The sequence below is a fragment of the Lacticaseibacillus nasuensis JCM 17158 genome (genome assembly GCF_001434705.1).
Lineage (GTDB): Bacteria > Bacillota > Bacilli > Lactobacillales > Lactobacillaceae > Lacticaseibacillus > Lacticaseibacillus nasuensis.
Genome location: NZ_AZDJ01000003.1, coordinates 114728 through 171153, shown reverse-complemented (window position 1 = coordinate 171153; position 56426 = coordinate 114728). Strand labels below are relative to the sequence as shown.

Genomic DNA, 56426 nt, shown 5'->3' with positions numbered 1-56426 from the left:
TCATATTGCTGGCCGTTATACAGCACCGCCTTCACGTTCGTCGAGGCCGACTTCTGACCGACCCCACTTTGATCGTTGATGTTGCTGTTGGCCCGAATTGTTCCCTTTGCGTCGACCACTTGAATCTCGGCAGAATTGGTGATGTCAGCCTGACTGATGGTGCCTTTAATATCAGAATTTGCCGTCGTCGTATCAGTGCGCACCAAATCAGAGGCCAGTTTTTCTTGGATGTACGGATCAACGGTCACACTAGTTTTAAAGGTATCGATGTTTTGCTGCTCCAACGACTTCACAAAATACGCGCCAATGATTTCGACCGTTACTAGCAGTAACAGGATGAACACTAGCGCGATTTTAAAGTGAATCGATTGGAAAAACCGGATCTTCTTGTTCATCTTCAGGGCTCCAAGGCGGACACGTGGCTAGCCGCGGATAGATTATTCGGCTGCCGGATTCTTGAGGTAATACCCAACACCACGCCGAGTCACTAACCACTCTGGGTGGGAAGGGTTGTCTTCGATTTTTTCGCGCAGACGGCGGACAGTCACGTCAACTGTCCGGACGTCACCGAAGTAGTCATAGCCCCAAACCGTTTGCAATAAATGCTCACGAGTCATCACTTGGCCTAGGTGCCGTGCTAAGTAATGCAGTAGCTCGAACTCGCGATGCGTGAGCTCGATCTTAGTGCCCCGTTTCGTGACGGTATAAGCGTCGGGGTGAATCGTCAAATCCCCGACCGTTAATTCCTTGTTCTCGTTATCGACTGGCTCTGCAGCCACGCCACTGCGCCGCAGGTTGGCTTTGACCCGGGCCACCAGCTCTCGGTTACTGAAGGGCTTGGTGACATAGTCATCCGCGCCTAACTCCAAACCAAGTACCTTATCGATTTCGGAGTCTTTGGCGGTCAGCATGATAATTGGCGTGTCGTGATCCTTGCGCACTTGCCGCGCGACCTCGAGGCCATCGATTTTAGGGAGCATGAGGTCTAACAAAATCAGGTCGGGATTTTCTTCGTTCACTTTGGCCAACGCTTCTTCGCCGTCAAAGGCGGTCACCACGTCGTAGCCTTCCTTATTCAGGTTAAATTTAACGATGTCAGAGATGGGTTTTTCATCGTCGACTACCAAGATTTTTTTCGCCATACTGGCCCTCCTTGGTCATAGTTACATATATTATAACGTCAACGCGCGCCCGGGGCAAAGCGGGCCTCCGCGTCGCGTGCAAACCCGGCCGCATTCGCTTACAATGAGGCACAAGGAGGATAGGCATGGAAATTCAAGTCAACGACATTACGCTCCATTACGTTCGGGTAGGAAACGGACAACCTTTGCTATTACTTCACGGCAACGGCGAAGATCACACGATTTTCACCGACCTCATCGCTTTGCTTGCTCGCCACTATACGGTGTACGCCCTTGACAGCCGCGACCACGGCCAGAGCAGCCGCAATGTCCCGATTACTTATCAGCTCATGGCCGATGATGTTTTGGCCTTCACGGCAGCGCTCAACCTGCAGGCCATCAGTCTTGTGGGCTTTTCGGATGGGGCAATTGTGGGCATGCTCGTCGCGAGTCAGCAACCCGCGCTCGTGCATAAGCTGGTCCTCGCCGGTGGCAATCTCACCCCTGCCGGTGTGAAGTGGCACTCACGCCTCGGTGTCCGACTCGCTAACTGGCACAAGCCTAACCCCCTTTTGCATTTAATGATGACTGAACCTAACATCTCGACTTCAGCACTTGCGAACATTACGGCGCAGACCTTCGTCATTGCCGGGGCAAAGGACGTCATCAAGGAAAGCGAGACCCTGAAAATTGCAGGGGCGATTCCCATCAGCATTTTACGGATCGTCCCCGAGGCCACACACAGTTCATACGTCAAAGACAATCAGCAGTTCTACCACTATATCGGCGCCTTCCTCGCCCCCACCGGCACCTTAGATGAATAAAAACTGAATATTTAAATAAAACACTTGCATATTCCTCTGAATGGGTTTATATTCATATAAAATTCATTTCGGGGGTAGTTCATATGCACAAGCTGAAGATTTGGCTCTTGGCCCTGGTGGCCGGACTGGCATTACTCATTGGCGGCACCGCTCAGCAACACGCGGTCCAAGCGGCAGAGACTCAAAGCCGCCTGTCCACCATTCAAAAGCGCGGTTACCTGATTGTCGGCCTGTCTGCCGACTATGCCCCGCTGGAATTTCACGCCACGGTCAACGGCAACGATAAAATCGTCGGTTCCGACGTTAGCCTGGCGGAAAAGATTGCCGCCGATATGGGCGTGAAACTCCAGATCAAAGAAATGGGTTTTAACGCGTTAATTGGCGCGATGAAAACCGGTAAGATCGATCTGATTATTTCTGGCATGTCTGATACCGCCGAACGTGAAAAGGAAGTCTCCTTCTCCAAGTGGTACACCAGCGAGAAGCAGGTCATGGTCATTCAGACGAAGAACAAGGGTAAGTACAAGAACATTGCCGACTTCGATGGCGCCAGCGTCGGCGTTCAAAAGCAAAGCATCCAACAGCAGCTGGCGGAAACGCAGCTACCTGGAGCGGATGTTCACGTGCTCGACAAGGCCAACGACGTCATTGCCCAAGTCTCCACCGGTAAGCTCGAAGCCGGCGTTATGTCGCAAATCATTGCCGACTCCTATGCTGCTCGGACGAAGGGCCTAAGCGTCATCGACCCAGGATTTGCCACTGAGGTCGCCAAGACTTCTGTCGCACTGCCAAAGGGCGACACGGTACTCCAAGCCCAGATCAACAAGTCCATCGATGCCGTGCGCAGCAAGCATTTGTACAAAGGCTACCTTAAAGCTGCGTATAAGCTACAGGACCAAGACCAAAGCTTCTGGGATAAATATCACAGCTATTTCGTCAAAGGCGCGTTGTACACCTTAATTTTCGCCTTGATTACCGTCATCTCTGGGACCATCCTTGGCACGGCATTAGCGCTGATGCGGCGCAGCAAGCTCTGGATTCTTAAAGCCATTGCCGTGGTTTACGTCGAGTTCATTCGTGGCACGCCGCTGATGGTTCAAGCCTTCATCGTCTACTTCGGCACGCAAGTCTTGGGGTTGAACCTGAACGCCTTTGCAGCCGGCGCTGTCGCGATGGGCATCAACTCCGGGGCGTATGTCGCCGAGATCATTCGGTCTGGATTAAACTCCGTACCAATCGGCCAAACCGAAGCTGCACGTTCACTCGGCCTGTCCGGTGGCCAAACCACGCGTTACGTCATTCTCCCGCAAGCCGTGAAAAACATCTGGCCAGCTTTGGGTAATGAATTCGTCACGGTCATCAAGGAAAGTTCCGTGCTGTCCGTCATCGGCGCTACCGAGTTGATGTTTGAAGGGACCAACGTTCAAGGCGCATCGTTCAAGCCATTCCTGCCGATGATCATTGTCGCGTTGATTTACTTCGCGATGACCTTCGTCTTCTCCCGGATTCTTGGCTTTATTGAAAAGAAATTTAACTAAACCAGCGGCGGCGGCAAGCCGCCTTTGGTCTGTCACTACACAAATTGGAGGAATTAACTGATGACTGGCAAAATCGTTTTGGCATACTCTGGCGGCTTGGATACATCTGTGGCCATTCCGTGGCTACAAGACAAGGGTTACGACGTGATCGCCGTGTGTCTCAACGTGGGCCAACCCGGCGCGGACATGACCTTCATCCAACAAAAGGCCCTCAAGGTAGGCGCAATTCAAAGCTATGCCATCGACGCCCAAGATGAATTTGCCAACGAATACGTCGCCCCAGTCATCAAGGCCAACGCGCTTTATGAAGGCGACTACCCACTCGTATCGGCCTTGTCGCGCCCATTGATCATCGCCCACCTCGTTAAGATTGCGCACGAACAAGGTGCCGTCGCCATCGCGCATGGCTCCACTGGTAAGGGCAACGACCAGGTTCGGTTTGAGGCCGCCATCCACGCCTTGGATCCTGAATTAAAAATCGAAGACCCAATTCGTGACTTTCACTGGTCTCGTGAAGAAGAAATTGATTACGCCAAGGATCATAACGTCCCGGTGCCCATCGGCAAGAAGTCACCGTATTCCATCGACGCCAATCTTTGGGGGCGCGCCAATGAAGCGGGTATTTTGGAAAATCCTTGGAATCAAGCTCCTGATGACGCGTGGGGCATGACCGTTTCCCCCGAAGCAGCTCCGGATGCGCCAACTTACATCGACCTAACATTTGAGCAAGGCCTCCCCGTCGCAATTAATGGCCAGACACAACCCCTGGCCGACCTGATTAAGGCCTTGAACAAGCTTGCTGGCGACAACGGTATCGGTCGCATCGATAAGATCGAAAACCGGATGGTCGGCATCAAGTCCCGCGAAGTCTACGAGGCCCCGGCCGCTGCCGTCATCATGACCGCTCACCACGAGCTGGAAAACCTCACACTCGAACGTGACGTTGCCCACTACAAGCCACTCATTGAACAACAACTCACCAACATGATCTACGAGGCCAAGTGGATTACCCCGCTCTTCGACAGTCTGATGGCCTTTATTGACGACACGCAGAAGGTCGTCAACGGCGTGGTTAAAATGAAGCTGTACAAAGGCTCAGCCGTACCGGTTGCACGCCAGTCTGAGACGAATTCCCTGTATGACGAAAACCTGGCGACTTATACCAGTGCCGACACCTTCGATCAAGAGGCTGCAGCCGGCTTCATCAAGTTGTGGACGCTGCCGGCCACCGTTTATGAAGAAGTCAACCACGTCCACTCCCAGAAACCGGAGGACAAATAATGACCGACAAGCTCTGGGGCGGCCGGTTTACTGCCAAAGCGGCGGAATGGGTCGATCAATTCGGTGCGTCAATCAGCTTTGACCAGCAAATGGCTGCCGAAGACCTCGAAGGGTCCTTAGCCCACGTCGCCATGCTTGGCAAACAAGGAATCATCCCTCAAGCCGACGCCGCTGCCATCACTGCTGGCCTCCATACCCTTCAAGCTAAGCTGGCAGCCGGTGAGCTCAAGTTCACCGTGGCCAACGAGGACATTCACTTGAACATGGAGAGCCTACTCACCAAGGAAATCGGTCCAGTTGCAGGCAAATTACATACCGCCCGCTCGCGAAATGACCAAGTAGCCACCGATTTTCACCTGTGGCTCAAGCACCGCTTGCCGGAGCTGCTTAAAGCATTAACGAATCTGCAAACCGTATTGGTGGAAAAAGCGGAACAGCACGCCGGCACCATCATGCCTGGGTATACCCACCTACAACACGCCCAGCCCATCACCTATGGCCATTACCTACTCGCATACTTCGAAATGTTCCAGCGCGACTATGAACGTTTCTCGTTCAATCAACAACATACCGATATGCTGCCGTTAGGGGCAGCCGCATTGGCGGGGACGACTTTTCCCATCGACCGTGAAGCAGTGGCCAAGACGTTAGGCTTCTCAAGCGTGTACCACAATTCATTGGACGCGGTGTCCGATCGTGATTTTGCCTTAGAGTTTCTCAGCAATGCCGCGATTCTGATGCAACACTTGTCACGGCTGGCTGAGGAGTTAATTCTGTGGTGCACTTACGAGTTCAACTACGTCGAGATGGCTGACAGTTTTGCGACGGGTAGCTCAATTATGCCGCAGAAGAAAAATGCGGACTTTGCCGAATTGACTCGCGGCAAAACCGGTCGGGTCTACGGCGCGTTGATGGGCCTGTTAACCACCATGAAGGCCTTACCGCTGGCTTACAACAAGGATATGCAGGAAGACAAGGAGCCAGTATTCGACGCTTATACGACGATTCTCGGCTCTGTGCATATCTTTGCCGGCATGTTAGAAAGTCTCACCGTTCATGAAACCCGGATGCATGATGCAACGACGAACGACTTTTCTAACGCCACCGAACTCGCGGATTATCTCGCCACCAAAGGCGTCCCGTTCCGCCAGGCACATGCCATCGTCGGCGAGCTGGTGCTCAAGGGGATCAAAACCCACACCACCTTGCAAGAAATGCCACTACCTGAACTCCAAGCCGCAGCCCCACAAATCGAGGCCGACGTGTATGCCGAGTTAAGCAGTGAGGCTGCCGTCAACCGCCGGACTAGTCTTGGTGGCACGGCGGTGACCAATGTGATCAAAGAAGTTGCCCGCGCCAAGGAGTGCCTTGCTGACCGGTAACTTTCCCAAAAGCAAACCAACGCCTTCGCGGAATTGCGAAGGCGTTGGTTTTTGCGTACTACGGGAGATACATTTGTGTCAGTTGCACTGTCGCGCTAAGCAATGGTTTACCCATCGCACTATTGTTCATCACGATCACGGCATCCTGACCATTGTGGCTAATTCGCATGTGAGACTGAAACCCATATCCGTACCCGTTAGCGGCATCCACGGTCCGGTGATACAGCCCCCCGCCATAGGTGCTTACACTTCCGGGTGTGAATAAAGTCTGCTTCTCGGCAGGGGTCAGTAGCTTGGTTTGGATAGCAGCTTCTACGCGATACAAATCGGCAACATCCATATATACTTGGCCGGTACCCAGCTCCGCATGCGCCAACGCCGCACCCGTAACAAACGGTCGACCGGGTCGCTGCGTGGCAGGGACAAAGTGATACCCCGTCGCCATATCGGCAGTCGGCGTTTCGTAGGCAAAGCGTGTGTGCGTCAGATGAAGGGGTGTACTGAAGGTGGTAGCAAAGAGCTGGGCGTATGTTTGCCCGGTGAGTTTAATCAATATCCCGCTCAGCAAGACGAAGTTGAGCCCACTGTAATGCCAGGTCCCGTTGCCGGTGGCAGTCTGTTTTGCTTCGGCGACGGCGTGATTAACCACCCCAAGGTCATCGTGGTACGGTGCCGGCCGAAAGTCTTTGGGATAGGTCAATCCCGATGTCATATCCAACAGTTGCCGGATCGTAATTCCCCGGCTATTTGGCGCCTTCGGGAAAAACCGGTGGAGCGTGGTGGTCATCCGTAGTTTGCCAGCGCGAATCTGACGCATCACCATGACCGCCGTCATCACCTTTTGAATCGAGTCGATTTCATACATCGTCGTCGCCGTAACAGGTTGCCGCGTCGCGATGTTCGCCATCCCGTGTGTGTATAAGCCAGCCACTCGTCCTTTGTGCATCACAAGTGCAGTCCCAGTGAACCCGATTGGCGATAGGGTCGCCTGGAGCTGGTGGTCGATGGTTGGATTTGTCTGTGGCCTAACCGAAGTCCGACTTGTCGACTGCACCCGACTGACGACCCGTGGCGAGCTCGATTCCACCTGGTGTTGACTGGTCTGAGCCCGACCTGCATGGATCCAGAAACCTGCCCCAACTAAAACGATCAACAGTGCGGCAACCCCGCAGATGCGCCCCCAACGTAGGTGACGTTTAGGCGTATGCCGATATTGACGCATGCCTACCACCCCCTAGTTTGGCGTTGCCATGCCTGCGAGTAGTACCGACTACGCAGGTGGTAGTCGTGCACATTTGGTGCATGGACAAACTGGCGCATGGTGGTATCAACACGAACCCAGCCCGCCCAACCAAGGTGAATAGTGTCTTGCATGAAGAAAGGCCGGTTGCCATCGTTGCTCAAGTTAAGGACGCGATTGAAGCCTTGAGTGCGTAGCTGGGCCTGGACCTTATTGGCTGCGCGGCGAACCATCGGCAGCGACAGCCCTGTATATCGCGCCCACCGCTGGTTGATCGGCGGAATCACGAACTGAACGTCAATGTGATTCTCGGCGAACTGTTGAAGCAGCAACTGGAAGTCGCCATACTCCGGCGAGCTCAGGTAGTCAAAATGCTTCTGGCTACCGCGTAAAGCGCGTAATTTGCCACCGCCAAGGCGCCGAGCAAAGAAATGGTTGTCAATGCCCAAGCGGTTATTCGTCGTATGTGCACGGCCAATTTTTTCAGCCAAGGCGGTTAATGATTCCGGAGTGGCTTGGGTTGGCAGCTGCCGAACCCCCGCCTCAATCCGCCGCCGATGATCAATCAAATGGAATCGGGAGAACAGCCCATCTTCGTTGCGCAACAACTGCTGATGAAGACGAAGCTGCCACCTCAGCCACGCGTTAGGGCGGTGGCCCTTGGCAATAGCCGCGGTGGCCGCGGCAACGGTGCCACTGTCCCGCACACTTGGCATCTTTAACAAACGCTTAGCGGCGTACCTGTCCCCGACGTTATGAGGGTTTGCCTGCCGCAACCAGGTCATCATCTGCAACGGAGAATAATAGAACCCGAACGCATCCGGTCGCTGCCCTTGTGGCGTGAACCACTGCAGGGACAAGATCACGACTGCTTTTTTCCCTCGCAGTTCAGGTAGACTGCTTTGATCGGTGACAAAATGCGTCAGCGATTGCGTTCCGGCAGCGCCCAGCAGAAAGGGCTTAGGCTGATGATACTTCTCAGCGTACACGGCTGGGTGGAACGGATCCATTCGGGCAAGCTCACTGGAGCCGAATAACGGTAAGTAACCGTCTGCAAAAGCCTGGTCTTTAATGCGTTCTCCGGCCAACACATTCGGCGCCATGGACACCGCGGCTTGATCAACGGTCCCAGCTGATAATGCGCCCCAGTGCCACGGCACCAAAAGCAAGGTGGCCACCATTGCAGCAGCCACCAGAATCGGCCCGAAGATTTGCCACAGGCGCTTGGTCATGCGTTTAATGCCTCCGCTTGGCTGATGATTTTGGCCGGGGTGTTCCACGCATTACGATCAAATTCCGAAACCGGCACCGTAATACCGAGTTGATCTTGAAGTTCGAGTAACAGCTGAACGGTATCCATTGAATCCAACAACGCGGTTTCAAATAAATCATCGTCGAGGTGCGTGCTTAAATCCTCACCTGTGAGTTCTTGTAAAATAGCCAATACTGTTTGTTTAATCTCCATGATACCCTCCTAAATTAACGAAACGGTCCAAACCACAACTGGTTCAAAAAGCCTGAGAAAATCAAGAAACTAAAGCAGACCACATTGAACGTGATGACAACCGCCAGTGCTTGTGTCCACCGATTATGAGGCAGTTGTTGGCGATGCTTTTTCTTAAAGCGCAACCAGCTGTCATTGAGAATGATGGCTCCGGCGTGAAACAGTCCATAGACGATGTAATACCACGTTACGCCGTGCCAGAAACCCATGACCAAGAAGTTGATCAAATAAGCAATCTGACTGAGGTGAATGCGATTTTTCACCAGCTTGTGCTTCATCATAAAAAACGTGACACGCATAAAGACAAAGTCGCGGAACCAAAACGACAGCGACATATGCCAACGATTCCAGAACTCCTTGATATTCGGAGAAGCAAACGGCTTGTTGAAGTTGACTGGCGTCTGAATGCCCAACAGATAGCTGGTTCCCACCGCAAACAGGCTGTAGCCGGCAAAATCAAAGAATAGATACATGCTATAAACATACATGTACACGACCAACGCCCAAGACAGCCCCAGAAAGGCGCCATGGTGATGCAAGGCAATCCGCCCCACTTGCGGTAGCATCACGGTGCCAAAGAAATACCCGAGGATAAATTTATACAGGAAACCAAGGAAGATATTGTGCACCCCTTTGGCAACCATGTCTCCATACGCTGCTCGACTAGGGACGCTTTCTGCATCCTTGGTGAACCGGCGAAAGCGATCAATGGGGCCGCTAGAAATGATTGGAAAGAAAATCAGAAACCGGAGAAACTGCCAGGTCGTAAAGGACTTAATCGTGCCGTCCCGCAACTCCATGACCATTTGTACGGCCTTAAAGGTCAAGTAACTAATACCTAAAAAGCCAAGTAGCGAAGGTGATTTAGAAAACAACGGCGTCAGCTTCACAATCACCAACGGCGCAATCGCCGCCAAAACCGCCACGACGAATACCCAAGTGTGATTGTGCGCACGCCGGTAGCGCCGATAACCCGTGACGACTAGCCACTCGATAACCAAGTACACCAATAAGGCCACGCCTTCGTGCCACTTCGTCCCGGTGAACATCAAGATAATGAAGCCCAACCCCACCACGGTTTCGTAGCGGTGGAGACGCACCCCGTGGCTCAAGGCAATCATGATGGGTAAAAAAGCCACAAACAGGTAGGCAAAATACAGCGGATTAGTATAAGGCTGCAAATTGATCATGAGGCATTGACCTCACTGATCAACTGCTTGATGGCCACCTTCCCGTTTTGCGTCAGCGGTAAAGCATCGCGGTAAATGAATCGCTGTGGCACCATGTAACTCATCATGGTCTGCCCAAGCGCCTGCCGCAATGCCTTGGTCAGCGCAAACTCGCTGTCATAGTCGTTGGCGGCAGGAACGACATAGGCCAGAAGCTGGCTGACCTTATGTGCGGCGTTGTACTTCGGCACCGCCACGGCCTGCTTAATCAGCGGTTCAGCATTGAGGTAGTGATTCACCTCTTCTAGCTCGATTCGGTACCCATTGAGCTTGATTTGAAAATCCGTTCGACCACGATAATGCACCATGCCATCAGCGTCGATTGTGCCCAGATCTCCGGTGGCATACGCCCGACCGGCTGGCGTGTCACTAAACACCGCTACGGTTTTGTCCGGCCGGTTCAAGTAGCCCTTGGCCACACTAGGACCGGCGAGTAGTAATTCACCGGTCAACCTCATGTCCTCTTGCCGTGTCGTCCCCGGGCGCAAGCTAATCGTCGTATCTGGCTTGATCTTGCCGATTGGTAACCGCGGGTATTCCTCAAGCACAGCCGGTGTGATTTGCACGGCCGTCACCGCGACCGTCGCCTCTGTTGGTCCATACGTGTTAAATAACGCCACTTCAGGGAAGCGATCGAGAAGCGTCGCCGCGGTTTGCCGAGTCAGCTCTTCACCGCAAAAAAAGATTTGCTGTAAGGCGGGGTAATGCGCGGCATCAAACGTTGGATCAAGCAAACAGATGTCCATGAATGACGGCGTTGACACCCACACTTGCAAATCAAGCTTGGGCAGTGCCGCAAATAGGGACTTGAGGTTCGCCGTCGTGGCGGCAGGCAGGACCTTCACCACGCCCCCTGCCGTTAAGGTTGGGTATAAGGTCATGACGCTTAGATCAAAGGAGTATGGAGCCTGAGCTAACACACGCGGCCGCGCCGGCAACTGGAAGGTGGCAAACCAGTTCACGAAGCTCAAGAGGTTCGTATGACTAATCTGGACGCCTTTTGGCTGGCCAGTGGTTCCAGAGGTGAAGATGATGTAAAAATTCTCATCCCCCACCACGGGCGTTTGTGGCTGCCGAGGGGCCGTCATCGCCGCTTCTAGCGCCCTGCCGCCTAACACTCGGCCAGGCAACGAGATGGGCAAAGGTTGGACCGCGATCGTCAAAGCTGGCCGCGCGATGTCTGCGATCATCGTCAACCGGTCGTTAGGTGAGTGTGTATCCACCGGGATGTAAGCATGCCCCGCCTTAACACACCCCAGAAAGGTCGCTACGGTGGCAAAGCTTTGATCGGCATACACCATCACTGGCGCCTTTGGAGTCAGCTTTAATTGCCCTAAAGTGGTTGCAATTCCATCACTGGCGGCGAGCAGTTCACCATATGTATGCGTCTGGCCTAATTCATCATAGGCCACCCAATCCGGATGGGTCCGGCCGTAATCCGAAATCGTCTCAATGATATCTGTTAACATGAACGATTGTCCTTCCTTGACTGTGCCGCGAACCGACAAGCCAATTAAAATTCGTTATAAATAAAATGGCTATTGGTCACCCCGCGGTAACTGTAGAGGTACACCAGGCCGAGGATGATGATGAAATACAAAGCGGTATGCCAGATAAATTCTCCGGTAGGGCTGTTCACCCAGCGCCGAATGCTTTGCCACATATTGACGGCTCCTTTCACGGCATAAAAAAACTCAACACCGTGAGTTTACGGTGTTGAGAACGCAGGTGCTATCTACAAAAAATATGAATCATCTGAGAATTTCTCAGAATCATTCCGCCGCTGGCGCTGGCATCGCCGGCAGGGTGAGCGTAAACACCGCCCCGTGTGGCTGATGATCGGCAACACTAAGCTGCCCGTGATTCAAAGCCACGCTGCGTGCAGCGATGGCAAGACCTAAGCCAGTGCCGGGAATTGCCTTAGACCGAGAAGAATCGGCGCGGTAGAAACGATCAAAGATGTGCGGCTTGTCACTATCCGCCACGCCGGGCCCCAAGTCGGCCACGGCGATGGCGGCTGTCGAATCGTTCACAGTGAGGCTGAGGGTAATCGGCAGTGCAGCAGGAGAATATTTTGCAGCGTTACTCAACAGGCTCATCACCACGCGTTCAATGCTTTCCGCGTTAGCAAAAACTAACGTGTCCCCAGTAGCCGCCACGGTAATCAACCGGCCGCTTTGCCGCTCAAACCGCTGGCCGCAGCGCTGCAGTAATGGCGCAATCGGCACCCAGTCACGGGTAAGCGACATGTGATCCATTCGCGACAGCCGTAGCAGGCTCTCGACCAGTTGTTGCATCTTACTGGACTCGACATCAATCGTCGCCAGCGACTCTGGGATCACCTCAGGATGATCACTCCCGTGCCGGCGAATCAACGCGACGTGACCGCGAATCGCTGACAGTGGCGTGCGCAGTTCATGCGAGGCGTCCGAAACGAATTGGTGATCGCGCCGCACTTGCGCGTTGAGGGATTGTAGCAGGCGGTTAAATTCACTGCCCAGTTCGCGCACTTCTTGCGGTGCACTAGGCACCGGTAACGTCTCGTGGTGGGTCGCATTATCAGTATTCGCGATCGTGTGGGCAGCATCCGTCAGCGCCACCAAAGGCGCATTCAGCCGATGCGCCAACCACGAAATTAGCCAGCCTCCAATCAGGATGCCCACCAAGGTAATTCCGATAATGGCAAGCAGTAAGACCTTGAATAGTCCCACCATATTGTTCAACGATAGCCATTCACTATATGTGACCACTGCACCGCGATTCGTCGTGGTTTTCGTCAGGTGGTAATAAACACCGCGGTCTTGTTGAAAGCGCACATGAGCGGATAGCGGCACCGTGTCTAGCTCGGTACGCAAAAACTGGCGGGTGCCACGGGAATAATACGTCCGAGCACTGGCGTGGGGCGTGGCCGCAACGTGCACCCGGACAAAACTACGGTGGGGATTAACGCGTGCGGTCATGGCAAAGTAACGCCAATTCGGGCGATTATCAGCAAAGGTTTGGGTCACCACGGTCATCAAGTCCTGTGCATCAGCGCGCTTATTATTGATGAGGTACGAGCCCACGATGGTCAAAATACTGAAGCTGACCGCCACCATGACTGCCACCAATAGCGCAACGTAACTCCGCGTAAACCGCGCTGTACTCGTCATCCTCCGTGCCTTTTGCGTCATGCACTGGCACCAATCATATAGCCGACCCCACGCACCGTGTGGATTAACGGAGCCAGCCCTGGCAAGTCAAGCTTGTGTCGCAGGTAACGGATGTACACATCGACGATATTGACCTGACCAGCAAAGTCGCTTCCCCACACCGTATTCAAGAGCTCATCCCGCGTCATCGCCGTTCCTGGCCGTTGCATCAACGCCAATAAGAGATCATATTCACGCGGTGTGAGTTGGGCCTGGACCTCCCCGCGGCGCACCTGGCGCGCCTTAGGGTCCACAGTTAAGTCCCCCACTTGGAAACTTTCCGGCTGGCGCTGCTTGGCGTGACGCAGAATGACGCGTAAGCGCGCTAACAGTTCCTCGATTTCAAACGGCTTGGTGATATAATCATCCGCCCCGTTATCGAGCCCGGCCACTTTGTCACCAACGTAATCACGGGCGGTCATCATCACGATTGGCACCTGAGATTGCTTGCGAATGCGGCGCATCACCTCGAGACCGTCGAGCTTTGGCAACATCCAGTCCAGCAGCACCAACGATAGGTCGGTGGCGTGTGCCTGATAGGTTTGCCAGGCCACTTGCCCATCGGTGGCCGTCATCACAGTATACCCTTCGAATTGTAGCTCGCTGGTGAGATAACTCAGCAAGCTCGCCTCGTCATCCACCAGTAAAATCGTCTCTGCCATGATCACGCCTCCTCGCGCTTAAGCCTAACATATTGAGCTCAGCATACCATGACATTTTTGTCATCTGAACCCGGCGCCCAACCAAAAACCCGCCGATTCGAAAACGGAATCGACGGGTAGGCTGATGTTCAATTTGGCTTATTTGTGATGCAGGCGTTGCTTAATCGCCGAGACTCCTCGGCGAACGACCGCCCAAAAGCCAAGCGGTTTGACAATGTGATCCGCAGGGATGTATTCCCTGACAGCTCGCAGAACACGCTTGGGGTCTTTGGCCGAAAACATGTAGCGACCGTTGTGCTTGGTTTGAAAGGCGAACCGTGGAATCCATTTGCCACCAAACTCCACGGACACCACGACGCGATCAACTTCTTGCCAAGGAATCTGAACGTAATCAGCCACGTTATGATCATTGTAAAATTCAAAGCCGTGATTGCCGACCATAATTTTGCCGTAAGTCGGCAGACTCATGTGAAACGTCCCATCGACGGCGAGGTCGACCTTGGAGTTGATTGATTGTACCATCGGCTCATCCTTTTCTCTTGATTTAACTATATTATACCCACCAGGCTAAACCGAAAACAACGGCCAGCCGCCGGTATCGCTACCGTCTGCTGACCGTTGCCAATCGCTATCTGGTCAACCAGATTACATGATGTTCGCAACCCGGCACAGAATCCCGACAACGAAGAGGCCCAGGATAATGACGATTGGGGAAACCTTCTTCTTGAGCAACCACATGCACAGGAAGGTGATCAGTAGCCCAGTCAAGCCAGGAATCAGGCTATCCAAGTTGCTTTGCAGCGTGGTTTGCTTATAGTGAGTCAACGACAAGCCGGCCTGTTGCTGTTCCAAGGCCTTTTGAATGCCTTTAGCCCCACTTGGCAGCTTGTTCCAGTCGATATAGGTCCCAGCTTGTTGCTTGATGTTGGAAACCACAGGCGTCCACTTAACGGATACCCACCGCTCAACCAGCGCACCTAGGATGAACATCCCCAGAATCGACGCGCCCTTGGTGACATCGCCAAGCAGAGAACCCGACATATCATCGGCAATCCGCGAACCAGCACGGTAGCCAAACTCCTGCGTATACCACAGGAACAGCATCCGGATCAGGTTCCATACGACGAAGAAAATGATTGGGCCGAGAATGTTCCCGGAAATCGCCATCGTGGCCGCCAAAGCGCCCAAGATTGGCCGGACCGTGTACCAGAAGACTGGGTCGCCGACACCGGCCAGCGGGCCCATCATCCCAACCTTGACCCCTTGAATCGTGACGTCATCGATTGGTGCACCATTGGCCCGTTCCTCTTCCAAGGCCAAGGTCACACCGATAACAGGCGAAGCCAGGTATGGGTGCGTATTGAAGAATTCCAAGTGCCGCTTCAAAGCTGCGGAGCGATCCTCTTTGGTCTTATATAATTTCTTTAATGCTGGCACCAAGGTGTAGGCCCAGCCACCGTTTTGCATCCGTTCATAGTTCCAAGAACCTTGAAGGAAGGTCGAACGCCACCAAACGTGAAGCCGGTCAGACTTGGTTAAATGAATTTGTTCTGCCATTGTTCGTCACCCTCCTTTTTAGTAATTGTCGATGATGTCGCCGACGGGATCGCCGGAGCCACCATTGCCGGAACCGTTGCTGGAACTACCGCCGCCAACCTTGGACAGGGCCAGGTAGATCATCGCCAGAGACAAACCAATCGCCCCTAACCCGATCAAGGTAATCTCGGAAACCGTGCCCAGGACAAAGCCAATTGCAAAGAACGGCCAAACTTCACGCGTTGCCATCATGTTGATAACCATGGCGTACCCAACGGCCACAACCATGCCACCACCGACGGTCAAGCCACCGGTCAACCAAGCTGGCATTGCATCCAGCATGGCCTTCACCGGGCCGGCCCCAACAGCGAGAATCAAGCCAGCAGGAATCGCGATCCGCAGTCCCTGCAAGCAAATGGCAATGTATTGCCAAAGGTCAATCTTGGCAAAGCTACCTTCTTCGGCAGCCTTATCCATGATGTGCACAACCCCAGTCGTGATGGTGCGGACCAAAGTCGTCAGCAGCAAGCCGGCAACGGCCAGTGGAATCGCCAACCCAATGGCAGCAGACACCCCTTCTTGACCTTTGCCGCCAAGTACCAGAATAATCGCAGATGCGACCGATGCCAACGCAGCGTCAGGCGCAACGGCCGCGCCGATGTTCGCCCAGCCCATGGCGATTAATTGCAATTGCCCGCCTAAGACCAAGCAAGGGCCGAGCGTGCCAGTTACTAATCCAATCAAGGTACATGCAATGACTGGCTGATGGAACTCAAATTCATCGAGAATCCCTTCCATCCCAGCAAAGAATGCAACGATGAGGACCAGAATGATTTGAATGAAATTCAGACTCATTAGTCATATCCTCCGTTTCTAAACCGATTTACTTCGCAGCGTTCAGCGCGTCTTGCGCCTTTTTCAAGATGTTGTCCATATTATCCTTAGAATCAGTTGGGACCTTACGGACATCAAAATCTACGCCGTCTGCCTTAAGCTTCGCGAAGGTATCAATATCGTTTTGGTCAAACGCCAAGACCTTGTTCGGCTGAACCTTCCCGACGGAATGCGCCATGGAACCAACGTTCAAGGTCTTGATCGGAACCCCGCCTTCAATGGCGCGCAACGCGTCTTGAGGCGTTTCGAATAATAGCAGTGCCTTTTCGCCGCCAAAGTGCTTGTCGTCTTTGGCAATCTTGATCATTTGGTCCACGGGAATAACGTGGGCCTTGACGCCAGCAGGGGCAGCTTCCGTGATCAGTTGCTTACGTAGCTTGTCGCGCGCGACGTTGTCGGATACTACGATGATGCGGGTTGGCTTAACGGTTTTGGACCACGCCGTTGCCACCTGCCCATGGAGCAACCGAGAATCGATGCGAGCAAGGACATAATCAAGCTTGCCAGGTTTGCCACCACTGACTGGCGCGGTTGCCTGCGCAGCTGGCGCCGCAGCCTTCGGTTCAAGGGTTTCTGGCTTAATCTTGACGCCATCTCTACCTGCTTGAATCAAATGTGCAGCAATTGCCTGTGCCGAGTCCATAGATAAGCGTGACCCGTATGCTTCAATCAACATTGGCAAGTTCAATCCAGTGACGATTGCCCACTTGTCTTTGTGCGCTTCATACAACCCGTTAGCTTGGTTGAATGGCGAACCGCCCCAAAGATCCACAAGGAAGAGCACTTCATCAGCTGAGTCGAGCTTTGCAATGGCTTCTTCAAGGTGCGCTTTCAGGTCGTCCGGACCTTCGTTGGGCATGAATGTCACAGCTTGGACATTCTCTTGCTCGCCGAAGATCATTTGGCCCGATTGCATAATGCCAGTCGCGAATTGACCGTGACTTGCAAGGATGATTCCGACCATTGTCTGTCGCCTCCTAAATGAGTTTTGGGAGTAGACTTAAGCGCTATCAAAATTCTGCTGAAACCAGACCGAATTTGCGACAACACAAGTCCTCTCGCCGTTTAGTATGCCTTTATCAGCAGGGCAATGCAATCAATACGATGCAAAAAAAACACCGTTTTCATGAAAGGCTTTTTACACCGCGGCTGGTTTGGACCAATTTTTTTGTTTGGTTATGTTCGTTTTCAGTCAATTTCGATTTTAGAGGGCGAATATTCGTATTTCTTGGACCGAGTCACACTGTTTGCTCTGGTGAGTTTTCACGAGAAAAATTGGATGAATGCCGGTAAGTTGTGGTTAGCCGACACCGCTTCATGGGGCCCGCGCTTAAATCAGCCAGCATAATCCCTGAGTGTTTTTTGATTATTTTGAGTACGAATCACTTGTCCCAAGTCCCTTAATACACAAACTGGGTAGGGCCTAAGGCCCTACCCAGCTATGACTATCGATGTTTACTAAAGAAATAGGCTGATACCGCCAGCAGCACGAGCATCACCGAGCCCCCCATGAGAATCGTGGTTTGGGTGCGCTTGTGCTCTCGGTTCACCGCCCGAATTTGTTTGGCCAACTCCCGCGAGCGCCGGTTCATGCTTTTAGCAGCACTAGCCTGAGCGCTGGCCGCCTTGGCCGCCTGACGACTAGTGGCCGGCTTTGTCGTCGTTGCCTGAGTCTTGAGGCTCGGCAATTTTCTGGTGTCGAACTGAAAACTCACATTTTGCGTCGCCGCATACACGTGGAGCACGTTAATCTTGATTCGACTGTTGATGGTTGATGAGAGATCTTTCGTTTCAAACGCATAGGCGTAGTCATACCCGCTGGCCGATTTTGTTTTCGTCACATTCGCCGGTCCGCTTCCATTGATACTCAGCACCGTGACTGGCCACTTCCCTAACGAAGTCTTGGTATGAATGGTCATGGTCACCAGGTATTGATCGCCGTTGGCTTGAATCTGCGCCGGCTTAACATAGTATCCCGAAGCGATCGAGCGGGTATTCGTGCCGTACTTGTACACCTGATAGTTCACGGTATCCGCGCGCACGGATTGCGGCGTAGCGAACAACCACAGCATCCCCATCAGCGGGACCAGCCACCAGGCTAACTTCTTCATTTTCATGTCTCTCCTCCTAGTGGTAACGCCGAAACCAAGCCAACCCAATGATCATCAAACCGGCGGCGGCAAATCCGGCAATTTCAGCGCGTAGTGGGTACGGCTCCAACTGCGGTAGTGGTGCCGCTCCTGGCGTTGCTGCCACCACGGGGGGCTTAGCTGCCGGCTGCGTCGCTTTGGCGACCAAGGCGATTTTCTTTGCTGGCAAGCCACCGGTGACAGCTGCCTTGGCCACCATCTGATTCTGGCTTGCTACTGCACCTGCAGTCCGGGCGAAGGCGAACCAAATGGTGAACACCATATGGTTGATACCAGCCATGGGCACACTCATGGCAATGGTGCTGCGGACCGGCTGATCCAAGTCGTTGGCATTCGCCACGTGGAAGGCGTAGCGCCACACGTCCTGACCTCCGCTGGTGCTTTTGGTCAGGCCAAACACGCGACTATTGGCGACGGTTAACGGGGTAAAGGTAACCAGTCCCGCTGCCGCGCGTACAGTTAAATATACGTCGTAGCCATTGCCGTGCTTCACCACCTGGGCTTGGTGCGTGAAGTAAGCATTCGCATTCGATGCGCCTGTTTGCGCTTCGTTTAAGACGCTGAAGCCAATCGTTTGGACCTGCTTGGTTGGGTCCAAGGCATGCCCTGCCGTCGTGCGCGCCACCATGGTGACGGACTCAGCACGCGACTTTGTTGCACGCGTTACCAGTGCACCGGGATAAACCCGCGCCTGAGCAATCTTCACCCCAATCAGCACGAAGGCCGTTTGCGTCATGGTCACGCCACCCGGCACCGTTAGCTTGAAGGTGACGGGCAAGGCGTAGTCAAGGGCCGCCGTGGGCAAGGTGAACCGAATGTCCGCATCATCCCCATGCTGGTTCAACACTCGGCCAAGCCGACCCAAGATCTTCATTTGGTCGATGTATTGTGCCCCGGTGGTGTGGATGGTCACTTGGGTGAGGCCGTGATTCGGCGTTCCCAGGATTGCAGTATCAGCTAAAAACGCTTGGGCCGCGGAAGGTTGCGTCGAAAGCCGACCATTGGCATTTTGGTAAACCTGCAACGACTTCATGTGCGCCTTGCTCGTCTGGACCGATTTGGTCGGTGTAGTGTGCTTCGTCGAACTGGTCTTGCTTGGCTTTGTGTGTTTGCTTGGCTGGCTGGCTTTAACGACAGGTAGCGCCTGGTTAAACAGGATGTCGGCTTGTTGGTGCATGTTCATCACCGTCATCGACGCGGTGACCTTGGCAGCAGCAAAGTTGTCATCAACGGTGAAGGTCAGGTCTGCCGCAGACGCTGAAAGAGTCGTCACTTTGGCCGGTTGATCACCAATGGCAAAGGCCTTGACCAGCGACGCCCCTTTGGTTAGGTGCAGCGTCACTTGGGCCGGCTTGTCGGCGGCAACCACCAAGGTAGCGGTACCGCTGAAGAACGCGGCTGCGACAGAATGCTGATCAGTGCCGAACTTATTCACGACAAAGGGCACGTCATATTGCCCAGGTTGCGTCAAATCGGGCATGGCCGGCTGAGCCGCGTACAGCGGCGTCGCAAACACGACGTCAGCTTGTTGCTGCATGTTCATGACACTCATCGTCGCGGTCACCTTCGCTGTGGCAAACTGGGCGTCGACCGTAAACGTTAAGTCAGCCGTATCTTTGGTTGCATTAGTCACCTTGGCAGCTTGATCGCCGATGCTAAACGCCTTGACCAGCGCCGCATATTTTTGCAGGTGCAACGTGACCGTCGTCGGTTACCCCGACGTCACAACCACCGTTGCGACGCCGGAAAAGAAACTATTGGCCAGCGAAGGTGTGTCTTTACCCGCCTTGTTCACGGTGTACGGCACTTGATAGGTACCAGCCGGCGATTTGCCTGCCACATACGAGTCGGTGGTCGCGGCTTGCATCGGTGCTGGCGTTACCGCCCCAACAGTCAGGATGAGCCCGACCAGCAGGAGCAAAGCCATGCCCCACTTGCCTAGTGTTTGTCTCATCAAAATGGTCCCCTCCAGGCGAAATCAGTTATTTAATTAACCCGACCCCGAAAAAATGTAACCCTTTTTATTCTATCAAAAACAGGCGTTATCCACAACGCCAGAATTGGCCTCACGACAACTTTTCGTTATCGATCAGACTAACGCCGCGTGGGCTAGCGCCTGACTTAAAGGATCGATTAGTTCCACGTGAAACCTACCGGGAGAAATCATAGGTGACGTGCATCTTTTTCACGTCGGCGATGGTTTGACAGCCGGTCAACTGCATCGCGATGTAGATTTCCATCTTCAGGTGATCCGCGACGCTCTTCACGCCTTGCCAGCCACCAAGGGCTAACCCATAGCTGAATGGCCGGCCCACCGCAACCAGGTCCGCCCCGAGCGCTAAGGCCTTGAGCACGTGCGTCCCCCGTTGCACACCACCATCAAAAATAATTGGCACGCGGTGATCAACGACTTTGGCGATGCCTGGCAGCGTTTCGATGGAGCCAGGGGCACCGTTAAGCTGGCGACCGCCGTGGTTAGACACATAGATGCCCGCTGCCCCGGCATCAATCGCGGCAGCCGCGTCTGCCGGCGTTTGAATCCCTTTGATAAAAATCGGCAGGCCAGAATAATCGGCAAGCTTGTCAATCAAACCGAGGTTCAGCTTCTGCATGGATTCCTTGAACAGGCTGCCCGCGCCGGCGCCGCTTTCCCCGGTATTGTAACCGGCTAGATTCGCAATCTTGCCCTTCAGGTGGTAGTGGTTGATGACATCGAGTTCACGATACCCGCCAAGTGTCGAATCTGCGGTCAGGATAATCGCGCTAGCGTGGGCGTTGCGCGCCTCGTCCAGCAAGTACTTGCAATAACCCCAGTCCTTTGGCATGTACAACTGGAACATATACGGTGCGCCATCGGACACCTGAGCAGTTTCCGCGATTGTCTTGGAGGCGAAGGTGCTTTGCGCCATCATGATACCGGCTTCCTTGGCACCGCGCGCCAAACCCAGCTCGCCGCTAGAATGGGCCAAGGTGTTGCCAGCAATCGGCGCGGTCATCAAGGGACTAGCCAACGAGCTCCCGAGGAACTTAGTTGACTGATCGGGGTTTTCCACGTTTTGCAACACCCGCGGCAACATTTGCACGTCGTTAAAGGCCGTCGTATTTCGCGCCTTCGTGTAGCCATCATCGGAGCCTTCGGAGATGTAGCCGAACTCGCCCCGCCCGATCACCGCCTCTGCGCGTTTTTCCAAACTCTTTAAGTTCAGCACGTCAATCGGCTGAACACTCCCAAAATCTGGTGTGTATGTCATGCTGTTTTCCTTCTTTCCTACTCTTCAGAGGCCCCTGTATCGGCATCTGCTACGCCGGCATCATTCGCGGGGCCAGCCGGCGTCGTAGTTGACGCGCCGGTGTCCCCATCTATTACGCCAGAATCAGCCGCAACGCCAGTGGCTGGATGCACCGAGGCACCACTGGCCGCGTCGCTACCAGCCGGGCTGCTAGCGGCACTGTCACCATCTGCCCAACCACCGGCTTCTTTAGCCGCCAGAATTGGTTCGATGCTACCGGTAAACTGCAACGTCCCTAGGTACCCGCCCGATGGATCGCGTAAGGCAAAGTACTGAATCAAGACGCGCTGCCCGTTCACCGTTGCGGGGCGGCTCACCGCGTCTTGCGTCCCGGCCTTAAAGCTGTCGATGATGGCGCGCACTGCTGGCCATGCCTGGGCTGGATGAGCTTCCTGTGCAGTCTGCCCCAGCGTCGCGACGGTGCGGGGATGTAGTCGCTGCTTTTGATTGGAAAACCAGACGAAGCGATCCGTTTGGTCAATCAAATCCAGTTCAAATGGGATGGTTTGAAAAATCTGTTGAATTTCGACCAGGCTCAGCCGCCCGGTGGGAAACTTGATGGCCGCTTCGGCGATATAGGGATAGGCATCTACCATTTTGACTCCTCCTCAATATGACATTAATGGTCAAAACAATTATGTAAGCGCTTATGTATTGTATTGTAGGCCTCCTATGGCGGGTGATGAATAGGCGAAACTATCCATTGTTACATCGATATCTATCCTAGGCCATCGGCGGGTGAGCAAACGAAAAGGCCACGAACGGGTAATCTTCCCATTCGTGGCCTCAATGTTATTTTGTCAGCGTTAAGCCATCAGTTTCCACGTGCCCATCTTGAAAGGCAAATACCGCACCGAGCATTTGCGGATTATCCCGCCAACCTGGCACGGGCCCGCCATGGAAGAAAAGCCGCTTGGCCTCAAGCTCGCCTTGAATCGAGTCTTGGGTAAACACAGTCACCCCGGCCAACTCGGTTTCTAGTGGCGACCCGGTTCGCGGATCCAGAAGATGGTGGTAGCGATGGCCATCGAGTTCCAAGAAACGTTCGTAGATCCCGCTGGTGACCGCAGAGCAGGCCGGTAGCACGACCACGCCGAGGTCGGTATGCCGAGATTTGGCCGGATCCTGCACCCCGATCACCCATTTGCCATCGGTCCGCCGCGGCGAATCTCCGACGAACAGCAAGTTGCCACCAAGGTCGATAATTCCCGCAGCGACCCCATAGGCCCGCCATAAACTGCGGATTTGGTCCGCGATATAGCCCTTGGCGATGCCGCCGAGGTCAAGTTCCATACCGGCATGCATCAACGCAACACTGTGATTCGCCGGGTCGAGTGCCACACCGGCAGGATCGATCAACGCCATTTTCGCCGCGATTGCATCAGCAGTTGGCACATGGGCACCGGTAAAACCGATATGCCACAGCTTGACCAAGGGCCCGATTAAGGCGTTAAACCCGAAGTTCTCGCGGCTAGCCGCAACCGCCTGGGCAATGAGGCGATAGGTAGCGCTGGACACGACAATCGGGGTCTGGCCGGCGGCATGATTCACGCTCATCACTTCCGACACATCGCGATTGACGGTCAGTCGGTCTTCCTCTGATTCAATTAAGGTAAAAGCCGCGTCTAGCGCGGCTTCGTCTTGCTCGCCATACACCGTCAGCACAATGCGCGTGCCTAAGGCGTGACCAGTCTTGGTGCGTTTCGTCATCATAGGTCGTACGTAAATGGCCCAGGCTTGCTCGGGTTCGCCGGGGCGTCAGAGGCACCGGTGTCCGCATCAGCCGCAGGGGCTGCCGACGCGGCTTCTTCTTCAGAAGCACCGCTAGTCGCATCAACTGCAGGGGCAGCTGGTGTTGCCGGGGCGGCCTCTTCTTCAGAAGCGCCGCTGGTGGCGTCCGTCGCAGGCGCTGCTGCCGGGGCAGCCTCTTCTTCAGAGGCGCCGGAATCGGCATCTGTCCCCGTCGTTCCGTCAGCCTTGGAAGCGCCACTGGATGCATCGGACCAGCCGCCGTTTTCATAAGCAGTCAAAATGTGTTCGACACTGCCGGTAAATTCGATGGTGCCCAGGTATGAACCGTCGACATCGCGCAGCGCGTAGTATTGAATCAAGACACGGTGCCCCTTCATGAACAGCGGCCGACTCACTGAGTCACGAGAGCCATCCTTGAAGCTGTCGATAATGCCTTTGACAATTGGCCAAACCTTCTTCGGGTGGCATTCCTCAACCGTCTCGTTCAGTTGATCCACCGTGCGGACGTGCTCGCGGTTCGGCTTATTGGAGTACCAAGTAAAGTGGTCGGTGTGGTCGATTAAATCGACTTCAAAGGGAATGGTGCTAAAAATCTGTTGAACTTCAATCAGGGACAGTTTCCCAGTCGGAAACGTGATGTATACCCCATCGTAGCTTGGTTGTTCTGCCATAATTCATTCTTCCTTTCGTGAGCCCAACCAGTTGCCGAGTCCGCCTCGTTCAGCTATGCTGAACTTGATTAGGAGGCCACGTCATGTATCAGGCATATTCAGGTAACACCGCCGTAGAGCTGACCACGAATAGCGGTCGCGACGCCAATGTTCCATTCTCGATTCTACAAATTCGATCCGATTGCCAGTTGAAACTGGAGCGGCAAACCGCTTCGCTACGTGCCGGCGACATTGCGCTGATACGAGCAGAAGGGCCGGTGACGCTGGAGCCATTGACGCCAGCTGGGCTTGACGCCCGCTTGTTCATCCAGCCGCTGCCAAGTGATGCGGTATACGGGCCAAACACAATTATCAACAGTTTATTGAAAACACGGGATACGGCACACGTCATTTTTCGACGCATTGCCCACAATATCATCGATGCTTACTGTGACCAACTCGTGCGCCTCGCGGCAGTGACGCCGCAAGATGCACTGGTGGAGTATGAGCAATCCATGATCGCCCATTTACTGATCACGGAGCTGTCGCGCGCGGATTTAAACGCCATGATGATCATCGAATCAGACTTCCCGGAAACCGACTTACGGCTCACACCGAAGGATCGCCAAGCGGGCATCATCTTGAATTACGTCATGGCCAATCTCGCCACCGTCACGTTAAGCGACGCGGCCGCGCACTTTGGCTACGAGGTCAATTACTTCTCGCGGCTGTGTCACCAGCTGTTCCAAAAACCGTTCTCCGAAGAGGTGCGCTTCGTGCGCATGAACCAAGGAAAAAAGCTGCTGGAACTGTCGAATCAAAGCATTAATGACATCGCCGCCAACCTGGGTTACAAAAGCCCGGCCAGCTTTGATCGCCACTTCAAGGCGTTCACCGGGTTGACGCCGTCGGCTTACCGCCAACGGTTCAACCGAGTGCAGACGCACGACTGACACCAGCGAGCCGCGCCCAGCCGCCTAAGGTCAACGGCCCAGTGTACGCTTGACCTGTCACCAACTCATTAGCGTCGGTGACCGTCAGCGTGAACGCCCGGTGGCGCCCTGCCGTGACCCGATAACGACCTGGCGGCGGTAGTTGTTGCTTCGCCAACTCGGGCACTAGTTCCCTGCCATGGCCAGTCACCGCGATGGTTAAGGGGTGCCCCAACAGCGTTTCCGCTGTGGTAATCTCCCCGGCCCCAATCAAGTCGCGAATGCGAGTTGAGCTGATTTTCCACGCGCCGACCGTCACCGGTTGCACGGTAATCACCTCGAAGCGCCCTCGGCTTAGCGTCATGAGGGTCGCGGTGGTTGCCTGGCCGCCCACCCCAAAGGTGTAATCAAACCCGGCAACGACGACTTGGGCAAGCGTTGGCGCAATTACTTGGTCGACAAATGCCTGGGCAGACATGGCGGCGACCGCACGGGTAAAGTGAATCACGTATAACCGGGCCACCCCTAGCCGCGCCATGAGCGCGGCTTTTTGCGTGACGGTGGTGAGGTAGCGAAATTGATCGCTACGCGGCGTGCGGATCACTTGCGACGCGTGCACGTCGAAGGTCATCACGGCAAGCGGGAGGTGCAGTGCTTGCGCACGGCGCCGCGCCGTGGCAATCACCTGTTGGTGGCCGCGGTGCACCCCATCAAAGAAGCCCAATGCGAGGACGCAAGGCGTGGTCGTCAAGGAACTAAACTGATTGACGTCTCGGGTGATTACGTCCATGCTGGGCCTCCTGTTCGTTTATTTGTGGCTCTTCTTGGCTTTCTTTTGCGCTTTAGTGGCCTTGAACGGCTTCGTCGCCTGCACCGGCTTTGCTGGCGCTGGTGCTGGCGTGGTGGCCGCCTTAGCTTCCGCTAAGAACGCCCGCAATGGCCGCAGGGACTGTGCTTCATACTTGTCGACGAACTCGTCAATGTCCTTTTGATCCTGGTAAGCCGGGTCGATGAACATGTGCTGAGTCGTGAATGGCATCTTGTGGGTAAACTTCACATCGATGACCACCGGCAGGTCGGTGTCTTTGGCCGCTTCGATGGCGTCAGCAAACTCTGCCTTCGTCCGTACGGTGAAGCCCTTCGCGCCCATACCTTCTGCGACCTTCGCCCAGTCGGTATCCGGAATGTCGACCCCGGACAGTGGCTGGTGGCTGTCGTCGCGTTGCTCAGCTTCGATGAAGCCCAGCGTCTCGTTAGAGAAGACGACGTTGACAATGTGCAGCTTGTACTTCACTTGGGTCAGGATCTCTTCGCACAACATGGCGAACGCACCGTCACCACACAGGGCATAAACGTCGCGGTCTGGGTACAAGGTCTTGGCAGAAATCGCCGCTGGCACGCCCCAGCCCATCGTCGCATACTTACCACTGGTGCTCCACTTCTGGGTGTGCTTGATGTCAATCAAGCGCTCGAAGTTAATGTTCACGTTGCCGACATCCACCGCGAAGACCGCCTGATCGCTGGCTTCCTTGTTCAGGACGTCGAAGATTGGCTCTGGGCGAACTGGCAATTCATCAGAATCTTTGAAGCTGTCTTGCCACTTGACCCAGTTCTTCTTGTTTTCGATGCAAGCCGTGTAGAACGGTGTTGGCTCGCGAGTTTCGCTCGCCTTGTAAATCGCCTTTAAGGCTTCCTTGGCATCGGCCAGGATGGCGACATCATTGTGCCGACGCTTGCCAAGCTTCGTGCTTTCGATATCAATCTGGATGACCTTGGCCTTCGGATTGAAGAGCATGCTGGCAAATGGGACGTCGTTGCCGACCCACAGGATTAAGTCTGCAGCCATCGCCGCTTCAACCCCTGGTTTTGGTGCGACCCGGCCAGTGGACCCGAGGTAAGCCGGATAGTCTTCATCGAGAATCCCCTTGGCTAACACGGAAGAAACCATTGGCATCTTCAGCTTCTCGGATACCTTGATCAATTGCTTGCGGGCGTGCTTTGCGCCTTGGCCAAAGTAAATCATTGGGCCCTTGGCTGCGGCAATCAAGCGCACCGCTTCGTCAATGCGAACCGGATCCGGCTTGATGGCATAAGGCTTGATCTGGGTGTTGGCGTTAGAGACATAATTGTCCTTGATCTGCGCCCAGCCGAAGTCCTTAGGAACCGTGACGACGGCCACACCCTTCTTTTCATAAGCTTCTTGGATGGCTTCGTCGATGACCTTTGGCAGGCTTTGCGCCGTCATGACTGTCCGGTTCCACACCGCCACGTCGTCAAAAATCGGTTCCTCGTTTTGCGCCTGGAAGAAGTCGATGTTCATGTTCTTGGATGGTACTTGTGCCACGATGGCCAATACCGGCACGCGGTCGATTTTGGCATCGTACAGGCCGTTCATCAAGTGAACGGCACCGGGGCCGGCAGAGCCAAAGCAGACACCAATCTTGCCAGAATACTTGGCGTCAGCGGAAGCGGCCAAGGCACCAGCCTCTTCGTGCCGAACCTGAATAAATTTGATGGTATCCTTGCGGTTGTACAAGGCATTCATCGTCGAGTCGAAGGAGCCACCAGGATAACCATAGATGTGATCAACACCCCATGATTCGATGACCTTCAGCATGGCCTCGGAGCCTGAAATTGTTTGAGCCATTACGTTTCCCTCCCGTATTGTGGTGTGCGCGTTGGCGCACGGATAGCGATTGCAGCGTTTGTGTAACCGCTTTACAAGATTAATTATATGGCCGGAGGAGAGATTCAAGAATAGCTGAATCTATCCTCTTTGTTGCGTAAAAATATCCGAACTGTACTAGTCATTCGTTGGTGATGCCACACTATCCTGTATCAGATGGTGATGAATCACCTAAATCTGTACCAATAACGGCAAAAGACGACCTATCGCCACCCCTATTGTACCTGCCACCCCGACCTTTTCGCCATTATCAAGAACCGCCGCTTGCAAATTAGAACGTATGTTCGTATAATGAGGATACATCTTCTTCAGGAGGCTCGTCATGGCGACAACACTTCGTTCCCACCAGCACTCCGGCATTTGGCTGGATCACTATTACATTTCTCCCGACAACCGGCGCTACGCCGCCCCAGGCTGGCTTATGGTGTGGCATCAAGACGCACCGGATCGCCTCACCATCGCCGGCTTCATCGAACAGACCAAGGCCATCGACGACCTGCCGCGCTTGCTGGGCCGGCCGCTGACCGTGGCCGAAGCGAGTGAGTTATACACCCGCGCCAGCGAACTGGCCGGCTAATTACACGAAAAATGCGTCGCACGCAGCGACGCATTTTTGTTAGCCAAATTTTGCTGGGACGATCACGACGGGGCGGTTACGTTCCGGGTGGCCGGTTAACTCGTTAACCATCACCTCGGCCGCACTGGCCCCTAACAGGAATGGATCCTGAGAGATGAGCTTCATGCGCGGCTCCAAGCGCCGCGCCGTGCTGGTATCGGCGAAGCCGGTGGCCGTCGCCCGAGTGTTGTCCAGGTACCCTTGCAACACCAAATTCGGCACAAACTCGAGCAACCAGCGTTCCTTCAACGCAAAGATGACGGTGCGCTCGTTGCTGGCGGTCAGCAGCGTGGTTAGTTGCTGATGTACCGCCTTGTGGTTGTAGGACGATTCGGACACCTCCACCACGTCAACGTGGCTAGCCGCAGCCAGTATCCCCCGGTAACGTTCCCGCCGGTTGGTCGCCGCATCAAGCTCCGACGTTAAGACGATGAAGTGGGTGTAACCTTGGTCGACAAAATACGTCGTCGCCTCGCGCGCGGCCTCGAAGTTATTGGTCACGACTTGCGGCCAAGGCGAGCCCGGCGTCTCCCGGTCGACGATGACAATCGGAATATCCCGCCGCATAATATCGGTGATTTCGGCCGGCGAACTGAATGGCTGGACGATTAACGCGTCGAAGGTGTGTCGATTCACCGTCGCCAACAGGCTTTGCTCGCGGTGAATGTCGGAGTCCGAGTCAAACATGGTCGCCACGTAGCCACTGGTTTCAAGAATCGAGCTGATGCCCTTGAACAACTCCGTGGAAAAATAGTCGTCGGTGTTGGCGACAATCAAGGCCACCAATTGACTGGACTTGGTGATCATTTGCCGGGCCGCCGAGTTCGGCACGTATTTTAATTTCTCAATGGCGTCTTTGACCCGTTCGGCCGTAGCGGTCGACATACGCGCAAGGTTGCCATTGAGGTACCGGGAAACCGTCGCCGTCGAGACGTTGGCTAAGGCGGCCACGTCTTTAATGTTTGCGGAAGTTCGTTTTTCCATCCTGATCGTCCTTACTGAGAGTCTGGGTTAATTCTACCAAACGGACCGCGGTGATGCCCGCCAGTCGCGCAAAAATAAAAAACGCGGCAACCATTCGGCTGCCGCGACTTGGTGACTAGTTGTTGCCCTTGATCCGTGCAATCTCGGCGCGGTACGCCTTGGCGTTCGCCGTGACGGCGGCAAAATCGCCCTTGCTAGCAGGACCAGTGAGGTTGCTGCCAGCGCCTAGCACCGTGGCGCCCTTGGCGAACCATTCATGCATGTTCTCCAAGTTGACGCCACCGGTGATCATCAAGTTGGCCTGTGGGAATGGTCCGTGCAACGCGGATACCATGCCTTGCCCAACGACGGAGCCTGGGAAGACCTTGATCACGTCTGCGCCGTAGCTTAACGCTTCCTGCACGTCGTTTGGCGTCATGCAACCTGGGACGTAAGGAATCGCGTAGAGGTTGCAAAGCTTGGCGACATCGGCACTAAAGGCTGGGCTAACGATGAACTGGGCCCCGGCGATGATGGCGATGCGCGCCGTGGCCGGATCCAACACGGTGCCGGCACCGATGACAACCGCCGGGTCATCCTTGTATTCCGCCACCAGTTCGCCGATGATCTCATCGGCGTGCGGGGCGGTAAAGGTCAACTCGATGGCCTTCACGCCGCCGTCGATGCAGGCTACGGCCGTCTTGTAAGCTTCTTCTTTGGTCGCGCCGCGCACGACGGAAACCACGCCAGCGTCAACGACCTTGGTTAATGATTCAAATTTTTGTAAAGTCACGATATCCTCCTGATTCAGGCGACCACGTCATGGTCACCGGGTTATTCCATATTCGAGTGCTCCGCCTTGGCCGCGTCGTTAGAGACGTGGTCGCGGCGAGACAGCATCAAGCATAACACGTCGAGGGTGATGTGCACACTTTGGTCGAACAAGGTGCTGAGCAGCTGGATGGACTTAACGCCATCACCGCCCTTAGTGGCCCCTGGCACGACCAGCGTGGCATCTCCGATTTGGCCAAGCGGTGAGTCCGCCTTGCTGGTGACGGCGACGACGGCGACACCATTAGCCTTAGCTTTTTCGGCTGGCTCGAGAACAGTGCCGGTTTTACCGGAACCAGACACGGCGACCAGCACATCACCGGGTTGGATGGACGGCGTGATGGTTTCACCGATCACATAAACGGTGTAGCCAATGTGCATCAGACGCATGGCAAAACCCTTGGCCATCAAGCCGGAGCGGCCGGCTCCGAGCACGAAGATGCGCTTGTCTTTTTGAATCACCTGCTCGGCGGCGGTGAGTTGGGTTTCATCAACCATGCCCATCACGGTGTCGACTTCTTTGACGACTTCATCGATTAATGTCATTTTATTGCCTCCATGAATGCTTTGGCTGCTGCGACAGGGTCGCTTGCGCCGCTGATCTTACCGCCCACAATCACCGTTTCGGCGATGCCTTGAGCGGCCAGCGCCTGGGCCTGGGCCAAATCGATGCCCCCGGCCACAGCGATGCGTTGCACCTGCGGAAAGTCTTGATGGAACTGGGCGGTCGTCGCCACGGCGTCAAACCCGGTCCCGGTGTCCTTGGCGTGATGCAACCCGAAAATCGCCTGATCAAACTCAAGCAGACTTTGAATGCGCGCGTGGTCTACCTCCAACAGGTCGATCAGAAGTTCCTTACCGGCTTGCTGGGTGACGTCATACACCTGCTGCAAGGTGGCTTTGGCGCTGGCAGCCATCGCCGTCAAAATATCGGCCTCGGTGGTAAAGCCTTGCTTGAACTCATACGCCCCTTCGTCGTTGGTTTTCAGGTCCAACAACAGCTTGGCGTGGGTCAGGTGTAGTGGGTGCTCCCGCAGCGTGATGAGGCCATAGTCTTTCACCAGGCTCGTGCCGAATTCGATGATGTCGACGATTGGGTCTAATTGTTTGGCTAACGCCAAAGCCGCGTCTAAAGAGACGCGGTCGATTGCGACTTGAAGTTTCATCTAGTCCTCACTGACGCCTTCCTTGGCATAAAAGGCAGATAGCCCTTCGTGGGTCGGGTAGCCATCGTTGTCCCCTGGCGTTTGGACCTGCAAAGCCCCAACGGCGTTGCCGCGTAAGACGGCCGCCTTTAAGGACTTACCTTCCAACAAGGCGGTGATGACACCTAGTGCAAAGCCGTCGCCGGCCCCAACGGTATCAACGACCTTGTCGACCTTGAAGCCCTTAACGGTAAAGCTTTGACCGTCCTTGGTCTTCACATACGCCCCGGCTGGGCCAACCTTGACGATGACCGTCGTGGTGCGCTCGCCCTTCAAGTAGAAGTCGGCGATGGCTTCCGGATCATCGGAACCCATCAGAATCTTACCTTCCTCAACGCCTGGCAGCACGATGTCAGCATAGCCGGCCAACTCGTTGATGGTCTTGACCATGTAGTCGTGGCTCTTCCATAACGTTGGGCGCAGGTTCGGGTCGAAGGTGGTCTTGATGCCGGCGTCGTTCAGGCGCTTGTACAGCTTACGGAAGCTGGCTTCGGCGGTGTCGGAAATCGCCGGGAAAATCCCAGACATGTGGGCAAACTTAACGTCGTCGAGCTTGACTTGGTCGATGACCTCTGGGCTGAGGTGGCTAGCCGCAGAGTTCTTACGGAAGTTGAACGTGGCCGGGTCGCCCTTGGTGACCAAGGCCTTCAGCTGATGGCCGGTAAAGTAGTCCGGATCCGTCGAAATGTAGGTCGTGCCCACTTGGTGCTGGTTGATGGTCTTGATGATGTATTCGCCAAATGGATCCTGGCCGACGCGGGAAATGTATTCCACGTCATGGCCGAGGCGCTTGACGCCGATCGCGACGTTTAATTCGGCGCCGCCCATGATCTTGTTCCAGTTTTCGACATCAACTAACGGCACATCGGGCTCGGTGGAGGCAAAGGTGGTCAACGGTTCACCAATCGTAATAACTTCACTCATTGTTCATTCTCCTTTTTCTATTCAAATTCAGCTGAGTTTAACCAAAGAACTTGTAGACTAAGAATTCGTTGATGATGGAGACGATCCACATCACTGGAATCCCGTACTTCAGGAAGTCCTTGGACTGCACCTTCATGTAATCCAGAGACCAAACGTTCCAAGACTGGGTAATATCAACAGATACGGCCATCAGCGTTGGGACATACAGTAATGGCAGCAGGAATGGATCGTTGAACAACCCCGTCCCACTGAGCACGGCGGCAGTCGCCGCACCGGCGCCCCAAACGTGTAATGGGCCACGGAACAGCGCCAATGGGGCCAAGACCCCTAATGCCAGCGCCAGGACCATGTGGTTGCTTGGCAGGATGGCTTCAAAAATCGGCTTGAACTTGTCGGCGTTCAGCGAAGCAGCGCCGGTGAACATCGCCAGGGACATCAGGAACATGACCAACCCGGCAATATCGGCAATGGCGTGCGCCACCGTGTCATTCAAGAACTTGACGAAGCCTTTGTAGCTCTTCATGTTGCCCGTCAGCAGAATGGCCAAAATGGTGGCCAAGGTCAGGGCAGGAACGGCATCCCAGTGGAACAGCATGTTCATCAGCACTGGAATGATCGGAATAACGTAGGTGATGACTGGAACTTTTTTCACTTCTTGGCCGCCTTGAACCGCGCCGATGGCTTCAAGGTTCTCTTCGGCGTGGGACGGGTCGATGCGCTTGCGCATCACGAACAAGAAGATGATGACGGCAGCCAGCTGGACGACCATGGCGACCAGCCCGAATTGCAGGTAGTGGCTGTTGTAAGGGGCCTTCGGGAAGAAGACCTTAATCTGGTTGTACAGCACAACGTTGACGTACATTGGCGCACCAATGGCCATCGAGAAGGCAGCAGCGGCAATGTCACGCGGCACACCAACAGACAGCAGGATTGGCAACAGGATGACCCCAATGGCGATGACGGAGCCAACCCCATAGGCAGAAACGAAGATGAACGCGGTAACGATGGTGACCAGAATCGCGGCCAACAAAGGCTGCTTGCGGCCGACCTTATTCGTCGCCTCGGAAATCGCCGGGGCAATCCCGGAATCGACCAAGACGCGGCCGAACCAGGAACCAAAGACGATGTAGATGATCGTTGGCCCGTAGTTCAACGCCGGTTCAGCAAAAATCTTTTGAATCGCGGTGTTGAATGGCACCAGCCCGATGACCGCCCAGAGGATCGCCATGACGAAGAACCCAATCATCAGGTTCCCGCCTTTTAAGATGTAGCCAATGAATAAGGCGAAGGTGATTAATAAAAGAATCGCAATAACTGTTGAACTCATGGCTTACTTACCTACCGATCTTGGAAGAGTTTGATTTGCGCAGCAATTTGTTCGTCAGTCGCCATCGGGTATTCCAAGGCGTAGTACTGATCCTGCGGCAGCAACTTGATCAAGGCGCGCCAGTCGTACATGCCGGTATCCAAATCAGCGGAAGTGCTCAGCGTGCCATTGTCATCAATGGTGTTCTTCAAGTGGATGTAATGCGTGAATGGCGCCAACTCCTTGGCAGCCGCTTCGGCATCGCCATGGGTGAAGGCCCAGTTGCCCAAGTCGTAAACATAACCAAGGCTGGTCAACCCAGCTTCATGGGCGGCAGTCAGGAACGTCTTGATGGCGCTGACCGTCCCGGAAACCGGCGTCTGGTCGTTTTCGACGTTCATTTCGATTTCGTCGAGTGGGAACTGGCTGAAGGCTTGCTTCAAATCGCCGGTGAAGCGATCGAAGTGGCCGGTGTTGAACTTGATCTTCTTCAAGCCCAGAATCTGGCCTTCCTTGAAGTATTGGCCCAGCTTCGGGTTGAGGCTGCCGTCTTCTTCAAACACGACGTCTGGAACGGACAGGTTCACGATCATGTTGTGCGCCTTGGCGTGCTTGGCCACTTCCGGCAACTCAGAATCGATGTCGGTGAAGTATTCGCGGCGGACTTCGATCCCGTCCGCACCGAGCTTGGCGACCCGATCAACCAGGTCGGCCTGCTTGGCCCCTGCTTTAACGTCGGCTTCAAAAATCCAGGTGTTTAAAATGAGAGTCATGAGTCTTCTCCTTCCGCGCAATTGCGCTGGCAAATTAGTATTTATTCAACTTCTGAACGCGATCCAGCAGTTCACCAAATGACATATCCTTGAAGTGCTCCTCGGTTGAGCTGGTGAAGTTCTTCGCCTCTTCGGCATTGAAGTCTTCCACCAGGTAATACGCGGTGAGGTAATGCAACAGGTACTTCTTGGCGGCTGGCACCACGTCGGCCTTGTCTTCGGTCGGCTTGGCGGTACTATCCGCGAAACTGAATGCAAACTTCTCGGGATCAATAAAGGTGCGTTCTGACATCTCGGTTCCTCCAATCAAAAAATGGCTGTAACCCTTTTCACGAGTTCTATGGTAATCGTTTACCCAAATAAATGCAAGCGTGAAGCAAAAAAAGTTTAATTTGCCTGTATCACTATGATTTGTTCGCTGTTAGGGTCCTAAAACAAGTTGGGTAACCGTTTAACTTCGTTACCTTCGTGTTACCCTTATCGGGCCGATTACCTCGCATTGGCCGGCATGGTCGGTCAGGCCCGGTCAGCGGCCGTTAGCAGGCTTTCCACCACAGCAAAACAGCCTCGGTCGGCGACCGAGGCTGTATCAGCACAAAATGACTAATCTGTTGTATTAACGCACGAGGTAGCCGCCATCGACGGGGAGAATCACGCCGTTGACGTAGTTCGCCGCGGCGCTGGCGAGAAACACCATGGCGCCCATCAATTCATGCGGCTCTGCCCAGTGACCGGCCGGAATGCGACCTAGGATCTCGGCGTTACGGGCCTGATCCGCGCGAATTGCGGCGGTGTTGGCCGTTTTGATGTACCCCGGCGCAATGGCGTTGACCTGCACGTTGTCCGCGCCAAGCTCGCTGGCAAAGGCCTTGGTCAAACCGGCAACGCCGTGCTTCGCGGCGGTGTATGACGGAATAAACTTGCCGCCTTGAAACGACAGCATCGACGCGATGTTGATGATCTTGCCGCTGTGTTGCTTGGCAAAAATCTTGGCAGCCGCCAGCGACAAGGCGTACACGGCGTTGAGGTTGATGTCGATGACCGCCTGCCAATCCGCGGCCTTAGATTGAAGTAGCGGGTTGCGGCGAATCATCCCCGCGTTGTTGACGAGGATATCGATGTGGCCATAGGCGGCTAACGCGGATTCAATCACCGTGTCGGCTGCGCCTGGTGCGGTGAGGTCGGCCAGGGAAAACTTCACCTGTCGACCGCGCTTTTCGATCAGCGCCCGCGTCGCCTCAAAGCCCTTATCGTGATGGGCGGGAATGAAGATATCGGCGCCGGCTGTCGCTAACGCGACGGCAAACGCCTGGCCTAAGCCGGTGTTGCCACCGGTCACGATGGCCACCTTACCGGTGAGGTCAAATAGGTTCATTTGGAATTGGTCGAGTGCTGCAGTCAACGCAGCGATTTCTTTCGGGTCTTGGGTCATGAGTCCTCCTTCGGTGCGGTGAGTTGCCGCAGTTACATATAATTATCGTAACGCTAAACCGGCCAAACGCAAAAAAGGACCGCGCATGGCGCGGTCCTTGCAGCTATTGCGCCGCGATAATTTGCTCAGTTTGCTTGGCTAGCTTGGTGAAGGCCGCCTTGGCGGAAACGTGCTTCGTCAAGGTGCTATCCACCGTGTCCATCAAATCGTTGCGGTAATCGGTGTAACCAGGGAACACCGTTGACCCAAAGCTGGCCGGCACGGCGTCGACCGCCGCTTGGTACGCCGGATGCTGCTTGAGGTAGGCCTGATAGGTGGCGCTGGCCGTCCCCGACTTGGCCACTGGCACATAGCCGGTTTTTGCGGCCCAGTATGCCGTTTGCTTGCCTTGCATCAAGAACTTGCTAAACAACCACGCCCCGCGCTGCTGCGCCTTGCTGGCGGTCTTAAAGAGGACGTTTTCGTTGCCGTTCAGCGGCGTGCCGGTATGCCCAGCATAGGCTGGAATCGTCGCCGTCCCCCACGCCAGAGACTTGGGTGCCTGTTGCTCCAGCACGGGAATCGAGGCGGAGCTGCCAATGGCAAACAGCGTCTTTTGATTAACGAAATCCGTGGTGAAGTAGCCATCCGAACCGGCGGTGGTGAGGATCCCCGCCTTGCGCAAGGCGAGGAGCTTGGCCGCCGCGTCGATGACCGCCGGCTGGCCCAAGTTGACCTTGCCACTAGCCGTGATTTCCTTGGCTCCGGCCTGTTGCGCCATGCCTTCAAGGGTGACGTCATACGATTGATCCAGCGCCACGGCGGCGAGTTTGGCCGCCTGCACCTTCTTGCCGGCGGCTTCGATGTCGGCCCAGGTGTGCGGCATAGCGATGCCGTATTTCTTCATCAACGTCTGGTTGTAGAACAGCACAGACGTGGAGACGGAAAACGGCAGCCCATAATACTTGCCTTGGTACTTCCCGGTGCTTAAGAAGCTGGGATACAAATCAGCGCGTTGCTTGGCGGTGAGCTTGGCGTCACCATGCAGCATATTGGCGTCGAAGCTCGTCAAGAACCCGGCCTTCACATAGTCGCCAATGTTGGTGTACGGTGCTTGAGCCATGACGGGCAACGTCTTGGACTTGGCCGCCGCCATGATTTTCTCCTGCAAGGCGTCATAGCTGCCTTGCGACACACCGACCACGCGGTACTTGCTTTGACTGCGGTTGAAGGCCTTGATTTCATGTTGCAAGGCCGTGTTATATGACCCGGTCATCCGGTGCCAGTACGTGATCTTAATGGGTGCCGATTGCGTCTTGGCCTGCTTGCAGCCAGCGGCGCCTAACGCCATCAGCGCCGTTAGCGCCACCGTCAATAAAAGATGCCAACCCTGTTTTTTCAAACCAATTCTGCCTCCATGACATTAGGTGTCTTTACAGGGCTATATCATGCCACGTTTTCAAAAAAAATGAAAGTTTCTTGGCGCGATTGGGCAAATTTAGCGCGCTTTTCACGTCCCGCAGTCGTACAGGCAATTTGCTACAATGGTGGCGAAAGGAAGCGATGAGATGTCTGCAACGGGTTACATCAAAATGATTCGGGGCTTGGTCGGCCACACCCCCATCATCCTCAATTGTGCTGGCGGGATTTTGCTCAACGAGAAAAATGAGGTACTCCTTAACCTACGTACCGACACCGGCAACTGGAGCCTGCCCGGCGGTTACCTGGAGTATGGCGAGTCCTATGCCACTGCCATCATCCGGGAGTATAAGGAGGACAGCGGCTTGGCCGTGCGCATCGTGCGGCCCTTACACTTGTTTGATCAAGGCGAAACGGCGTACCCAAATGGCGACGTGGCGCAGACGATTGCCATGCTGTTTCTGGTCGAAGCCACCGGCGGCGCCTTGAGCGAGGCGGATACCAGCGAAACCGTCCGCCTCCAGTACTGGCCAGTGTCGGCCTTGCCGCCCTTGTTGAATCAACAAAACGCCGACATGATTGCCTACGCGGCCAAGGCGCTCCAACTTTCTTAGGAGCGGGTGAATCACTTGCTAATTATTGACGATAGTATGCAGTAAATGCCCTTAGTCAGGCGTTGCGCGGTTAAACATAAACTTAGCCGTTCCTAAATTTAGGATTTATTTTTCTTTCTTCCTGCCGTATACTGGAGCTGATTTCAGGAAGGAAGGATAATGTGAAACAAGCACATGAAGCACCAAAGCGGCACAAGCTGATCGAATACGCCAACGGCCCGTCGCTTGAAGAAATCAATGGCACGGTACCGGTGCCCACTGGCAAGGGATTTTGGCGAACCTTATTCGCTTATTCCGGCCCGGGTGCGTTGGTGGCGGTAGGCTACATGGACCCGGGGAACTGGTCGACTAGCATCACCGGCGGTCAAAACTTCCAATATCTCCTCATGTCGATCATTTTGATTTCAAGTTTAATCGCGATGTTGCTGCAAAACATGGCGGCTAAGCTTGGCATCGTCAGTCAAATGGACCTCGCGCAGGCGATTCGCGCCCGCACGAGCAAATCACTCGGCATCATTCTCTGGCTCATGACGGAGTTTGCCATCATGGCCACCGATATCGCGGAGGTCATCGGCGCCGCCATTGCGCTGTACCTCTTGTTTCATATTCCATTAGTCGTCGCCGTGTTCGTCACGGTGTTTGACGTCTTGCTCTTATTACTGCTGACCAAAATCGGCTTCCGCAAAATCGAAGCCATTGTCGTATGCCTGATTATGGTGATCTTACTGGTCTTTGTGTACCAAGTCGCCTTGTCTGATCCCGACTGGGGCGCCGTCATTCAGGGCTTAGTGCCTAACGCGGCCACGATTTCGACCCACCCCACCGTCAACGGCATGTCGCCGTTGAGCGGTGCGCTGGGCATCATTGGGGCCACGGTCATGCCGCATAACCTGTACCTGCACTCCGCCATCTCCCAGACGCGCAAGGTTGATCACAGCGACCCCGACGCCGTGGCCACGGCCGTGCGCTTCACGCAGTGGGACTCCAACATTCAGCTCACCTTCGCCTTTGTCGTCAACGCCTTGCTGTTGATCATGGGCGTGGCGGTATTCAAGTCTGGTGCCGTCAAGGATCCGTCCTTCTTCGGCTTATTCCACGCGTTATCTAACACTTCAATGCTGTCCAACGGCGTGTTGATTGCCGTGGCCAAGTCCGGCGTCTTATCGGCGTTGTTTGCCATTGCCTTGCTGGCTTCCGGCCAAAACTCCACCATCACCGGCACGCTGACTGGCCAGGTCATCATGGAAGGTTTCATTCACATGAGGATGCCGCTTTGGGCCCGGCGGCTGGTCACCCGGCTCATCTCTGTGGTGCCCGTGTTAATCTGCGTCTGGCTGACCCGCAATCTACCGGCCGTGGACGAACACGAGGCCTTGAATACCTTGATGAATAACTCGCAGGTGTTCTTGGCCTTCGCCTTGCCATTCTCGATGTTGCCGCTGTTGATGCTCACCGACAGCGCCGCGGAAATGGGGGCGCGCTTCCGCAATTCCGGCTGGGTCCGGGGCTGCGGCTGGGTGGCCGTCATCGGGTTAACGTTCCTGAACCTGTTGAATCTGCCGGCGGCGTTTGCCAATTTTGTCAGCCCCGCCTTGGCTCCAGAGGCGCACGTCGCCGCCTACATCGCCATCGCGTTGATCCTGGCGTTACTAGGTTGGTGCATGTATGACCTGACCCAGCACAACCGGCGGCTGACGGCCTTGGCCCAGGAGGCAGACTAATGACAACAGACTTTCACAAGATTCTCGTTGGCGTCGATGACTCGCCCGACGCCCTAGCCGCCTTTCAATACGCGCTGCACCGCGCCAAGGCGGACGGCGCGGCGCTGATTATCGCCTCGATTCTCGAAGCTGATGACATGAATGTGTATCAGGCGCTGTCCAAGGACTATATCCACGGCGAACGCGCCGCGCTTGAGGCCCACCTCAACGAATACTGCGCCTTGGCCACTCAAGCCGGGATTCAGCCGGTGCAGGCAGTGATCGGCGAAGGCGACCCCGGCGAGGTGATCGTCAAGACGCTGATTCCGCAATACCAGCCCGACCTGCTCATCATCGGTGCGGCGGCAAAACCCGCCCCGGCGAAATACTTTGGTAGCCAAGCTGCCTACATGGCCAAGCACGCCCCGATTTCGGTCCTGGTCATTCGCTAGCCATGCCCGTCGTTCCGCCTTGCATTCACGGGAACCGAGCCTTACAATAATGATTGTGTCTTTAGAACCATTCTAATGTGTGAGGGGCGATTGCATGAAGACAATGGGCTTAGCAGAAAAAATCAACGTCATGCGGGCCAGCGTGATGGGGGCCAATGATGGCATCCTCAGCGTGGCGGGCATCGTCATCGGGGTGGCTGGCGCGACCAACAACAACGCTGCCATTCTCCTATCGGGACTGTCGGGCATGCTGGCCGGCACGGTGTCCATGGCGATGGGCGAATACGTCTCGGTGAACTCCCAGCGCGACAGTGAAAAACGCGCGATTCAAAAAGAGCAAGCGGCATTGGCCACGAACCGCCAAGGCGAAATCGACTACATTGCCAATCAGTATCACGCCACCGGGATTTCACCGGCGCTAGCCGCCAAGGCGGCCACGGAAATGATGGCGCATGAGGACTCCTTGGACATCGCGGTGCGCGAACGCTACGGTTTTGACCCCAAGGAAGAAACCAGCGCGGTGGCCGCGGCCTTGGCGTCCATGATCGCGTTTCCCACCGGCTCGATTTTGCCGCTGGTGGCCATCACCTTTTTCCCGCCAGCCATTAAGGTCATCGCCACGGTGCTCGCCGTGATCTTCGCCTTAACCTTCACCGGTTACGCGGCGGCGGTGCTGGGCAAGGCCAACCCGTGGAAGGCGGCACTGCGCAACGTGGTCGCCGGCATCTTAACGATGATTGTCACTTACGGCATTGGCAGCCTGTTCGCACGGTAGGAGGTGCTCACCATGATGGGAACCGTAACCACAAAACCAAAGAAGCAGAAACAAACCATGGCCGAGCGCGCCAACACCTTACGGGCGGGCGTGTTGGGCGCCAATGATGGCATCTTGACCGTAGTCGGCGTCTTGTTCTCCGTGGCCGCCGCGACGACGGATCACTTCACGATTTTCATCGCCGGGTTGGCCGACTTGCTGGCCTGCGCGTTTTCCATGGCCAGCGGCGAATACGCCAGCGTTAGCTCGCAAAAAGACACCGAAGCCGCCGTGGTGGCCGGTGAAGCCAGACTGCTCAAAGACGACCCCGCCGCCGAGTTGCATGCCGTCACCAACTACTACGTCCGCCGCGGCGTGACCGAGGCGACCGCTGAGCAAATCGCCACGGAACTCATGCACAAGGACGCCTTGGGCACGGTGATTCGCGTGAAGTACCAACTGCAGCTAGGCCACTTTATGAACCCGTGGGACGCGGCCTTTTCCTCACTGGTTTCTGCGGCCAGCGGTGGCATCTTCCCCTTAGTGGCGATGACCTTCCTGCCCGTGGCCTGGCAGTGGCCCGGCACAATCCTCGCCGTACTGTTCTCCGTGACCCTCACCGGCTACCTGTCCGCGAAGTTCGGTGACGGCTTGGTCAAAACGGCGATGACGCGCAACGTCATCATCGGCATCATCACCATGATCATCCACTATGGCATCGGCCAACTCATGTGAGTTTCCTCCCACCTTTGTCACAGCTTCTTCAAACTAGACGGCGATAATGACAGTATCCAGAAAGGAGCCTTGCTCATGAAAATGCTCTCGCTAATTTCGCTACTATCGGTTGGCACCGCGGCCTTAACCGCCGCGCTGCTGACGCGCCGCCATCACCCTTACATTCCCATGCCAGTGCAGCGGTAATGCCGCTTGAGGATTCAGCGTCGCTAGCCGGCGCTGATTTTTTTTGGCCAAAATGTTGACAAGGCGATTTATTGCGCGTACATTAACCATAAATTAAAAGAACGTTAAAGGTTCTGACCGGAATAGTAGTCATTTCCTCATCTCAGAGAGTCGACGGGTGCTGCGAGTCGATGATGAGTGATGACGAATCACATCCGGAACTAACCGTTTGGCTGAGCGCTTGCGTTAGGCCGAACCGCTCGTCGCGTTATCTCGGTTACCCCACTTCAGTCGCTACGGCCGCCGAAGCGGTGGCAACGTAAGGCCAACCTCGCAAGGGGAAGGCGAACCGAGGTGGCACAGCGACAAAATCGCCCTCGAAGATCAATTGATCTTCGAGGGCGATTTTTTTTCGCGCTGACCAGCCACACCCTGCGTGCCCAAAAGGAGAAGAAATCATGAAAATTATCGATTTACCGTTAGCAGACACCATTGCCTATGCCGCCAAGCGCTCCGCCGTGGCCGCCAGCGACCCAGCCGTTGAAGCCAGCGTGGCCGCGATTCTCACCGCGGTGCGCACGGAAGGCGACGCCGCCATTCGCCGCTACGAAAAGCAATTCGACAACGCCGATTTAACCGACCTGCGCGTGCCGCAAAGCGCCATCGACGACGCCTACGCCAACGCCCCGCAGGACCTCATCGCCGCCCTCGAGTTGGCCAAGCGCAACATTATCAGCTACCACCAAAAGGAAAAGGCCACCGGTTTTGTCGACACGGAACAACCCGGCGTCATGCGAGGCGAGCGGATCACGCCGCTGGCCGCAGTCGGCGTCTACGTTCCAGGCGGCACCGCGGCGTACCCGAGCTCGATTCTGATGAACGTCTTACCGGCCAAGATTGCCGGGGTTGCGCGGATCGCCTTGGTCACCCCGCCACAAGCGGACGGCCTCAACCAAAGCGTGCTCACCGCCGCCAAGATTGCCGGCGTCACCGAGGTGTATCAAGTCGGCGGCGCGCAAGCCATCGCCGCCTTGGCCTATGGCACCGAATCGATTCCGCGGGTCGATAAAATCACCGGTCCCGGGAACATCTTCGTTGCCACTGCCAAGAAGCAGGTCTTCGGCACCGTCTCCATCGACATGATCGCCGGCCCGTCGGAAATCGGTGTGATTGCCAACGCCGCGGCCGACCCGGAAAACGTCGCCGCTGACTTGTTGTCTCAGGCCGAACACGACAAGCGCTCGCGCCCGATGCTGGTCACCCCAGACCGTGACTTTGCCACCGCCGTGTCGGCGGCCATCGACCGGCAACTCACCACCCTGCCGCGCGAGGAAATCGCCCGGGCCAGCGTGGAAAACGAAGGCTTCATCGCCTTGGTCCCCGATTTGCCCGCCGCGTTTGCCGTGATGAACGCCATTGCGCCGGAACACTTGGAGGTCCAGCTGCCAGACGCCGCGCAATACCTCAGCCTGATTCAAAACGCCGGCAGCGTCTTTCTCGGCTTTGCCGCTTCCGAACCCGTCGGCGATTACGTCGCCGGGCCGAACCATATCCTGCCCACCGGTGGCACTTCGCGCTTCTTCTCGGCACTGGGGGTCACGGACTTCATGAAACGCACCCAGTTCATCACCTATTCCAAGGCCGCCTTGGCCCGTGAGGAAAGTGCCATCACCACCTTGGCCCGCACCGAAGGCCTGGAAGCTCACGCCAGAGCCGTTGAAAGCCGCTTCCGCAACGATCAATAAGGAGTCTGCCCTATGACGAAAACCAAAACCGTTAGCTTTATCGCCGTGATGTTGATGATCTTCACCTCGGCCTTTGCCTTTGACAACACCAGCATCGCCTATTACACGATGGGTTTTTCCGGCATCATTTGGTACGTGCTGGCCGCCGCGCTGTTCTTCATCCCCAGCAGCTTGATGTTTGCCGAGTATGGCGCCACCTTGCACGCGGATGAAGGCGGCGTGTATGCCTGGTTGAAGAACGGCATCGGCGCCAAGTGGGCCTTCATCGGCGGCTTCGTGTGGCTGGCCAGCTGGGTCATCCTGATCGTATCGACCGTGTCGAAAATCTGGATCATGCTGGCCACCACGCTGACCGGGCGCGACTCCACCGGCTCCTGGAGCCTGTTTGGTCTCAGCTCCACGGCCACCATCGGCCTGATGTCCATCGCCTTTTTCCTGGTGGTGACCTTGATTGCCACCCGCGGGCTGGGCAAGGTCGCCAAGCTCGCCGGCATCGGCGGCATCGCCGCGTTGGCCCTCACCGCCGTGTTCGCCACGGTGAGCCTGGTGCTCTTGGCGAAAAACGGCTTTCGCTTTGCCGAACCCGTGACGGTGAAGAACTTCCTGCAATCACCTCGTACCGGCTACCAAGGCCCCGCGGAAATGCTGTCGTTCATCATCTTCGCCGTGTACGCCTACGCCGGCATCGAGGCGCTGGGCAGCGTCTCCGACCGCATGACCAACGCCAAGCGCAACTTCCCGCGGGCGATGGTCGCCGGGGCCATTGCCATCACGCTGATTTACGCCGCCTTGATTCTCTTGTGGGGCGCGTCGAGCAACTGGACCAAGATGTTCAAGGGCACCAGCGCCAACCTCGGCAACACGACGTACGTCTTGATGAGCAACCTGGGGCTGGTCGTTGGGCAATCCTTCGGGCTCAGCGGAGCGGCGAGTCAAACCCTGAGCTTCTGGTTTGCCCGCTTCTCGGCCTTCACTATGTTGCTGAGCTACTTCGGGTCGTTTTTCGTCATCGTCTACATGCCGATTAAATCCTTCATCTTAGGGACGCCACGCAAGTTGTGGCCGGGTAACTTTGCCAAGCTGAACGCAGCGGACATGCCCGCCAACGCGATGTGGTTCCAGGCGCTGGTAGTGTGCGTGTTGATTGCCTTGACCAGCTTCGGCGGGCGCAACGCCGAGGGCTTCTACAACGTCCTCACGCTGATGGACAACATCTCCTCGACGGTGCCTTACCTCTTCCTGGTCACGGCCTTCCCGTTCTTTAAGCTGAGAAAAGACCTCGACCGGCCGTTTGTCATCTACAACCGGATGAGTACCACCTGGATCGTCACCGGCCTGGTCGACGCCTTGCTGCTGGCGGGGGTCATCTCCACCGTGGTGGATTCGCTGCAAGACGGCGCCTACTGGGACCTCTTCCTCGAAATCATCGGCCCGATCCTGTTCGGCTTGATCGGTCTGTGCCTGTACAAGATCTACGAACGCGTCGCGCGGCGGCAAGCCGCCCTCGCCGGCACCATGGTACAATAACCACAAACAGGGGTCGCGCAAAAGCGCGGCCCCTGTTGTTTTGCCAATTATGCTAGCCGGTTGATGCCGATGCGGTCGCTAGGAATCTCCCGCGGCGCATAGTCGCCGGCAAACTCACCCAGCACCAGCCCGCAACACGGGACAAAGCCCGCCGGCAGGTTGAGCTTGGCCACGGTGGCCGGTTCCTGGTTCAATGCGGCCACCGCTCCCCAGATGTAACAGCAGCCGACGCCGGCCGCCGTGGCGGCCAAGGCCATGTTGTGCACGACGATGCCGGCACTTGCGTAATCGGCGTTGCCTAACGTTTCGTGAGCCGGCTTGGCCGACAGTAAGATGAACACCGGTGCGCCGTACAACATGTTGGCGCGCCCGAATTGGCGCGCCGCCGTATCGTCGATGGCCTTGAGTATCGCCGGATCGGTAATGATCGTTGCGTGCAGGTGATCATAGGCGCCCATCGCCACTGGCGCGGCCTGCAGCGCAGTTTCGATTTGAGCCATTGCCGCTGGGCTCGGCGCCGCCCCCGTGTACTGCCGAATCGCGTGCCGACTGCGAATTGTTGCCATTGTTTCCATCACAAACACCCTCCTATCTGATGCCTTCACTATACCACCATCACCGGCTTGGTTCTCACCGCAAACTCTGCTAGGATGGACCAAGCACATCGTTGCCGGCGGCACATTGTTTCACGTGAAACAACGTGTCGCCGCACCCACGTTCGGAGGAAGATTCATGTCAACCACGTTTGATCACGACACCTTAACCATTACCGGCGACTTCGGTACCGTCATTGTCGCCGCCTCGCCTGTCGCCGGCGCCACCACCTTATACGATAACGCCGGTACGCTGGTCGCGCTAGACGTCACGCCGACCGGTTCCTACACCCGCACCATTAATCTGCTTCCGGCCAGTACCACAGAGGCTATCTACCTCACCCGCTACCTGGCCGGCCTGATTCAAACCAGCAAACGTAAGGTCGCGGTGCCGGCGGACTTAAAGCGCGTGCCAAGCAACTACGCCAAACCCACCGCGGCGGTGTGGACGGCGATGACGCCACTGATGACGCTACTAGGGATCGACCTTACCGCGCCGGCCAAACCTGCTGGCGGCAAACCGCGTCACAGTTGGCGTAAGGCGATCGCGACGGTGCCCTTCACCACGACGTATCAAGGCACGCAGGCGACCGTGTATTGGGTCAGCCGCAGCGCCATGGTGATCAAAGCCGGGGCCCAGCTGAAAGCCGAAGCCCCGTTGAACGCCGATGGCACGCTGGGTTTTTCCGCGCGCTTTGCCCAACAGCTCCGCAGCGAACACGCCGATGCAATTGACGCAAACTGGCGGCTCACCACCGACGTGACGCTAAAAAGCGTCAACGAAGTCGGGTTGTTCCTGTACTTCGGCAGCACCAACTCTTGGCTGCACCTGCTCGATCCCGCTGGTCACACCCTGCACGAACTCACCGTCGTCGCGTAGGTGGCCCCCAACGATTACGCTGCTGGTTGCCACCACAGCGTTTTGCTGTGGCGATACAGGCCATAGCCAATCGCACAGGTGAGCAAGTCACTCACCGCCTGCGCCCAGACGATGCCGGCAAAGCCGAGCCACTGCGGCAGCAGCCACAACACCACCGCGAAGATCACGCCTTGGCGCGCAATGGCCATGATTAAGGCGTCAAGCGACTGCCCCACGGACTGGAACACCGTCGTGAACACCAAAATCGCCCCGATGAACGGCATGGTGATCAACAGTGCCCGCAACATCAGGCTACCCATGGCCACGATGGTTGGCTGGTTCATGAACAACGCGACGATTTGCGGGGCCAATAGAATCAAGACCCCGGCGGCGACTAAGGCATAACCGATTTCGACTCGAAAATCGAACCGCAGAATCTCGTTGAGCCGCTGGCGCGCCTTGGCGCCGAAGTTATAGCCAATCAACGGCTGGGCGCCAAACGCAAACCCGACCATGATCAACATCACGATCATGTACACTTTTTGGGCGATTCCCATCGCCGCCACCGCATTGGCTCCGTGCGCGGCGAGGCGCTGATTCAACAACATCGTGCCCAGGCTTTGCATGAAGTTGGTCAGGCTAGCCGGAATCCCGATGGCTAGGATTGCCCCGAGCGCGTGCGGGCTGGCTTTGGCGACTCGCGGGGCGATGCTGAGGTACTGGGCCTTTGTCTGCGTGAACCACAAGAGCAAGCCGGTGTTCAAGGCGTATCCGAGCACGTTGGCCAGGCCGACCCCGCCGGCGCCCCAGTGAAAACCAAACAGAAACAGCGGGTCCAACACGATGGTCAGCGCGGTGCCGGCCACCGTGGCAATCATGGATTGCTTCGCCAGGCCTTCCGTGCGAATGATGTTTCCTGGCACCAGCGACACGATGATGAACGTTGCCCCGCCGGCCAGCATGGTGTAAAACGCCCCGGCGTATGCCCGCGTGGCCGCCGTCGCCCCTAACAGCGTTAAAATCGGCTGCTTGAAACCCAGCAACAGCGCCGTGATCACCAAGGATAAGGCCACTGCCGCGTACAAACAAAAGCTCGACAACGCGCGCACCTGCGCGCGTTTGCCGTTGCCCAGCAGCCGCGACAGCAGCGCCGAGCCGCCGAGTCCGAAGATATCACCAAGCGCCAACATGAACGAAAACAACGGCGCCCCCAACGTGACGCCGGCGACCAGGTCGGCATTACCGGTTTGCGCGACGAAAAACGTGTCGACCAGGTTGTACACCATGCTGGCCACCATCCCTAACACCACCGGTAACGCCAGGTGCATGTAAGCCTTAGGAACTGGCGCATGCGCAAATAATTCATCCATTGCAGACTCCTCCTGGGCGTGCTACCCACACGCCAATAGTTGGTCGATACCGGTCGCTCGCCCAAGGACTTGCCTGATCAACGCACGCTTCATCCTAACATCATTCTGCCGGCCTTGCCAAACGTGGCCGGCCTAGTGAATGCCAGCAAAAATGGCCACGTCATCAGCGACGTGGCCATTTGCTTGGTTTAATCTTCGTCGTCATCCTCTTCGACCAAGTCCTCCCAGGCCGTTTTGCCCAGGAAGCTTTGGAGTTCGCGAATGTGCCGATTGTTGGTGCCGCGCATGGCGGTTAGGAAGCTGGCCAACGCCGGCCGATTCTCCTTGCCGGCCAGGATGATGGCCCGGTCGATGAACAGGTTCGCCATGGTGAGGTCGTGAGCCGAAGCGTCGACGACGGCGCTGGCATCGGCGTATTTCAGCCGGGGCTCCTCGGCGATCTTGGCATAGGCCTGATACTCGGCGGTGGTGGCTGGCGGCAGCTCGTTTTCATCCAACAGCAGCGCGCCTAACGCGTCGTATTGTTGGCGAGTGTCGGCAATCAGTTCCTGGTAGGCGGCGCGTAACGCGTATGCCTGCGGGCCGTGGATGAACCACAACGCCTGGTGGAACTTCACGTCGAGCACGGCGAGGTTAGCAACGATGTGGCCGGTCATCGCCCCGGCGGTTGGCTTGTGGTGGTCGGCATCGGCCTTAGCGACCTCTGCTTGGTACTTGGCTTCGATTTCTGCTTCGTTCATGTTGGCCTCCTATAGCTCCTTCACTTTAACGCCTTGGACCTCATAGCCCAGCTTGCTGACCACGGTGCTTAAGTCTTCCGCGGACACCTGCTGGTCATCGAACTCGGCCTTCACCTTGGCCGCGTTGAACAAGACCTTGACGTCACCGACGCCGGCGGTATGCTTCACCGCGGTTTCGATTTTCGTCAAGCATGACGGGCAAGTCAGCGCATCGAGTTGCATGGTAATTTTTTTATTCATCATGAATCCCTCCATTTGTTTTGATTACAAGTTCAGTTTACGGGCTAGTCGGTGGTTTGTACTTGACGCAAATCAAGTTTTGCCGATTTCCCGAAGCCAATCAGGCGCATCGCGTTGAAGATCACGACGAGGATGCTGGCTTCGTGGACAAACATGCCGCTAGCCATGTAGATGAACCCGGCAAACAAACCCACTAGCAGGAACAAGACCACCGCAATGGCAATCGCGACGTTTTCCCGGGTGTTCAGTACCGTTTTCTTCGCCAAGCGGTAAGCGTGGACCAGCGCGTCAAAACTCGAGCGCATTAGCACCACGTCGCTGGTATCGATGGCGACATCCGTGCCGCTGCCCATGGCGATGCCGATGTCGGCCGTGGCCAAAGATGGTGAATCGTTGATCCCATCCCCGACAAACGCAACGGTGCGGCCGGCCTGCTGTAACTGGCGCACATAGGTCACCTTGTCGGCGGGGAGCAACTCAGCATGAACGGTGTCGATGCCAAGCTGACGTGCCACGGCATTGGCGGTCACCGCATTGTCCCCGGTTAACATGACCAGCTCCTTGGCGCCGCTGGCCTTCAAGGCTTGCAAGGCGGCAGGCACTTCCGGGCGAATCGCATCGGCGATGGCGAACAAGGCGGTGACCGTGCCATCAACGGCAAGAATCACGGTCGAGGCCCCGGTGGCTTGCATCGCCGCCAGTTTGGCTCGTTGCGCCACGGTCAAGGCAACGCCGTGGGCCTGCACCAGCTTGAGGTTCCCGGCGCAAACGTGCTGGCCGGCAATGGTGCCGGTGACGCCTTGGCCCTTAATCACCTGGCTATCGGTGACAGGCAAATTGGTGCTGCCGCCGGCAAAGGCCACCAAGGCCGAGCCCAGCGGGTGATTGCTGGTGGCTTCTAGGGCCGCCACCAACTGGCGGGCGCCAGCCGCGTCGGCGTAATAGGCCGCGTCGGTCACGGTGGTGTTGCCTTGCGTTAAGGTGCCGGTTTTATCGAAGACAAAGGTATCGACCTTGGCCATGCCGTCCATCGCGGTGCCGCCTTTGACGAGGATGCCGCGCTTGGCACCGTTGCCGATGCCGGCCACGTTAGACACCGGCGCACCGATGACCAACGCGCCAGGGCACCCCAGCACCAGCACGGTGATGGCCAGCCGCAAGTCGCGGGACGCCAGCAACACCACCGCGGCGATGACGAGTACCGCCGGTGTGTAGTACTGGGCGAAGCGATCGATGAACTTCTCGGCGTGGGACTTGGTATCCTGCGCGTCTTCCACCAGCTCTACGATTTTGGCAAACGTGGTGTCATCCCCGACCTTCGTGGCGCGAATCTGCAGGTAGCCGTCGCTTAAAATGGTCCCGGAGTACACCGGGGTATCGGCTTCCTTGCTGACAGCGCGGGACTCGCCGGTAATGGCGGCTTCGTCGGCGTAGCCAGTGCCAGTGGCCACGACGCCATCGACAGGAATCGCATCGCCTGGCCGCACCACCACGACGTCCCCGACTTCAACGTCATCGATATCCACGTCTGCAGTTGACCCATCCGGCTGCAACACCGCCGCGGTAGTGGGCGCCAAGGCGGTGAGGGACTTGATGGACGCACGGGTCTTGGCGAGCGTTTTTTGTTCAAGGAAGTTCCCGAATAAGAATAGGAAGGTCACGATCGCCGACTCGTTATACTCACCGATGGCAAAGGCCCCGATGACGGCGATGGTCACCAACAGTTCAATCGAAATCACCTTGACGCGCAGGGCCTGATACGCGTGAATGGCAATCGGCACGGCGGCGATGATGGAGGCGACCATCAACGGCACCGCATACCCCCAGGTGCTGCCGAGCCATTTGCCCAGATACCCCACGGCAATCAGCAGCGCGCTTGCGATGGTGATCGCGGTGGTATGTGCTTGTAACCAGCGCTGAAATTTCATTTTCCGTTCCCCTTTTCGAGTTGATACCCATAGTGTAAGGGGACGCGGCGAAATAAGACTTGACGCAAATCAAGTTTTGAAAAAAGTTTCGGGTCGGCTCGGTCATTTGGCGGCGCCGGGCCACACTGGCCCATCGCCGATGGGCCGCGTCGGGGTCGCCGTTACCGGCACCCCGGCGGCTTGGCGCGTCAATTGCAAGTGGTTGAGTGCCGTCACCACGGCATGGCGATAATCCTCGCGCCAGAGTTGCTCGGGATCCACCCGAATTCCATCAGCAAAGGCCAGCCAGCCAAACACCGGTTGCACGTGCGCCGGCGCAGTAAACACATACTGGCGCGGCGCTAACGCGTCTAGCGCCTGTTCTGCCGCCAGCACAATGGCTTGCTCGCGCCGCTGATGCCGCTGAAAGCTTCGCCACAACAGCGGGTGGCGTTGCTCAACCAGCCGGCCTTGCCGCGCTTGCAGCTCGGCAAACGTGAACTCGCCGGCCTCATATTGTCTCAGCCAAGCCTGAAGCTGCAGCCCGTCGCGCCGCCAAGTCTTGGCTTTGGCCTGATTCTCCGCCAGCCATGTCGCCAGCGGCTTGCTTAACTTGGTTCGGTTCCGCCGAGCAGCAGCGCGCGCCACCCGCGGATTAACCCCAGGGCGAACCACGCGGAGCTCCGTCCAGCGACCGGAGACGCGTAGCCATTGACCAATGGTAATTGGCCACTCATTACCGCCCTTAAACATACTTTCATCCGCCTTGACGAGCACGGTGCTTGGGGCTAACAAGAGCTCTTTCCCGCTTCGGTCAGCCCAATAGTCTACTCCGAATTGAATGAAATCCTCCCGCATCTCCCACTCGGACCGGCCAAGCACAGGCAACGTCACCCCGCCGATCACCCAGCCACCAATGGTCATCCGGTTTAATTGTCGCGTCATCGCAATCCCCTCCTTAAGTTAGGCGCAGTATATCAGCAAGCCGCGAAAAACGCACTTAATCTGTCTGCCTCACCATATTCTTTGACACCGATTTCAACCCCTGTTATTCTGAATTCAGATGATTCGAGCGCCAGCCGGATGCGGTGAAGGCCACACCAATTGCTCCCCGGACATGCGATTGAAGAACCAGTACCTATCGGTGTGAGAGAGATACCCACCCGGTGGTTACGCGCTCCACAGGATATCCGCTAATGGCCCCTTGCAGTAGAGGGGTATACCAGGGCGTCCAAGGTACAGCCTGCGGCGTAAGCCAACGGCAGGTGAGGAAGAAGCCTCACCAGGTCTATCTCCGCAACGCAGCCGGTGACCGCTGCCGCGGAGCGGGTCCATCCCTAAGCTCACAAGCCTTAGGGCCGGTATCAATACCGGTGAAACCAGGTCTCCCACTAAATCCGCGACTCAGCGACGACTGAACCGCGGATTTAGTGTGCGTACCGTACCTTTAGGCCGGACGGACTGCCACTCGACGCAAGCGCAGCGAGCTAGAGGTGCGTACCGTACCTTTAGGACGTACGGACTGCCACTCGCCGCGAGCGCAGCGAGCTAGAGGCGCGGACCGTACCTTTAGGCCGGACGGACTGCCACTCGCCGCGAGCACAGCGCCATTCAACACTGACCCAGCACGGGGCCGTGGGGGCTTTCCCCTACGGCCGTTTTTGCGTTGCGCCGCAAAAAGTGCAATAATAAATCTTATTGAATTTTAATGATTGGGGATGAGATCGGCATGGATGAAGCAACGCGCGAACACGGACCGTGGAAGCGCAACTTATATGTGCTGTGGTTTTGCACGTTTGTCGCGGGGATTGCGTTTAGCGAGGTTAGCCCGTTTCTGTCACTGTATGTCGGCGAAATGGGCAACTTCGGCAAAGCCGACTTAACCTTTTGGAGCGGCTTAATCTACGCCTCAACGTTCTTGACCACCGCCATTGTGTCGCCGCTTTGGGGCAACCTGGCCGACCGCACCGGCCGCAAGGTCATGCTGATTCGCGCAAGCCTCGGGATCGCGTTGTTCATGTTTCTCGCCGGCCTCAGCACCAACGTCTGGGAATTGCTGCTTTGCCGCCTGTTTCAAGGCTTCTTCTCCGGCTATATTCCTAACGCGCAGGCCTTGATTGCGTCGCAGGTACCGCGCAAGCACGCCGGCGCCGCCTTGGGGACCCTGGTTACCGGCTCGACCTCCGGGACGCTCCTCGGCCCAATCGTCGGGGGCATCCTGGCGCAAATCTTCTCGATTCGCATGACCTTCTTCATCACCGCTGCCTTGCTGGTGGTCGTCAGCTTCATGTCCGCCTTTCTCGTGCGCGAATCCTTCGTGCCGGTGTCCAAAGCCGCGCAGAAAAAAGGCCAGGGGTTGCTGCAAAAAGTTGCCGATCCCAAGCTGATTATCATTCTGCTGGTCTCGACGATGATCGTGCAAACCGGGAACTCCTCGATTTATCCGATTATCAGCCTGTACGTTCGCGAGCTGATGCATAACGTCGGCCCCATCACCGTCGTCGCCGGGATCATCGCCGCCTTGCCGGGGATTTCCAACATCATGGCTGCCCCGCGGCTGGGGCGCTACGGGGACAAACACGGCAGCGGCCGCGTCTTGATCGGCTGCTACCTCTTCGCCGCCGCCATCATCTTCCCCCAAGGGTTGATTCGTTCCGTGATCGTCTTGGGCATCCTGAGGTTTTTCGTCGGGATTTCCGACGCCGGGTTATTCCCGACGATTCAAACGCTGTTAACGAAAAACACCCCGCCGGATGTCACCAGCGCGGTGTTCTCGTGGAACCAGAGCTTCCAAGCTCTGGGCAATATGTTTGGCGCCTTGCTTGGTGGGGCGCTAGCCGGCGCGTTTGATTACAACGTCGTCTTCATCTCCACGGCGCTATTACTCCTGATTAACTTCGTCGTGCTCCGCTTCAGTGAACCTCAACTGTTGCGCAAGGCGGCTTAACCGTGACCCCTTTGTCTAGGCGAAGGGGTTTTAGTTTGCCCGCCGGCGCCGCGCAATCGCCGGCAGGATCAACCCTAGCGCGAGGAAAATCAGCGGGGTGACGATGTTTAAGGCCAGCTGGAACCACCACTGCTCCGGATCGGCCGCCATGTCGAGCTTGGGAATCATGCCAAGCACGCAGGCAAACGCGGTGAACAGGAAGCACCAGCCGCCAATCACCATGCCTAGCCGGCGTGACTTCACAAACATGTAGTCCGACGGGTAGCGCGACAGGTGCCGGTTCAGCAGCAGGTAGGCGAGGAACACCCACAAGTAGCGCATGGGCATGACCACGGAATTGAGATTCAAGAGCCACTTGTACAAGGCGTTCATGTTCCCGATTTTTAGCGCCGGGACGATAATCAGCAACCCGACCAGCACCCCGGTCATCGCGTAACCGTTTACCGGCACCCCCTTGGCATTGGTTTTACTCAAGGCCGCCGGGACGAAATCCGCATCGGCATCCGCCAACAAGATCTTCAACGGCGCGTCGATGCTAAAGGCCAAGGCCGAGATTTGGGCGAGGGTTTGCGCAATCGCGTAGAGAATCACGAAAGTATTGCCCAGGTGATAATACCCACCGAGCATGGCAAACGCCTTGTAGGCACCGTTAGCCATCAGGTCTGCAGGAATATGATTGCTGTCGAACAGGAAGCCCATGGCAAACGAGCCGAGGATCGCGCACAAGGCGACCATGATGGCCAAGGCGATCATGCCCAGCGGAAACTCGCGCGCCGCATGCTTCGTGTTGTTGACATACGGCGAGATTTTCTCCGCCCCACCGACGGCAAACACCAACATCGAAATCGTGGTGAAGTAGGCCAGATTAAAGTTGGGCAGGTAGGTCTTGATGCTGGTCATGTTCGGCGTGGCGATGTGGGCCTGGGTCATGAACGGCGCCGACACCGCCAAGATGATGAACAGAATCGACATGACGAACATCGCCGTGCCCGCAACGGAGCCGATGCGATTCAACGTGGTGATCCCGCGCGCTGCCAACCACAAGAACAGCAGGAACAATGCGAGGCAAATCATGGACACGGTGACGGCGCTAGCGGTGTTCACGAAGTCGCCATTACCTTGGAATAACCAGCTCAGGCCAATCAAGATGCCTTGCGGTTTTTGCGCCAGGTAGGGCACGTGCACGACCCAGTAGGTCCACGCGGCGTAGTACGCCAGCCGTTTGGTCCCAGTGGCGCGAATCCACGAGGAGACGCCACCATTGGCGTCTTTGAAGGCGGAGCCGAGTTGCCCCACGATTAAAGCGTATGGCACAAAGTATAAGAGCATGATCAGGAGCCAACTGGTGATGACAGACAGCCCTTGTTGCGCGTAGTTGTTGAAGACATTGCCCAACCCCCACACCGCCACGAAGGCAATCAGTGCCACGTTGTACCAGCGCAACTGCTTGGTCGAATCGGCCAAAATAATTCCCCCTTTGTCAGCCGAGGTCGGTTTTGGACCGCCCTCGCGTATATCTTACCGACTCGGCCTAGAGGAAACGCTGAGGCCAGCCAAAGACCACGGTAAGAATCCGCTGGTAATTGACTGACCTCAACTGGAAATATAATGGGAATATAAATAGTTTCGACTAATCCGCCAAGGCGCGCGCCGCAGCCGCCTCGGCGTGAATCAACGTCGTGTCGAACACCGGCAAGGCCACATCGGCTGGCTGCACCAGCAGATCTAGCTCGGTGCACCCAAGAATGATGCCTTGCGCACCGGCAGCTTGCAGCTCAGCAATCATGCCCAGCACCCGTTGCTTAGACGCCGGGCGCACCTGCCCGGCGCACAACTCGTCATAAATGATGTGATTCAGCGCGTCGATATCTGCGGCAGCCGGCACGTCAACGGTAATGCCCGCCGCAGTAATGCGATCCTTATAGAAGGCCTGCTGCAAGGTGTACTTCGTGCCCAGCAAGCCGACGCGAGTGATTTGCGCGGCTTGCAGCGCAGCAATGGTCGCATCGGCGATGTGGAGCAGTGGCAAATCGATGGCGGCCTGCAGCTGCGGGGCCACCTTGTGCATGGTGTTGGCCCCAATCAAGTAAAAATCGGCACCGGCTGCTTGCAACTCCTTGGCCTGTGCGGTGAGCCAGGCCGCCGCTTGGTCCCAGTCCCCACGTTCTTGCATGGCCGCCAGCTCGGCAAAATCGCCGCTGGTAATGACCATTTTGGCCGAGTGGAGGCCACCCAGCTGCGCCTTCACGTAATTGTTGATTGCCTGATAATAGGTGACGGTGCTTTCCCAGCTCATGCCACCAAGGAGTCCGATTGTCTTCATGTGTTCACCTGCTTTAATGTTGTGCTCATTTTACCACACCGGCAAATTAGGCGGCCGCCCCATATTTCCCGGGTAATCGTATGCTACACTGGACAGCAAGGAGGCGGTGGCATGGCAGCAGATCTAATTTCATTTATCGCCGAGTATGGCATCCAAGACTTCACCACGCGCCCCTTCACCGTGGTCGATGCGGTGATTTGTGCGCAGCTAGCCTACTGCGACTTCGCGCAGGCCACTGGCGCTTCGACGTTCGGGGAACTCACCACGGCCACGACCCGCGAAGCCATGGTGGCAGGGACCTGGGCTCAGGCCGATAACGAACGCCTATTAGCCGCCTTGGCGAACAGCCGGCGCTACCAAAATGTCGCCTGGCTGGCGCCGGTGAACCGGCGCAATCTGGCGGCTGAGCAACAGTTCTCTGCGGTCACCTTTGCCCTAACGCCGA

General features: G+C 56.2%; 59 protein-coding genes (2 of these 59 running past the window's edge). 18 read left to right on the top strand and 41 right to left on the bottom strand.

All coding sequences use genetic code 11. The features are described from left to right. Positions 1-395, bottom strand: partial view of a cell wall metabolism sensor histidine kinase WalK gene (gene walK / locus FD02_RS02560; protein ID WP_056950169.1) — the 5' end (the start) only. It extends 1504 nt beyond the left edge of the window; 395 of the gene's 1899 nt are visible here — the first part of the coding sequence; the start codon lies at positions 393-395; its stop codon lies off the left edge, out of view. A gap of 42 nt (positions 396-437) precedes the next feature. Further along, positions 438-1142, bottom strand: a complete 705-nt coding sequence (gene yycF, locus FD02_RS02555) for a response regulator YycF (RefSeq protein ID WP_056950166.1) — start codon at positions 1140-1142, stop codon at positions 438-440. A 125-nt stretch (positions 1143-1267) separates the two neighbouring features. Here yycF and FD02_RS02550 point away from each other — a divergent pair, with 125 nt between their 5' ends. From FD02_RS02550 to argH, 4 genes are all read left to right on the top strand, one after another. After that, complete coding sequence (locus tag FD02_RS02550) at positions 1268-1945, top strand: alpha/beta fold hydrolase (protein ID WP_056950163.1); 678 nt, start codon at positions 1268-1270, stop codon at positions 1943-1945. A gap of 83 nt (positions 1946-2028) precedes the next feature. After that, on the top strand, positions 2029-3483 hold the full coding sequence (locus FD02_RS02545; RefSeq protein ID WP_056950160.1) for an ABC transporter substrate-binding protein/permease: 1455 nt from the start codon (positions 2029-2031) through the stop codon (positions 3481-3483). 60 nt (positions 3484-3543) lie between these two features. Further along, positions 3544-4764: an argininosuccinate synthase gene (locus FD02_RS02540; protein ID WP_054721603.1), complete on the top strand. Its 1221-nt coding sequence runs from the start codon at positions 3544-3546 to the stop codon at positions 4762-4764. Next, complete coding sequence (argH, locus tag FD02_RS02535) at positions 4764-6146, top strand: argininosuccinate lyase (protein ID WP_056950157.1); 1383 nt, start codon at positions 4764-4766, stop codon at positions 6144-6146. The genes FD02_RS02540 and argH overlap by 1 nt, the downstream gene beginning before the upstream one ends. 58 nt (positions 6147-6204) lie before the next feature. On the opposite strand, the gene FD02_RS02530 is transcribed toward argH, so the two are convergent. The 12 genes from FD02_RS02530 to FD02_RS02480 form a co-directional block, all read right to left on the bottom strand. Then, positions 6205-7092: a serine hydrolase domain-containing protein gene (locus FD02_RS02530; RefSeq protein ID WP_162255565.1), complete on the bottom strand. Its 888-nt coding sequence runs from the start codon at positions 7090-7092 to the stop codon at positions 6205-6207. A 278-nt stretch (positions 7093-7370) separates the two neighbouring features. Beyond that, complete coding sequence (dltD, locus tag FD02_RS02525) at positions 7371-8618, bottom strand: D-alanyl-lipoteichoic acid biosynthesis protein DltD (protein ID WP_082603279.1); 1248 nt, start codon at positions 8616-8618, stop codon at positions 7371-7373. Next, complete coding sequence (gene dltC, locus FD02_RS02520; RefSeq protein WP_054721591.1) at positions 8615-8851, bottom strand: D-alanine--poly(phosphoribitol) ligase subunit DltC; 237 nt, start codon at positions 8849-8851, stop codon at positions 8615-8617. Before dltC ends, dltD begins: the two co-directional genes overlap by 4 nt. A gap of 14 nt (positions 8852-8865) precedes the next feature. Beyond that, the gene (gene dltB, locus FD02_RS02515; RefSeq protein WP_056950152.1) at positions 8866-10080 is read right to left on the bottom strand and encodes a D-alanyl-lipoteichoic acid biosynthesis protein DltB; all 1215 of its coding nucleotides are present in this window, start codon (positions 10078-10080) and stop codon (positions 8866-8868) included. Beyond that, complete coding sequence (gene dltA, locus FD02_RS02510) at positions 10077-11588, bottom strand: D-alanine--poly(phosphoribitol) ligase subunit DltA (RefSeq protein WP_054721590.1); 1512 nt, start codon at positions 11586-11588, stop codon at positions 10077-10079. The genes dltB and dltA overlap by 4 nt, the downstream gene beginning before the upstream one ends. Before the next feature lie 44 nt (positions 11589-11632). Next, the gene (locus FD02_RS11035) at positions 11633-11782 is read right to left on the bottom strand and encodes a teichoic acid D-Ala incorporation-associated protein DltX (protein ID WP_082603278.1); all 150 of its coding nucleotides are present in this window, start codon (positions 11780-11782) and stop codon (positions 11633-11635) included. 109 nt (positions 11783-11891) lie between these two features. Next, positions 11892-13271, bottom strand: coding sequence for a sensor histidine kinase (locus FD02_RS02505; protein WP_162255564.1), 1380 nt, complete (start codon positions 13269-13271; stop codon positions 11892-11894). A gap of 17 nt (positions 13272-13288) precedes the next feature. Next, positions 13289-13972, bottom strand: coding sequence for a response regulator transcription factor (locus tag FD02_RS02500; RefSeq protein ID WP_054721587.1), 684 nt, complete (start codon positions 13970-13972; stop codon positions 13289-13291). 138 nt (positions 13973-14110) lie between these two features. Beyond that, positions 14111-14494: a DUF956 family protein gene (locus FD02_RS02495; protein ID WP_054721585.1), complete on the bottom strand. Its 384-nt coding sequence runs from the start codon at positions 14492-14494 to the stop codon at positions 14111-14113. 123 nt (positions 14495-14617) lie between these two features. Then, positions 14618-15529: a PTS system mannose/fructose/sorbose family transporter subunit IID gene (locus tag FD02_RS02490; RefSeq protein WP_056950149.1), complete on the bottom strand. Its 912-nt coding sequence runs from the start codon at positions 15527-15529 to the stop codon at positions 14618-14620. 18 nt (positions 15530-15547) lie between these two features. Continuing rightward, positions 15548-16363 (bottom strand): PTS mannose/fructose/sorbose transporter subunit IIC, encoded by an 816-nt coding sequence (locus tag FD02_RS02485; RefSeq protein ID WP_056950146.1) that lies wholly within the window; start codon positions 16361-16363, stop codon positions 15548-15550. A gap of 28 nt (positions 16364-16391) precedes the next feature. Beyond that, the gene (locus FD02_RS02480) at positions 16392-17366 is read right to left on the bottom strand and encodes a mannose/fructose/sorbose PTS transporter subunit IIA (RefSeq protein ID WP_054721583.1); all 975 of its coding nucleotides are present in this window, start codon (positions 17364-17366) and stop codon (positions 16392-16394) included. Between the two features lie 162 nt (positions 17367-17528). On the opposite strand from FD02_RS02480, the gene FD02_RS11440 reads away from it, so the two are divergent. Further along, on the top strand, positions 17529-17750 hold the full coding sequence (locus tag FD02_RS11440; protein WP_156408213.1) for a hypothetical protein: 222 nt from the start codon (positions 17529-17531) through the stop codon (positions 17748-17750). A gap of 97 nt (positions 17751-17847) precedes the next feature. On the opposite strand, the gene FD02_RS02475 is transcribed toward FD02_RS11440, so the two are convergent. The 7 genes from FD02_RS02475 to FD02_RS02445 form a co-directional block, all read right to left on the bottom strand. Then, positions 17848-18519, bottom strand: a complete 672-nt coding sequence (locus tag FD02_RS02475; RefSeq protein ID WP_054721581.1) for an NEAT domain-containing protein — start codon at positions 18517-18519, stop codon at positions 17848-17850. Positions 18520-18529: 10 nt separating this feature from the next. After that, positions 18530-20248 (bottom strand): NEAT domain-containing protein, encoded by a 1719-nt coding sequence (locus tag FD02_RS02470; RefSeq protein ID WP_056950143.1) that lies wholly within the window; start codon positions 20246-20248, stop codon positions 18530-18532. 15 nt (positions 20249-20263) lie between these two features. Continuing rightward, positions 20264-20506: a hypothetical protein gene (locus FD02_RS02465; RefSeq protein WP_056950140.1), complete on the bottom strand. Its 243-nt coding sequence runs from the start codon at positions 20504-20506 to the stop codon at positions 20264-20266. 196 nt (positions 20507-20702) lie between these two features. Then, entirely contained in the window at positions 20703-21803 is a 1101-nt protein-coding gene (locus FD02_RS02460; protein WP_054721574.1) for an alpha-hydroxy-acid oxidizing protein, read from the bottom strand. 17 nt (positions 21804-21820) lie between these two features. Beyond that, the gene (locus tag FD02_RS02455; protein WP_054721572.1) at positions 21821-22438 is read right to left on the bottom strand and encodes a PAS domain-containing protein; all 618 of its coding nucleotides are present in this window, start codon (positions 22436-22438) and stop codon (positions 21821-21823) included. 196 nt (positions 22439-22634) lie between these two features. Beyond that, positions 22635-23555: an FAD:protein FMN transferase gene (locus FD02_RS02450; RefSeq protein WP_054721570.1), complete on the bottom strand. Its 921-nt coding sequence runs from the start codon at positions 23553-23555 to the stop codon at positions 22635-22637. Continuing rightward, the gene (locus FD02_RS02445; protein ID WP_054721568.1) at positions 23552-24265 is read right to left on the bottom strand and encodes a PAS domain-containing protein; all 714 of its coding nucleotides are present in this window, start codon (positions 24263-24265) and stop codon (positions 23552-23554) included. The genes FD02_RS02450 and FD02_RS02445 overlap by 4 nt, the downstream gene beginning before the upstream one ends. An 83-nt stretch (positions 24266-24348) precedes the next feature. On the opposite strand from FD02_RS02445, the gene FD02_RS02440 reads away from it, so the two are divergent. Then, the gene (locus FD02_RS02440; RefSeq protein WP_056950136.1) at positions 24349-25197 is read left to right on the top strand and encodes a helix-turn-helix domain-containing protein; all 849 of its coding nucleotides are present in this window, start codon (positions 24349-24351) and stop codon (positions 25195-25197) included. Here the strand turns inward: FD02_RS02440 and FD02_RS02435 are convergent. Together FD02_RS02435 and spxB are read right to left on the bottom strand one after the other, a co-directional pair. After that, positions 25172-25966: an FAD synthetase family protein gene (locus tag FD02_RS02435; RefSeq protein WP_054721564.1), complete on the bottom strand. Its 795-nt coding sequence runs from the start codon at positions 25964-25966 to the stop codon at positions 25172-25174. The two genes, FD02_RS02440 and FD02_RS02435, sit on opposite strands and share 26 nt — an antisense overlap. 18 nt (positions 25967-25984) lie before the next feature. Further along, the gene (gene spxB, locus FD02_RS02430; RefSeq protein ID WP_082603276.1) at positions 25985-27823 is read right to left on the bottom strand and encodes a pyruvate oxidase; all 1839 of its coding nucleotides are present in this window, start codon (positions 27821-27823) and stop codon (positions 25985-25987) included. 361 nt (positions 27824-28184) lie between these two features. On the opposite strand from spxB, the gene FD02_RS02425 reads away from it, so the two are divergent. Further along, positions 28185-28439 carry a hypothetical protein gene (locus tag FD02_RS02425; RefSeq protein ID WP_056950135.1) on the top strand — a complete coding sequence of 85 codons (255 nt, stop codon included), beginning with the start codon at positions 28185-28187 and terminating at the stop codon, positions 28437-28439. Between the two features lie 39 nt (positions 28440-28478). Here FD02_RS02425 and FD02_RS02420 read toward each other — a convergent pair whose 3' ends face one another. The 10 genes from FD02_RS02420 to FD02_RS02375 all read right to left on the bottom strand — a co-directional run bounded on the left by FD02_RS02420 (position 28479) and on the right by FD02_RS02375 (position 37242). Next, on the bottom strand, positions 28479-29462 hold the full coding sequence (locus tag FD02_RS02420; RefSeq protein WP_056950132.1) for a LacI family DNA-binding transcriptional regulator: 984 nt from the start codon (positions 29460-29462) through the stop codon (positions 28479-28481). Positions 29463-29577: 115 nt separating this feature from the next. Next, positions 29578-30234, bottom strand: a complete 657-nt coding sequence (locus tag FD02_RS02415) for a bifunctional 2-keto-4-hydroxyglutarate aldolase/2-keto-3-deoxy-6-phosphogluconate aldolase (protein WP_054721559.1) — start codon at positions 30232-30234, stop codon at positions 29578-29580. A gap of 41 nt (positions 30235-30275) precedes the next feature. Beyond that, positions 30276-30818 (bottom strand): 6-phospho-3-hexuloisomerase, encoded by a 543-nt coding sequence (hxlB, locus tag FD02_RS02410; protein ID WP_054721554.1) that lies wholly within the window; start codon positions 30816-30818, stop codon positions 30276-30278. Continuing rightward, a complete protein-coding gene (locus FD02_RS02405; RefSeq protein WP_054721551.1) occupies positions 30815-31438 on the bottom strand; it encodes an orotidine 5'-phosphate decarboxylase / HUMPS family protein in 624 nt (207 codons plus the stop codon). Before FD02_RS02405 ends, hxlB begins: the two co-directional genes overlap by 4 nt. After that, positions 31439-32401 carry a sugar kinase gene (locus FD02_RS02400; protein WP_056950130.1) on the bottom strand — a complete coding sequence of 321 codons (963 nt, stop codon included), beginning with the start codon at positions 32399-32401 and terminating at the stop codon, positions 31439-31441. Between the two features lie 37 nt (positions 32402-32438). Beyond that, positions 32439-33728 (bottom strand): hypothetical protein, encoded by a 1290-nt coding sequence (locus tag FD02_RS02395; protein ID WP_056950128.1) that lies wholly within the window; start codon positions 33726-33728, stop codon positions 32439-32441. Between the two features lie 11 nt (positions 33729-33739). After that, entirely contained in the window at positions 33740-34480 is a 741-nt protein-coding gene (locus tag FD02_RS02390; RefSeq protein WP_056950126.1) for a sugar phosphate isomerase/epimerase family protein, read from the bottom strand. A gap of 34 nt (positions 34481-34514) precedes the next feature. Beyond that, entirely contained in the window at positions 34515-34772 is a 258-nt protein-coding gene (locus tag FD02_RS02385) for a hypothetical protein (RefSeq protein WP_054721549.1), read from the bottom strand. 324 nt (positions 34773-35096) lie between these two features. Continuing rightward, positions 35097-35912, bottom strand: coding sequence for a 2-dehydro-3-deoxy-D-gluconate 5-dehydrogenase KduD (gene kduD / locus FD02_RS02380; RefSeq protein ID WP_056950124.1), 816 nt, complete (start codon positions 35910-35912; stop codon positions 35097-35099). A gap of 103 nt (positions 35913-36015) precedes the next feature. Beyond that, positions 36016-37242, bottom strand: a complete 1227-nt coding sequence (locus FD02_RS02375) for an extracellular solute-binding protein (protein WP_056950328.1) — start codon at positions 37240-37242, stop codon at positions 36016-36018. Positions 37243-37459: 217 nt separating this feature from the next. Here FD02_RS02375 and FD02_RS02370 point away from each other — a divergent pair, with 217 nt between their 5' ends. The 7 genes from FD02_RS02370 to yjeM all read left to right on the top strand — a co-directional run bounded on the left by FD02_RS02370 (position 37460) and on the right by yjeM (position 45002). Continuing rightward, a complete protein-coding gene (locus tag FD02_RS02370; protein WP_054721547.1) occupies positions 37460-37924 on the top strand; it encodes an NUDIX hydrolase in 465 nt (154 codons plus the stop codon). Positions 37925-38085: 161 nt separating this feature from the next. Beyond that, positions 38086-39645, top strand: coding sequence for an Nramp family divalent metal transporter (locus FD02_RS02365; protein ID WP_056950122.1), 1560 nt, complete (start codon positions 38086-38088; stop codon positions 39643-39645). Further along, the gene (locus tag FD02_RS02360) at positions 39645-40076 is read left to right on the top strand and encodes a universal stress protein (RefSeq protein ID WP_056950121.1); all 432 of its coding nucleotides are present in this window, start codon (positions 39645-39647) and stop codon (positions 40074-40076) included. The genes FD02_RS02365 and FD02_RS02360 overlap by 1 nt, the downstream gene beginning before the upstream one ends. A 94-nt stretch (positions 40077-40170) precedes the next feature. Further along, entirely contained in the window at positions 40171-40851 is a 681-nt protein-coding gene (locus tag FD02_RS02355; RefSeq protein ID WP_056950119.1) for a VIT1/CCC1 transporter family protein, read from the top strand. 15 nt (positions 40852-40866) lie between these two features. Then, positions 40867-41565, top strand: a complete 699-nt coding sequence (locus FD02_RS02350; protein WP_156408220.1) for a VIT1/CCC1 transporter family protein — start codon at positions 40867-40869, stop codon at positions 41563-41565. A 623-nt stretch (positions 41566-42188) separates the two neighbouring features. Further along, entirely contained in the window at positions 42189-43475 is a 1287-nt protein-coding gene (gene hisD / locus FD02_RS02345) for a histidinol dehydrogenase (protein WP_056950117.1), read from the top strand. Between the two features lie 12 nt (positions 43476-43487). Further along, complete coding sequence (gene yjeM / locus FD02_RS02340) at positions 43488-45002, top strand: glutamate/gamma-aminobutyrate family transporter YjeM (RefSeq protein WP_056950116.1); 1515 nt, start codon at positions 43488-43490, stop codon at positions 45000-45002. Positions 45003-45049: 47 nt separating this feature from the next. Here yjeM and FD02_RS02335 read toward each other — a convergent pair whose 3' ends face one another. Continuing rightward, the gene (locus FD02_RS02335) at positions 45050-45577 is read right to left on the bottom strand and encodes a nitroreductase family protein (RefSeq protein WP_056950114.1); all 528 of its coding nucleotides are present in this window, start codon (positions 45575-45577) and stop codon (positions 45050-45052) included. Between the two features lie 157 nt (positions 45578-45734). Between FD02_RS02335 and FD02_RS02330 the strand changes: the two genes are divergently transcribed. Next, positions 45735-46475 (top strand): hypothetical protein, encoded by a 741-nt coding sequence (locus FD02_RS02330; RefSeq protein WP_054721539.1) that lies wholly within the window; start codon positions 45735-45737, stop codon positions 46473-46475. 14 nt (positions 46476-46489) lie between these two features. Here the strand turns inward: FD02_RS02330 and FD02_RS02325 are convergent, their stop codons facing one another. Continuing rightward, positions 46490-47824: an MATE family efflux transporter gene (locus FD02_RS02325; RefSeq protein ID WP_056950112.1), complete on the bottom strand. Its 1335-nt coding sequence runs from the start codon at positions 47822-47824 to the stop codon at positions 46490-46492. A gap of 39 nt (positions 47825-47863) precedes the next feature. Here FD02_RS02325 and FD02_RS11435 point away from each other — a divergent pair, with 39 nt between their 5' ends. Further along, entirely contained in the window at positions 47864-48016 is a 153-nt protein-coding gene (locus FD02_RS11435; RefSeq protein WP_235806658.1) for a hypothetical protein, read from the top strand. Here FD02_RS11435 and FD02_RS02320 read toward each other — a convergent pair. The 4 genes from FD02_RS02320 to FD02_RS02305 form a co-directional block, all read right to left on the bottom strand. Further along, entirely contained in the window at positions 48013-48564 is a 552-nt protein-coding gene (locus FD02_RS02320) for a ferritin-like domain-containing protein (protein WP_056950110.1), read from the bottom strand. The two genes, FD02_RS11435 and FD02_RS02320, sit on opposite strands and share 4 nt — an antisense overlap. 9 nt (positions 48565-48573) lie before the next feature. Continuing rightward, positions 48574-48804, bottom strand: coding sequence for a heavy-metal-associated domain-containing protein (locus FD02_RS02315; RefSeq protein WP_056950108.1), 231 nt, complete (start codon positions 48802-48804; stop codon positions 48574-48576). Positions 48805-48848: 44 nt separating this feature from the next. After that, positions 48849-50732, bottom strand: a complete 1884-nt coding sequence (locus tag FD02_RS02310) for a heavy metal translocating P-type ATPase (protein ID WP_056950106.1) — start codon at positions 50730-50732, stop codon at positions 48849-48851. 102 nt (positions 50733-50834) lie between these two features. Next, on the bottom strand, positions 50835-51656 hold the full coding sequence (locus tag FD02_RS02305; protein WP_056950105.1) for a hypothetical protein: 822 nt from the start codon (positions 51654-51656) through the stop codon (positions 50835-50837). A gap of 784 nt (positions 51657-52440) precedes the next feature. Here FD02_RS02305 and FD02_RS02300 point away from each other — a divergent pair. After that, positions 52441-53658 (top strand): MFS transporter, encoded by a 1218-nt coding sequence (locus tag FD02_RS02300; RefSeq protein WP_056950103.1) that lies wholly within the window; start codon positions 52441-52443, stop codon positions 53656-53658. A gap of 30 nt (positions 53659-53688) precedes the next feature. Here the strand turns inward: FD02_RS02300 and FD02_RS02295 are convergent, their stop codons facing one another. Both FD02_RS02295 and FD02_RS02290 read right to left on the bottom strand, forming a co-directional pair. Then, the gene (locus FD02_RS02295) at positions 53689-55122 is read right to left on the bottom strand and encodes an amino acid permease (RefSeq protein ID WP_056950100.1); all 1434 of its coding nucleotides are present in this window, start codon (positions 55120-55122) and stop codon (positions 53689-53691) included. Between the two features lie 166 nt (positions 55123-55288). Beyond that, positions 55289-55981, bottom strand: a complete 693-nt coding sequence (locus FD02_RS02290) for an aspartate/glutamate racemase family protein (RefSeq protein WP_054721286.1) — start codon at positions 55979-55981, stop codon at positions 55289-55291. Between the two features lie 111 nt (positions 55982-56092). Here FD02_RS02290 and FD02_RS02285 point away from each other — a divergent pair, with 111 nt between their 5' ends. Further along, positions 56093-56426 carry the start of an Mbeg1-like protein gene (locus FD02_RS02285; protein WP_056950099.1) on the top strand. The gene runs 773 nt beyond the window's last position, so 334 of the gene's 1107 nt are visible here — the first part of the coding sequence; the start codon lies at positions 56093-56095; its stop codon lies beyond the right edge, outside the window.

Coding starts and splice junctions, on each gene's coding strand:
- FD02_RS02385 (WP_054721549.1), bottom strand. CDS start 34,772: ATGTCAGAACGCACCTTTATTGATCCCGAGAAGTTTGCATTCAGTTTC.
- FD02_RS02420 (WP_056950132.1), bottom strand. CDS start 29,462: ATGGAAAAACGAACTTCCGCAAACATTAAAGACGTGGCCGCCTTAGCC.
- FD02_RS11035 (WP_082603278.1), bottom strand. CDS start 11,782: ATGTGGCAAAGCATTCGGCGCTGGGTGAACAGCCCTACCGGAGAATTT.
- FD02_RS02540 (WP_054721603.1), top strand. CDS start 3,544: ATGACTGGCAAAATCGTTTTGGCATACTCTGGCGGCTTGGATACATCT.
- hisD (WP_056950117.1), top strand. CDS start 42,189: ATGAAAATTATCGATTTACCGTTAGCAGACACCATTGCCTATGCCGCC.
- FD02_RS02290 (WP_054721286.1), bottom strand. CDS start 55,981: ATGAAGACAATCGGACTCCTTGGTGGCATGAGCTGGGAAAGCACCGTC.
- FD02_RS02465 (WP_056950140.1), bottom strand. CDS start 20,506: ATGAGACAAACACTAGGCAAGTGGGGCATGGCTTTGCTCCTGCTGGTC.
- kduD (WP_056950124.1), bottom strand. CDS start 35,912: ATGACCCAAGACCCGAAAGAAATCGCTGCGTTGACTGCAGCACTCGAC.
- FD02_RS02310 (WP_056950106.1), bottom strand. CDS start 50,732: ATGAAATTTCAGCGCTGGTTACAAGCACATACCACCGCGATCACCATC.
- FD02_RS02300 (WP_056950103.1), top strand. CDS start 52,441: ATGGATGAAGCAACGCGCGAACACGGACCGTGGAAGCGCAACTTATAT.
- FD02_RS02395 (WP_056950128.1), bottom strand. CDS start 33,728: ATGAGTTCAACAGTTATTGCGATTCTTTTATTAATCACCTTCGCCTTA.
- FD02_RS02320 (WP_056950110.1), bottom strand. CDS start 48,564: ATGAACGAAGCAGAAATCGAAGCCAAGTACCAAGCAGAGGTCGCTAAG.
- FD02_RS02425 (WP_056950135.1), top strand. CDS start 28,185: ATGGCGACAACACTTCGTTCCCACCAGCACTCCGGCATTTGGCTGGAT.
- FD02_RS02400 (WP_056950130.1), bottom strand. CDS start 32,401: ATGAGTGAAGTTATTACGATTGGTGAACCGTTGACCACCTTTGCCTCC.
- hxlB (WP_054721554.1), bottom strand. CDS start 30,818: ATGACATTAATCGATGAAGTCGTCAAAGAAGTCGACACCGTGATGGGC.
- dltB (WP_056950152.1), bottom strand. CDS start 10,080: ATGATCAATTTGCAGCCTTATACTAATCCGCTGTATTTTGCCTACCTG.
- FD02_RS02355 (WP_056950119.1), top strand. CDS start 40,171: ATGAAGACAATGGGCTTAGCAGAAAAAATCAACGTCATGCGGGCCAGC.
- FD02_RS02475 (WP_054721581.1), bottom strand. CDS start 18,519: ATGAAAATGAAGAAGTTAGCCTGGTGGCTGGTCCCGCTGATGGGGATG.
- FD02_RS02335 (WP_056950114.1), bottom strand. CDS start 45,577: ATGGAAACAATGGCAACAATTCGCAGTCGGCACGCGATTCGGCAGTAC.
- FD02_RS02490 (WP_056950149.1), bottom strand. CDS start 15,529: ATGGCAGAACAAATTCATTTAACCAAGTCTGACCGGCTTCACGTTTGG.
- FD02_RS02390 (WP_056950126.1), bottom strand. CDS start 34,480: ATGACTCTCATTTTAAACACCTGGATTTTTGAAGCCGACGTTAAAGCA.
- FD02_RS02360 (WP_056950121.1), top strand. CDS start 39,645: ATGACAACAGACTTTCACAAGATTCTCGTTGGCGTCGATGACTCGCCC.
- FD02_RS02440 (WP_056950136.1), top strand. CDS start 24,349: ATGTATCAGGCATATTCAGGTAACACCGCCGTAGAGCTGACCACGAAT.
- FD02_RS02405 (WP_054721551.1), bottom strand. CDS start 31,438: ATGAAACTTCAAGTCGCAATCGACCGCGTCTCTTTAGACGCGGCTTTG.
- dltD (WP_082603279.1), bottom strand. CDS start 8,618: ATGACCAAGCGCCTGTGGCAAATCTTCGGGCCGATTCTGGTGGCTGCT.
- argH (WP_056950157.1), top strand. CDS start 4,764: ATGACCGACAAGCTCTGGGGCGGCCGGTTTACTGCCAAAGCGGCGGAA.
- FD02_RS02505 (WP_162255564.1), bottom strand. CDS start 13,271: ATGACGAGTACAGCGCGGTTTACGCGGAGTTACGTTGCGCTATTGGTG.
- FD02_RS02455 (WP_054721572.1), bottom strand. CDS start 22,438: ATGGTAGATGCCTATCCCTATATCGCCGAAGCGGCCATCAAGTTTCCC.
- FD02_RS02545 (WP_056950160.1), top strand. CDS start 2,029: ATGCACAAGCTGAAGATTTGGCTCTTGGCCCTGGTGGCCGGACTGGCA.
- FD02_RS02305 (WP_056950105.1), bottom strand. CDS start 51,656: ATGACGCGACAATTAAACCGGATGACCATTGGTGGCTGGGTGATCGGC.
- FD02_RS02495 (WP_054721585.1), bottom strand. CDS start 14,494: ATGGTACAATCAATCAACTCCAAGGTCGACCTCGCCGTCGATGGGACG.
- FD02_RS02370 (WP_054721547.1), top strand. CDS start 37,460: ATGTCTGCAACGGGTTACATCAAAATGATTCGGGGCTTGGTCGGCCAC.
- FD02_RS02375 (WP_056950328.1), bottom strand. CDS start 37,242: ATGGCGTTAGGCGCCGCTGGCTGCAAGCAGGCCAAGACGCAATCGGCA.
- FD02_RS02485 (WP_056950146.1), bottom strand. CDS start 16,363: ATGAGTCTGAATTTCATTCAAATCATTCTGGTCCTCATCGTTGCATTC.
- FD02_RS02480 (WP_054721583.1), bottom strand. CDS start 17,366: ATGGTCGGAATCATCCTTGCAAGTCACGGTCAATTCGCGACTGGCATT.
- yjeM (WP_056950116.1), top strand. CDS start 43,488: ATGACGAAAACCAAAACCGTTAGCTTTATCGCCGTGATGTTGATGATC.
- FD02_RS02315 (WP_056950108.1), bottom strand. CDS start 48,804: ATGAATAAAAAAATTACCATGCAACTCGATGCGCTGACTTGCCCGTCA.
- FD02_RS02550 (WP_056950163.1), top strand. CDS start 1,268: ATGGAAATTCAAGTCAACGACATTACGCTCCATTACGTTCGGGTAGGA.
- FD02_RS02530 (WP_162255565.1), bottom strand. CDS start 7,092: ATGCACAAAGGACGAGTGGCTGGCTTATACACACACGGGATGGCGAAC.
- yycF (WP_056950166.1), bottom strand. CDS start 1,142: ATGGCGAAAAAAATCTTGGTAGTCGACGATGAAAAACCCATCTCTGAC.
- FD02_RS02445 (WP_054721568.1), bottom strand. CDS start 24,265: ATGGCAGAACAACCAAGCTACGATGGGGTATACATCACGTTTCCGACT.
- FD02_RS11440 (WP_156408213.1), top strand. CDS start 17,529: ATGAAAGGCTTTTTACACCGCGGCTGGTTTGGACCAATTTTTTTGTTT.
- FD02_RS02460 (WP_054721574.1), bottom strand. CDS start 21,803: ATGACATACACACCAGATTTTGGGAGTGTTCAGCCGATTGACGTGCTG.
- FD02_RS02325 (WP_056950112.1), bottom strand. CDS start 47,824: ATGGATGAATTATTTGCGCATGCGCCAGTTCCTAAGGCTTACATGCAC.
- FD02_RS02435 (WP_054721564.1), bottom strand. CDS start 25,966: ATGGACGTAATCACCCGAGACGTCAATCAGTTTAGTTCCTTGACGACC.
- dltA (WP_054721590.1), bottom strand. CDS start 11,588: ATGTTAACAGATATCATTGAGACGATTTCGGATTACGGCCGGACCCAT.
- spxB (WP_082603276.1), bottom strand. CDS start 27,823: ATGGCTCAAACAATTTCAGGCTCCGAGGCCATGCTGAAGGTCATCGAA.
- FD02_RS02350 (WP_156408220.1), top strand. CDS start 40,867: ATGGGAACCGTAACCACAAAACCAAAGAAGCAGAAACAAACCATGGCC.
- FD02_RS02330 (WP_054721539.1), top strand. CDS start 45,735: ATGTCAACCACGTTTGATCACGACACCTTAACCATTACCGGCGACTTC.
- FD02_RS02450 (WP_054721570.1), bottom strand. CDS start 23,555: ATGATGACGAAACGCACCAAGACTGGTCACGCCTTAGGCACGCGCATT.
- dltC (WP_054721591.1), bottom strand. CDS start 8,851: ATGGAGATTAAACAAACAGTATTGGCTATTTTACAAGAACTCACAGGT.
- FD02_RS02500 (WP_054721587.1), bottom strand. CDS start 13,972: ATGGCAGAGACGATTTTACTGGTGGATGACGAGGCGAGCTTGCTGAGT.